This window comes from Streptomyces sp. NPDC043867, assembly GCF_056435845.1.
Genome location: NZ_JBWKDS010000013.1, coordinates 10,316 through 67,986 on the forward strand (window position 1 = coordinate 10,316; position 57,671 = coordinate 67,986).

The window sequence follows — 57,671 nt, forward strand, 5'->3', positions numbered from 1 at the left end:
AAGAAAGAGAGGGGGAGAAAAAGGGGGGGGGGAGGGGGAAACACAACGAAGAAAAAGAAAAAAACAAAAAAAAAAAAAACACCCCCACACCGCCCCCCCCCCCCCCCCCCCGCGCCGGCGTCGGCGCACCCCCTCGGAGGGGCCGTCGCGCCCCTCCCATTACACGCGGGTGTCACCGCAGGGCGCTGCCCGCCCGCCATCGGGCCCAGTCCACGTTCCAGTCCCCGTAGCCGTTGTTGAGGGGCACGGTGTCCTTGGAGTTGAGGACGGTGACCGGGTCGCCGTAGTCGACGTGCTCGAAGAACCACTTGGCGTCCTGCGTGCTGAGGCCGATGCAGCCGTGACTTCCGTTGACCCGGCCGAACTTGCCCTCGTTCCACGGCGCGGCGTGCGCGTAGGTGCCTGAAATGGTCAGCTGTACGTCCCACTTGACCTTGCCGAGGTCGTACGCCTCGCGGCCGAATATGCCCACGGTGGACGAGTCCATCCGGAGGGAGGGGACCTTGCTCAGCACCACCATCGTGCCGTCCCAGGTCTCGAAGCCCTTCTTGCCGGTGGAGACGGGCAGGGTCCGCAGCTTCCTGCCGTTCTCGGTGACCGTGAGCCTCTTCTTCGCCACGTCGACGGTGCTGACGACGGACTTCCCGACGGTGAAGCCGATCTTCCGGGTCTGGGTGCCGTAGAGCCCTCCCCCGGCGCCGACTCCGTCGAGGTTCATGCGCAGGGTGACCTCGGTGCCCGGCTTCCAGTAGGCGCGGGGGCGGTAGTCGATCCGGTCCTTGCCGTTGCGGTCCTTCATCCAGCTCCACGCGCCGTCCACGGCGGGGGACGAGGTGACGCGCAGGCGCCGCTCGACGGCGGCCTTGTCGCGGATCGGCTTGTTGAAGACGATCGACACCGGCAGTGCGGTGCCGACGGTCGCGCCCCGCTCGACGTTGTACTCACCGACGAACGTCCGCGCCTTCGGGGGCTCGGCGGTGGTGAAACTGCGGCGTTCGGTGATCTTCCTGCCGTCGGACGCCGTCGCCCTGGCCTCCACCGTGTAGGTCACCCCGGGGGCCAGCCGGGCGGCGGAGGTCCAGGCGTCCCTGTCCTTGGAGTACGCGCCGTCCAGCGCGCCCGGGCCGGGGGCGGTCACCTTCACGGACGTGAGCTTCCCGCTGCCCGCGCGCACGGTCACCTTCCTGCCGACCGGCACGGACGAGGCGTCGGCCGCGGGAGCGATCCGTATCCTGTCCGCGCCCGCCCGCGGTCGGCCGTCGTCGCCGGACGAGCCGTTGCAGGCCGCGAGGGCCATGGACCCCGTGGCGGCCAACGCGACCACGCACGCGGCCTTCCGTCGTCCCGGAGACCTTCCGGCGGGCCTTCGCTGTGCGGGTGCTCGGTCCATGACCACCTCCATCGGCGGTACCGGCGGGGCGGGCACGCGGCCGGCCCGCCGCCGTACGGTTCGGTTTCGGTTCGCCCACCGCCTACCCCTCGCGCGGCCGTTCACAGCTGCGGTCCCCGCCCAAGCCGCCCGCCGCCGAAGAACGTCCGGAACGGGCACGGCGGGTCCACCCGTGACGGGGGGACTCACGTCACCCTCGGCGGGGAACTCGCGTCACCCGTCTTGTCCATCCCTCCCCCGCGCCCCTACAGTCCCTCGCAGCGGCAATTGGGAGCGCTCCCACGCCACTTGAGCCCGATCCGGGCGTCCGCAGGCCCGGCCCGGGCCGGGAGGTCCGGCCGCGGGCGTCGGCATTCCGCACCTCCCCCACCCCCAAGGAGCCCGGACGTGAAACGACGCAGAACGACCCTGCTCGCCGTCGCGGCACTCGTCGCGGCGGCGCTCGTCACCGTGCCCGCAGGACCGGCCGGAGCCGACGAGGTCGAGCAGGTCAGGAACGGCACCTTCGACACCTCGAGCGCTCCGTGGTGGACCTCGAGCAACGTCACGGCCGCGCTGTCCGAGGGACAGTTGTGCGCCGACGTGCCCGGCGGCACCACCAACCGCTGGGACGCCGCGATCGGCCAGAACGACATCACCCTCGTGAAGGGCGAGACGTACCGCTTCGCATTCACTGCGTCAGGAGCGCCCCAGGGGCATGTCCTGCGGGCCGTCGTGGGGCTGTCGGTGTCGCCGTACGACACCTACTTCGAGGCCAGTCCGGCGGTGAGCGTCTCGGGCGACGAGTACACGTACACGTTCACCTCACCGGTCGACACCACCCAGGGCCAGGTGGCCTTCCAGCTCGGCGGCAGCACGGACCCCTGGCACTTCTGCATGGACGACGTGTCACTGCTGGGCGGTGTCCCGCCGGAGGTCTACGAGCCCGACACCGGACCGCGCGTGCGGGTCAACCAGGTCGCCTACCTGCCCGGCGGGCCGAAGAACGCGACGCTGGTCACCGACTCCACCGAACCGCTGCCCTGGCAGCTGAAGAACGCCGACGGCAAAGCCGTGGCCCGGGGCCGGACGGTGCCGCGCGGCACCGACGCGTCCTCCGGCCAGAACGTCCAGACGATCGACTTCGGCGCCTACCGCGGACGGGGCGAGGGCTTCACCCTCGTCGCCGACGGGGAGACCAGCCGCCCCTTCGACATCGGCGCGGGCGCCTACGAGAGCCTGCGGGTCGACGCGCTGAAGTACTACTACACCCAGCGCAGCGGCATCGCGATCGCCGACTCGCTGCGCCCCGGCTACGCGCGCCCCGCCGGGCACGTCGACGTCGCGCCGAACCGGGGTGACGGCCGGGTGCCGTGCCAGCCCGGCCTCTGCGACTACACGCTCGACGTCACCGGCGGCTGGTACGACGCGGGCGACCACGGCAAGTACGTGATCAACGGCGGCATCGCCACCTGGGAGCTGCTCAGCACGTACGAGCGCGCGGTCCTGGCCCGCACCGGCAGCCCCGGCAGGCTCCGGGACGGCACGCTGGACATCCCGGAGAGCGGCAACAAGGTGCCCGACATCCTCGACGAGGCGCGCTGGGAGCTGGAGTTCCTGCTCAGGATGCAGGTCCCCGCGGGTGAACCGCTCGCGGGCATGGCACACAGCAAGATCCACGACGAGCAGTGGACCGGCCTGCCGCTGCTGCCGAGCCAGGACCCGCAGAAGCGCGAACTGCACCGGCCCACCACGCAGGCCACCCTCAATCTCGCCGCGACGGCCGCGCAGGCGGCCCGCCTGTACCGGCCCTACGACCGCGCCTTCGCGGCCGAGGCGCTCAAGGCCGCCAGGACCGCCTGGTCGGCCGCGCTGGCCCATCCCGAGACGTACCCGTCCGAGGCGGACGGGACGGGCGGCGGCGCCTACTACGACGCCGACGCGCGCGACGAGTTCTACTGGGCCGCCGCCGAGCTGTATCTCACCACCGGTGACAAGGAGTTCGCCGACCACGTCCTCGGCTCGCCGCTCCACACGGCCGACGTCTTCGGCGACCTCGGCTTCGACTGGTCCAGGACGGCGGTACCCGCCCGGATCGACCTCGCGACCGTCCCGAGCAGGCTGCCGGGCCGCGACAGGGTCAGGCGGTCGGTGACGAAAGCCGCCGACGCCTACCTGGCCACGCTCGACGCCCACCCGTACGGCATGCCGTACGCCCCGGACGGCAACAAGTACGACTGGGGGTCCAGCAGTCAGGTGCTGAACAACGCGGTCGTCATCGCCACGGCGTACGACATCACCGGAAGGAACAGGTACCGCGACGGCGCGGTGCAGAGCATGGACTACATCCTCGGCCGCAACGCGCTGAACCAGTCGTATGTGACCGGATACGGCGAGGTCGCCGCGCTCAACCAGCACAGCCGCTGGTACGCGCACGAACTCGACCCGAACCTGCCGAATCCGCCCAGGGGCACGCTGGCCGGGGGTCCCAACTCCAGCCTCCAGGACCCGTACGCGCAGGAGAAGCTCAAGGGCTGCGTGGGCCAGTTCTGCTACATCGACGACATCCAGTCCTGGTCGACGAACGAGACCGCGGTGAACTGGAACGCGGCGCTCGCCTGGATGGCGTCCTTCGTGGCGGACCAGGGCTAGGCAGTCGCTCCCCGGGGCGGCAACCGGTGCAGGCGGACGTCCGTCAGGGTGCCGCCGGCCACCTGCGCGGTCATGTACGTGCAGTGGGGCCGGCGGCGCCGGTCGGTCGGGGAGCCCGGGTTGAGCAGGCGCAGCCCGGTCTCCGCCGTCGTGTCCCAGGGGATGTGGCTGTGGCCGAAGACGAGGACGTCCAGGTCGGGGAAGCGGTCGGCGCAGCGGCGCTCGCGTCCCTGGGCGGCACCGGTCTCGTGGACGACACCGAGGCGCAGTCCGTCCAGTTCGGCGCGGGCGACCTCCGGGAGACGGGCGCGCAGGTCCGGGCCGTCGTTGTTGCCGTACACGCCGATCAGTGCCCTCGACCGGGACTCCAGCAGGTCGAGGGTGGCGGTGTCGACCCAGTCGCCCGCGTGGATCACGACGTCGGCGCGCGGGAGCTCGGCCAGCAGCGGGGCGGGCAGCTCCTTGGCACGCTTGGGCAGGTGGGTGTCGGACATCAGCAGCAGGCGCACCCGGCCAGGGTGTCATCCCGTGCCCGGCGGTGCCTCATTCCAGGACGATCTCGCTCCACACCTGCTTGCCGCCGCTCGCCGGCACGGTTCCCCAGGACGCCGACATGGCCTCGACGAGGAGCATGCCGCGGCCTCCGGTGGCCTCCCAGCCGATGCTGGTCGGCTTGACGGGGGTGCGCGGCGAGGTGTCGGCGACGGTGATCCGCAGCCGGTTGTTGATGAGCGTGAGGTCGAGCCGTACCTGGCCGTCGGTGTGCACGAGGGCGTTGGTGACCAGTTCGGAGACGACGAGGAGGACGGCGTCCGCGTCGGCGTCGACGCGCCACGCACGCAGGGCGCGCCGGGTGAAGCGGCGGGCGTGGCGGACGGCCTCGGGAACCCGCCAGACCGTCCAGCTCTCCCGCAGCGGGCGCAGTGACATGCCGTCGTAGCGCGTCAGGAGCAGGGCCACGTCGTCGCTGCGATTGGCGTCCGTGAGCAGCGTGTCGGCGACGAGTCCGAGATGGGCGGGGTCGCAGTCGGCGAGTTGTGCGGCCAGGCGGGCGAGGCCGTCCTCGATGTCGAGCTCCGCCGACTCGACCAGGCCGTCCGTGGTCAGGGCCACCACGGTGCCGGGGGTCAGACGCAGTGGGCTCATCGGGAAGTCGGCCTGTCTGACGACGCCGAGCGGCGGGCCGCCCTCGGACTCGGCGATCTCGGTCCTGCCGTCGGGGTGGCGCAGCACCGGCGGCAGATGCCCGGCGCGGACGAACCAGGCGGAGCCCTCCTCCATGTCGACGTCGACGTAGCAGCAGGTGGCGAAGAGGTCGGTCTCCATGTCCACGAGGAGACGGTTGGCGAGCGAGACGACGACGTCCGGGGGGTGTCCCTCGACGGCGTACGCGCGCAGGGCGGTGCGCATCTGGCCCATCAGGGTGGCGGCTCCCGCGTTGTGTCCCTGGACGTCGCCGATGACGAGGGCGACGTGATTGTCGGGCAGCGGGATCACGTCGTACCAGTCGCCGCCCACTTCCAGGCCCGCCGTGGTGGGCAGGTAGCGGGCGATGGCGACCGCGCCCGGCAGGCGGGGCAGTCTGCGGGGCAGCAGGGTGCGCTGGAGCATGCCGACGAGTTCGTGTTCGGCGTCGAACGCGTGGGCGCGCATCAGGGCCTGCCCGGTGAGGCCGGCCGCGGCGGTGAGCAGGGCGCGCTCGTCGGGACCGAACTCGTGTGGGTCGTCCCAGCCGATCAGGCAGACGCCGCCCATGCGTCCGCCGGCGGCCAGCGGCAGGACGGCGAGGCCGCCGGGTCCGACGTCGGAGAGCGCGGGTTCCAGGGCGGTTGTGGCGGGCCAGATCGCCGCGCGTCCCTCGGTCAGGGCCGCCGCGAGGGTGGGCATGGCGCGTACGGGCGCGTCCGGCCATTCGGACCGCCACTCGGTGCGCCACAGTTCGGGCCAGGCGTCCGGCTCGGGCGGATCCAGGACGGTGACGACGAGGCGGTCCCCCTCCAGTTCGGCGAGGGCGATCCGGTCGGCCTGGAGGGGCTTGCGCAGGGCGGTGACCACGGCGTGGCTGACGTCGCGGACCGTGCCCGCGGTGGCGAGCGCGGCGGCGAGGCGCTGGACGCGGGCCACGTCGTTGACCCCGGGGCGCAGCTTCGAGGCGTCGGCGACCGTGCCCACCAGGCGTGCCGCATGGCCGTCGCCGCCGGGCAGGAGCCGTCCGCGCAGCCGCAGCCATCTGGGGACGCCGGAGGGCTGCAGGATGCGGAACTCCAGCTCGCGGTCGCCGATGGACATGTGGTCGGCCTCCACGACCGACATCAGCGACGGAAGGTCCTCGGGCACGGTCAGGGCGAGGAGGGTCTCGACGTTGCCGTCGAAGTCGTCGCGGCCGATGCCGAACAGTTCCAGCATCTCGTCGTCGATCTCGACCCGTCCGCTGTCCATGGCGAGGCTGAAGGAGCTGGCGGGCAGCTCGTCCCTTTCGCCCGCGGGGACGGGTGCCGGGGAGGTGGCGGCGTCGGCGACCAGGGTGAGGCACTCGCGGTCCTCGGTGCCGAAGCCGTGCTCGTGCTCGCTGACGGCGACCAGGCAGCCGCCGTCGCGCAGGGGCAGGACGGCCAGGAAGAACTCCTGGGACGGGAGCCGCCGGGCGTCGGCGCAGTGCGTGAGGTCCTCGGGTGTCAGCCAGCGGGGCCGTCCGGAGCGGTGCGCGTCCGCGGCGGGCGCGGTCCCGGCGAGGGGATAGCTGTCGCGCAGGCCGTACAGCGTCCTGGGTACCCCGGCGGCCTCGATCAGGCACAGCTCGTCGCCGCCCTCGCCCGGTGCGTACACGGCGGCCAGGGTGACACCTGCGAAGACGAGCGCCTGTTCGAGGATGCGGCGCAGCCGTTCGTGGGGGTCGAGGTCCGCGGTGAGCGTCTTGAGGGCAAGTTCGGCACGCGACGATCGCGTTCTGCGTCCCGCAGCGCCCTCACTGACCACGTCCGTCATTACAGCGCTTCCGGGAGGCACGCGCAGCCCCTGCGACGGTTCCGGAGCCGCCGGACAGGTGGCTCGGGTCCCGTCCCGAGGACGCCCGGACGCGACGTCACGGCCGGGTCACCATGCGTTCCCGCGGGGGGCGTCGACGCCCGGTTCCGTGTCCCCCACCGGCCCGCGCCCCCTGCCCAGCGGGTCGGCGCGGGCACCTCGCCGTGCGCGATGCGCCCGCGCGCGAGAGCCTTGACCCCTGGGACCCGTCGCGGCCATGCGAGGAGGTGGTCGGCGTGTCCGACTGGCAGGCTTCCGGTCAGACGCCGCCCGCCCCCCGGGCGCCGGTGGGCCGACCGCTGCTCTCGCTCACGCTCGCCACGATCCTCGACGACGTACAGGCCCATTCGGGTGCGGTGTACCTGCTGGCGCCCGACGAGCCGGTCCTGGAGATGGCGGTGATGGCCGGACTGCCCCGGGCTTTCGCCGCGCCGTGGGAGCGGGTGGGGCTCAACGCGCCGATCCCGGTCGCCGAGGCACTGCGGCGACGGGAGCTGATCTGGGTCAGCGGCGAGGAGGAGATGGCGCGCCGCTATCCGCGCATCGCCGTGGTCCTGCCCTATCCCTTCGCCCTGGCGGCGGTCCCGGTGGCGACCGAGTCCACCGCCTACGGCGCGATGTTCGTGACCTGGCCGGGCGCGCACCCGGAGCTGTCGGGGCGGGAGCGGTCCCATCTCGTCGCGGCAGGCGACCGGCTCGCGCTGCGCCTGGAGCGCGCGGTGCGGAAGAACCGGCCCCCGTCCGCGGAACCCGACCTGCCGGCGCCGGCGGGCGAGCTGACCGGCAGCCTCGGCACGGTGGAGGCGGCCCGCATGGTGGAACGGCTCCCGTACGGGCTGTGCGCGCTGGACCTGCACGGGCGGGTCAGCTTCGCGAACCGGACGACGGGAGACCTGCTGGGCGTTCCGGTCGGCGACCTGCTGGGCACCCAGCCGTGGACGTCCGTGCCCTGGCTCAACGACCCCGTCTACGAGGACCGCTACCGCGCCGCCCTGATGAGCCAGCAGGTGACGTCGTTCGTGGCGCTGCGCCCGCCAGGTGACTGGCTGTCGTTCCGCCTCTATCCGAACACCGACGGGCTGAGCGTCCGCATCGCCCGGGCCCGCGCGGTGTCCGAGATGAACCGGAACCCGCCCCGGCGCACGGACACCAGCCCGCGGCTGGTCACCATCTCCCACATCCTGAGCCTGGCCAGCGCGCTCACCGAGGCGGTGAGTGTGCAGGACGTGGTCCAGCTGGTCGCGGAGGAGATCGCGCCCGCCGTCGGCAGCAAGGCGCTGGTCGTCCTCGGGACCCACGGCGGGCGCCTGCACGTGCTCGGCCATCACGGATACCCGGACCCGGGTGTGGTGGGGCGCTTCGACGGTCTGCCGCTCACCGCGCACACTCCCGGCACCCGGGCGCTGGCCAGCGGGGTGCCCGCGTTCTTCGAGTCGCGCGGGCAGCTGGAGCACATCTACCCCGAGCGGAACGCCACGCCGGACGGCATGGCCGCGTGGGCGTACCTGCCGCTCGTCGCCTCCGGACGCCCGGTCGGCACCTGTGTGCTCGCCTACGCGGAGCCCCGCGCCTTCCCGGCCGACGAACGTGCCGTGCTGACCAGCCTGGGCGGACTCGTCGCGCAGGCCCTGGAGCGGGCCCTCCTCTACGACGCCAAGCACCAGCTGGCGCACGGCCTCCAGGCCGCGCTGCTGCCGCACTCGCTGCCCGCCCTGCCCGGGATCGAGGCGGCGGCGCGCTATCTGCCGGCCAGCCTGGGCATGGACATCGGGGGCGACTTCTACGACCTGGTGCCGACCGGCGGGCAGGCCGTGGCGGTGATCGGGGACGTGCAGGGCCACAACGTGACGGCGGCCGGCCTGATGGGGCAGATCCGTACCGCCGTACGGGCGTACACGGCCGTCGGCCAGCCGCCGGGGGAGGTCATGCGGAGCACGAACCGGCTGCTGATCGACCTCGGCACCGAGCTGTTCGCCAGCTGCCTCTACCTGCGTCTGGACCCGGTCGGCGGGCGGGTCGTGATGGCGCGGGCGGGGCACGTCCCGCCGTTGCTCCGCGCGCCGGACGGGCGGGTGGAGATCCTGGACGTGGCCGGCGGCCCGCTGCTCGGGATCGACGCGTCCGCCGCGTATCCGACGACGGAGGTGGCCCTCGCCCCCGGTTCGGTGCTCGCGCTGTGCACCGACGGGCTCATCGAGTCCCCCGGAGTGGACCTCGATGACGCCCTGGCCGAGCTCGGCGAGCGGCTCGCCGAAGCCGGGGACCAGCCGCTGGAGGCGTTGGCCGACTCCCTGGTCCGGCAGACCGAGACGGCGCCGGAACGGCCGGACGACGTCGCGTTGCTGCTGCTGCGGGCCGGTGGCTGACGGGGCGCGCGTCGGCCGGTGCGGCCGGCCCCGCGTTTCCCGGAGCGGCGCGGGGGCGGGTCGCCCTCGCCCGGCCGCCGGAGTCACCCGGGCCGCCCGCGCCCGGCCGCCGGGTGACCCGGGCCGGGCGCAGAGCGGTCCGGCCCTCCCGCCGGAGAGCCGGACCGTTCCACCGCCCGGGCGAACCGCTTGAGCGTCCGGTGCGGCGGGCTTCTGTCATCCCGGGACGGTGACCGAAGGCGTTCTCCTCACCCGCGGGTCACCGGCCGGTGTGCGACGAGGTCAGTGACCCGTTCCGGTCAGCCCGGAGCCGTCGTCCACCCCGCCGTCCGCCGGAGCCGACGGGTCGGCGGTCTCACCGGCGCCGCCGGCCTGCTCGTCCTCGGCACCGCCCGGCGCCGCGGTCTCACCGGCGCCGCCCGGCGCTTCCTCACCCGCGCCCGCCTGGCCCTCCTCACCCGCGCCCGCCTGGCCTTCCTCGCCCGCCTGGTCGCCCGCACCCGCACCCGCGTCCCCGGCGCCGAGTGTCGCGCCGACCGCTTCCAGCGCGGTGGTCACCGGCTGGAAGAACGTCTCGCCGCCGCTGGTGCAGTCGCCGCTGCCGCCCGAGGTCAGGCCGATCGCGCCGCCCTCCTGGGTGAACAGGGAGCCGCCGCTGTCACCCGGTTCGGCGCAGACGTCGGTCTGGATGAGACCGGTGACCGTGCCCTCCGGGTAGTTCACGGTGGCGTCGAGGCCGGTGACACTGCCGTCCTTGAGGCCCGTCGTGCTGCCCATCCGGAAGACCTGCTGGCCCACGGCCGCCTCGGCGGCCTGGGTGATCTCCACCGTCTGGCCGTTGCCGACGTCGACGGTGCTGGCGGCCTGGGTGTCGGGGTCGTCGTACTTGACGAGGGCGAAGTCGCCCGCGCCGGGGAAGGTGGCCTGGTCGACGGTGGCGATCGGGGCGCCGTCCTGCGCGTCCGACCACTCGGCGGCCGCGACCCCGCAGTGACCCGCCGTCAGGAACGCCGGACTGCCGTCGCCCGCGGTGACGTTGAAGCCCAGGGAACAGCGGGCCCCGCCGCCGAAGATGGCGTCGCCGCCCTCCACGAACGTCTTGAAGGTGCCGGCGGACTTCTTGACGGTCGCCACGTCGGAGCCGAGCGACTTGACCGTCGACGTGAGCCGGTTCCACCTGGCGCCGGTGACGGTGCGGTCGGCGGTGACCCGGATCTCGTTGGTCCTGGGGTCGACCGACCAGGCGGTGCCGGGGATCGTCGCGTCCGTGCGCAGCGTTCTGGCGGCGGCCTTCAGTTCGGCGGTGCTGTTGTCCACCTCGTTGGGGACGGCGCCTGCCTTGCGGATCTCGTTGACGACGTCACTGTCGTCGCCGACGACGTTGATGATGATCTGCTGCTTGTCGGCGTCGTAGTAGGAGCCCGCGAAGGCCTCGCCGAGCCGGGAGGCGAGCTGTGAGGCCACGTCCGGCGCCTCGGCCGACTTGAACGTCCGGGGCGCGGCATCGGTGGTGTCCGTCTGGGACGCCATGGCGTTGGGCAGCACGAGTGCCGCCGCTCCGAGCGCCACTACGCTTCCTGCCGCGATCGCGGCCTTGCGCTTGGGTATGCGTTTGTGACTCAACTCTCGACCTCCTGTGGGGGACGGGGTCCGTGCCGCCGTCCGGCAGCTGAATGGGGGGCGCCTGGATGGCAGTTGATACGGACGAGCCGACTGGGGCGTTCAACGCGGGGGGACAATCCCCGCATGACGCTGACACTCGCCGAAGCCGACCGGATCCTCGCCGACCACTTCGCCCCGTGGGTGCTCGACCTGGGGCTGTCCGTCCAGGAGTTGGGGGCCGACCGGGCCGTGCTGCGGCTTCCGTGGTCGTCCCGGCTGGCCCGTGCGGGCGGCTCCCTGTCCGGTCAGGTCCTCATGGCCGCCGCAGACACGGCGACGGTGATCGCGGTGTCGGCGGCGCGCGGCGGCTTCGTCCCGATGACGACCGTGCAGCAGTCCACGAGTTTCCAACGGGCCGTCACGGACGCGAACGTGTCGGTGGAGGCGGTCCTCACCAAGCTCGGCCGCCGGACTGCCTTCGCCGACATCACCATGACCACCGAGGGCTCGCGCGACATCGCGGCGCGGGCGAGCACGGTGTACGCGCTCCTGGGCTGACTCGGTACGGTCCGCGACCGCCCGGTGACACTCCGTCCGTGATCCGGAGCTGCATCGCGGCTTCGGCGAATCTGCACATCGGCTGCGCAACGAGGCCACCGCGCACGGCGGATCTGCACATGCGTCCGCGGTGCGCCCCGCCGCGAGGTCCGGACTGTCCCATTCCGCTCCCGCGCGGCACGAGGTGGCGTGAACCGATGCCGCGCAGCATGTGAAGAAGTCGCCGCCGAGGCATGCCGACTCCTGCACGATTTCGGCGCCGGGGCACGCAAGTGCCCTGGTGGGAGCAGGGATTGATTGGAGGACCGCGGCGCCCCCGTGCTTTGATCCGTTGCACCGCGGTTCGCAGACGTTCCCGGAAACGGGTCCTGCGAGGCCGCGGGTCGCGGCCGGCCATCTGTCCCCAGAGGGGGCCGCTCCCCCCTTATGAATACCCATACGAAGGGAAGTTCCATCATGAACTCCACCCCCCAGGTTGCGACCGTCGAGATCTCCGACGCCGAGCTCGACAACGTCGCGGGCGGCCTGTCCGTCCAGGCCGTCGGCACCGTCACGGACCTCGTGGACTCGGTCGCCCCGGTCTCCGGCCTCGTGGGCACCGTCGTCGGCACCGTCGAGGGCGTGACCGGCCTGAACACCGCCCCGGTCACCGGCCTGGTCGCCGGTCTCTGATCGCACCCCGCGCCGTCGAGTCCCGGAACCACTCCCCGGTTCCGGGACTCTCGGATGCCGTGAATCTCTCGAACAGGTGAGGGAAGACCCGTGCAGTTCCGCCAGCAGGCCCTCGCCAAGCTGCAGTCGCCGGAGGAACTCGACCTGCCGGTGCGTTTCGCCCGCCCCCAGGGCTGGCTCGTGCTGTCCGTGACGCTGGTCGTCATGGCGGCCGCGTCGGTGTGGGCCGTGACGGGCACCGTGGCGTCCACGATCAGCGCGCCGGCCGTCCTCACCCACGGCGAGGGCAGTTACGTCCTGCAGAGCCCGGTCGCGGGCCAGGTCACCGCGGTCCTCGCCGAGGAGGGCCGCCGGCTCCCGGCGAACGCCCCCGTCCTCCAGGTCCGTACGGCGCAGGGCGAGAAGACCGTCGTCCGCACGGTCGCCGCGGGCCGTGTCACCGCGCTCGCCGCCACCGTCGGGGCGATCATCACGACCGGCGCGAACGTCGCCGCCGTCGAGAAGGTCGCCCGGCCCGACGACCCGCTGTACGCGACGGTGTACGTCCCGGCGGAGAACGCCACGGGCATCCCGCTGAACGCGCCGGTGGACCTGACCGTGCAGACGGTGCCGACCCAGCGGTACGGCGTACTGCGCGGCCATGTGAAGGCGGTCGACCGTACCGCCAGGAGCCGGCAGCAGATCACCGCCTACCTCGGTGACAGCCAGCTCGGCGAGCAGTTCACCAGGAAGGGCAGGCCGGTGGCCGTCCTGGTGCGCCTCGACCGGTCGTCCGGCACGAAGAGCGGCTACCGGTGGTCGTCCGCCGACGGGCCGCCGTACGCGCTGGACTCCATGACCCTGGCCACCGGTTCGATCCGCCTGGCCGATCAACGCCCGATCGATTGGCTCCTGCCGTGACCGCTCCCCAGGACACCCTGCCGCCCCCCGTCCGGGGCAGACGCCGCGCCCCCGCACCCCGGCGCGCCCCGGCCAAGGGCGGGCAGAAGACCGTCCGCACGCCCACCGTGCTCCAGATGGAGGCCGTGGAGTGCGGCGCCGCGTCCCTCGCCATGGTGCTGGGCCACTACGGGCGGCACATCCCGCTGGAGGAGCTGCGCATCGCCTGCGGGGTCTCCCGGGACGGTTCGCGGGCCAGCAACCTGCTGAAGGCGGCCCGTAGTTACGGTCTGACGGCCAAGGGCATGCAGATGGACACGGCCGCGCTGGCCGAGGTGAGCGCGCCCGCGATCCTGTTCTGGGAGTTCAACCACTACGTCGTCTACGACGGGACGGGCCGCCGCCTCGGCCGGCGGGGCGTGCACATCAACGACCCCGGCAAGGGCCGCCGTTTCGTCCCGATGGAGGACTTCGACACCAGCTTCACCGGCGTCGTCCTGGTCATGGAGCCGGGCCCCGACTTCCACCGGGGCGGCCGCAGGCCGGGAATCCTGGGCGCGATGCCGGCCCGGCTGCGCGGGACGTCCGGCACCATGCCCGCGGCGGTGCTGTCGAGTCTGCTGCTGGTGGCGGTCGGCGCGGCGGTGCCCGCGCTCAGCCGGCAGTACATCGACATGTTCCTGATCGGCGGTCAGACGTCGCTGCTGGGCGTGCTGTTCACGTCGATGGGCGTCTGCGTGCTGCTCACGGTGGTGCTCACCTGGCTCCAGCAGGCCAACCTGCTGCGCGGCCGCCTCATCTCCTCCACGCTGAGCAGTGCCCGCTTCCTGCGGCACCTGCTGCGCCTGCCGGTGACCTTCTTCTCCCAGCGCAGCCCCGCCGACCTGGTCCAGCGGCTCCAGTCGAACGACGCGGTGGCGGAGACGCTGGCCCGTGACCTCGCTGCGGCCGGGGTGGACACGGTCGTGGTGGTGCTGTACGCCGTCCTGCTCTACACGTACGACCCACAGCTGACGGCCGTGGGTATCGGCGTCGCCCTGCTGAACGTGGTGGCGATGCGGGTGGTGATCCGGCTGCGGGCGACCCGGACCGCGAAGCTGCGCGCGGACAGCGCCCGGCTGACCAACACCGCCTACAGCGGCCTACAGTTGATCGAGACGATGAAGGCGACCGGCGGCGAGGACGGCTACTTCCGCAAGTGGGCGGGGCAGCACGCCACCACGCTCGAGGAGCAGCAGCGCCTCGGTGTGCCGAGCGCCTGGCTGGGGATCGTCGCGCCCACCCTGGCGACGCTGAACAGCGGGCTGATCCTGTGGATCGGCGGACTGCGCGCCGTCGAGGGGCACATCTCGGTGGGGCTCCTCGTCGCCTTCCAGGCGCTCGTGACCCGCTTCACCGCGCCGATCACCCGGCTCAACGGGGTCGCGGGCCGGATCCAGGACTTCGCCGCCGACGTGGCACGCCTCAAGGACGTGGAGAACTTCCAGGCCGACCCGCTGTACGCCAGGACCGGCACGGGCGAGTCCGCCCGGCGGCTGCACGGCCATGTCGAGCTGGAGAACGTCACGTTCGGCTACAGCCCGCTCGACAAACCGCTGCTCACCGGCTTCTCGCTGACGGTGGGCCCCGGCCGGCAGGTCGCGCTGGTCGGCGGGTCGGGCAGCGGCAAGTCGACGGTGTCCCGCCTGATTTCGGGCCTGTACGCCCCGTGGGAGGGGACGATCCGCATCGACGGCCGACGCCTGGAGGACATCCCGCGCGGCGCGCTCGCCGCGTCCGTCTCCTTCGTCGACCAGGACGTCTTCCTGTTCGAGGGGTCCGTCCGCGACAACGTGGCGCTGTGGGACCCCTCGATCCCGGACGAGGCGGTGACCGCGGCGCTCGAGGACGCGGCCCTGTACGACGTGATCATGCGCAGGCCGGGCGGGATCCACAGCCGGGTCGAGCAGGACGGGCGGAACTTCTCGGGCGGCCAGCGACAACGGCTGGAGATCGCGCGGGCGTTGGTGCGCAGGCCCAGCATCCTGGTGCTCGACGAGGTGACCAGCGCGCTGGACGCGGAGACCGAGCAGGTCGTGATGGACAACCTCCGCAGGCGCGGCTGTGCCTGTGTGGTGATCGCGCACCGGCTGAGCACGGTGCGCGACAGTGACGAGATCGTGGTGCTCCAGCACGGCACCGTCGTGGAACGCGGGCGTCACGACGCCCTGGTGGCGGCCGGTGGCCCCTACGCCGAGCTGGTCGGGGAGCGGTGAGATGACGACGGTGCACGACGGCGACCTCGTCCTCGGGGCGCTCGGCGGCATGGGCACTCCCCTCGACTGCACGGGCCTGAACCGTCTGGACCTGGAGGGCCCGCAGGTGCTGTGGCTCATCGCGGCGGGCGCCATGGACCTGTTCGCGGTCGACGCCGCCGAGCAGGGCCACTGGCATCACCTCGGCCGGCTCGAAGCGGGCTCGCTGCTGCTCGGCCCCGTCACCGGGCCCCAGCACACGCTGGTCGGCAGGCCGCTGCGGGGCTGTGCGGTGCGCCGGATCGCACTGCGCGAGCTGTACCAGCAGGCGCCCGCGGAGAGCTGGTCGTACGACGCGTACGGGAACCCGCAGTACGTGCCGCCGACGTCGAGTCCGCTGGAGTACGCCCTCGCCCTCGGTGTCGGCCGCAGTCTCTCCATCCTGTTCCAGGCGCCGATGGCCACGACGAACGCCGCGGCGCTCACCGACGACGACGTCTTCTGGATGCAGGTGCCGCCCGGGAGCGTGCAGTACGGCTCGCTGTACGGCGCCGAGGCGGCGGCCGACCTGCTGATGGACCCCGCCGTCTGGCAGGGCATGGTCGATCAGCAGTACCGCCTGCTCGCCACCCTCGACCGGTGGATCGAACAGCTGGAGGAGCACCACGAGCACCGGACGGCGGCGGGCATCGAGGCGGGCGAGGCCGTCCGCGCCCGGGCCGACCGCACCCTGCTGGCGTCGATCGGCAGGTCGGCGAAGCGGCCGACCGCCGCGGACGCGGACGCCACGTACGCGGCGTGCGAGCTGGTCGCCGGGGCCGCCGGGATCACCCTGGCGCAGCCGGCGCAGAGCGGAGCCGAGAGCGAACGGCTCGACCCGGTCGAGCGCATCGCCCTGGCCTCCCGGGTGCGGGCCCGGGCCGTACGGCTCGACGGCCGCTGGTGGCACGACGACATCGGCCCGCTGGTGGGGCACCGTGCCGTGTCGGGGGCGCCGGTGGCGCTGCTGTGGCGACGCGGCGGCTATGTGGCGGTGCAGCCGTCCTCGGGCCGGCAGACGCCCGTGGAGAAGGCCAACGCGGCGGAGTTCGAACCGCGGGCGGTCATGTTCTACCGGCCGCTGCCCGAGCGCCGGCTGAGCCCACTGCGCCTGATGCGGTTCTGCCTCCGGGGCACGGGCGGTGATCTGCGGAACCTGGCGATCAGCGGTCTGGTGACGGTGGCGATCGGGGCGCTGGTGCCGATCGCCACCGGCAAGGTGCTCGGCGAGTACGTGCCGAAGGCCCAGCAGGGTCTCATCGTGCAGGTCTGCCTGGCCGTCATGGTCACCAGCGTCGTGTCGGCGGCCTTCATGCTGCTGCAGAACCTGACCCTCCTGCGGATGGAGGGGCGCATCGAGGCGACGCTTCAACCGGCTGTGTGGGACCGGCTGTTGAGGCTTCCGACGAAGTTCTTCGCCGCCCGCTCGACCGGTGAACTCGCGAGTGCCGCCATGGGTATCAGCGCGATCCGCCGGCTGCTGGCGGGCGTGGGCCCGACGGTCGCGCAGGCGGGCACGGTCGGTGCGATGAATCTCGGGCTGCTGCTCTGGTACAGCGTCCCGATGGCGCTGGCCGCGATCGGGATGCTCGTGGTGATCGCGGCCGTGTTCCTGGGGCTCGGTCTGTGGCAGGTGCGCTGGCAGCGCCGCCTGGTCGTGCTGAGCAACAAGCTGAACAACCAGGCCTTCCAGACCCTGCGGGGGCTGCCGAAGCTGCGGGTCGCCGCGGCCGAGAACTACGCGTACGCGGCGTGGGCGGGCGAGTTCGCGCGCAGCCGTGAACTGCAGCAGAAGGTCGGCCGCATCAAGAACCTCACGACGGTGCTGGGCGCGGTGTACCTCCCGCTGTGCTCCCTGCTGATGTTCATGCTGCTGGCGGGTCCCGCCCGCGGGTCGCTCTCGGCCGCGGAGTTCCTCACCTTCAACACCTCGGTGACGATGGTTCTCACCTCGGTCACCCAGCTGACCAGCGCCTTCGTGTCGGCGGCCGCAGTGCTGCCGATGTTCGAGGAGATCAGGCCGGTGCTGGACGCGGCCCCCGAGGTGCGCGCGGCGAGCACCCGTCCGGGTGTGCTGTCCGGCGGTGTCGAGGCGCGCGGGCTCTCCTTCCGTTACTCGGACGACGGCCCGCTGGTCCTCGACGACGTGTCGTTCGACGTCCGGCCGGGCGAGTTCGTGGCGATCGTCGGGCCGAGCGGCTGCGGCAAGTCGACCCTGCTGCGGCTACTGATCGGCTTCGACAAGCCGGTCTCGGGGAGTGTCCTCTACGACGGCCAGGATCTGGCGGCCCTCGACCAGTCCGCCGTACGGCGTCAGTGCGGTGTCGTGCTCCAGCACGCCCAGCCGTTCACCGGGTCGATCCTGGACTGCATCTGCGGCACCGAGCCGTACACGCCGGAGGAGGCGATGGCGGCGGCGCGGATGGCCGGTCTCGCCGAGGACATCGAGCGGATGCCGATGGGGCTGCACACCATCGTGTCGGGCAGCGGCGCGATCTCGGGCGGGCAGCGGCAGCGCCTGATGATCGCCCAGGCGCTGATCCGCCGGCCGCGGATCCTCTTCTTCGACGAGGCGACCAGCGCCCTGGACAACGAGACGCAGCGCACGGTCATCGAGAGCACCAGGGCGCTCAGCGCCACGCGGGTGGTGATCGCGCACCGGCTGTCGACCGTGCTGGACGCGGACCGCGTCATCGTGATGGAGGAGGGCCGCGTCGCCCAGCAGGGCCCGCCGGCCGAGCTGCTCGCGGACACGGGCGGACGCCTGCACGAACTGGTGCGACGCCAGATGCGGTGAGCGGCGTCGATCCGCTCGGAGGCCGGGTCCCCGAGGGGTCCCGGCCTTCGCATGTCCGCGCCACCCAGGTGCGCTCCCTCCCGGGGGTGATCCCTCCCGGGGGTGATCCGGAGTGAGGGGCGCCGCACTAGCGAAACTTTGCCGTTTCGATCCGCCTGGTCTACGCTCGACGTGTACGAAACCGTTTCGTTTACGTGTCCGTCACGCGGCGCAACCTCCCTGGAGCGTTCTCTGATGTCCCCGACCCTGACCGAAAGCACCCCCACGGGTGCGCAGGACGCGCCCGCGGCGCACCCGGCGAAGCGGTGGTGGATCCTCGCGATCGTCGGTATCGCCCAGCTGATGGTGGTCCTCGACGCCACCATCGTGAACATCGCCCTGCCCTCCGCCCAGGCGGACCTCGGCTTCTCCGACGGCAACCGGCAGTGGATCGTCACGGCCTACTCCCTGGCCTTCGCGTCCCTGCTGCTGCTCGGCGGCCGGATGGCCGACCTCTTCGGGCGCAAGCCCGCCTTCCTCATCGGCGTGGCCGGCTTCGCCGCGGCCTCCGTGCTCGGCGGCGCCTCGACCAGCTTCGGCATGCTCGTCATGGCGCGCGCCCTCCAGGGCGTCTTCGGCGCGCTGCTCGCCCCCGCCGCCCTGTCGCTGCTGAACACGAACTTCACCGAGGCGAAGGACCGCGCCAAGGCCTTCAGCGTGTACGGCGCGATCGCGGGCGCCGGCGGCGCGGTCGGCCTGCTGCTCGGCGGTGTCCTGACCGACGCCCTCGACTGGCGCTGGACCCTGTACGTCAACGTCGTCTTCGCGATCGTCGCCTTCGCCGGCGGCTGGGTGCTGCTGAGCAATCACCGGGACGCCGCGAACTCCAAGCTGGACCTGCCCGGCACGCTGCTGGTCTCCTCCGGGCTGTTCGCCCTGGTCTACGGCTTCTCCAACGCCGAGACGCACGACTGGGACTCCCCCGCCACCTGGGGCTTCCTCGTCGCGGGCGCGATCCTGCTGAGCGCGTTCGCCTGGTGGCAGACCCGGGCCGAGCACCCGCTGCTGCCGCTGCGGGTCCTGCTGGACCGCAATCGTGCCGCGTCCTTCGTCGCCGTGCTCATCACCGGCGCCGGCATGTTCGGTGTCTTCCTCTTCCTCACCTACTACCTGCAGCTGAACCTCGGCTTCAGCCCGACCAGGACCGGTGTGGCCTTCCTGCCCATGGTCGGGGCCATGATGATCATGGCCCAGCTCGCCACCACCGTCCTGGTGCCGCGCATCGGACCGAAGACCGTCATCCCGGCGGGCTTCGCGATCGCCGCGACCGGCATGGCGTGGCTGACCGGCATCGGCGTCGCCTCGGACTTCTCGACCGCCGTGCTGCCGCAGCTGATCCTCATCGGCGCGGGCCTCGGCATCGTCATGCCGCCCGCCATGGCGCTGGCCACCAGCGGAGTGGCGGCCGAGGACGCGGGCGTCGCCTCCGCCACCGTCAACACCATGCAGCAGGTGGGCGGTTCGATCGGTACGGCGCTGCTGAACACCCTGGCCGCGAGCGCCGCGACCAGCTACCTGTCCGGCAGGAACCCGACCGACAAGCTCGTCCGGGCCCAGTCGACGATCGAGAGCTACACCACCGCCTTCTGGTGGTCGGCCGTCCTGTTCGTGGCGGGCACGGTGATCGCCTTCCTGCTCTACCGCCGCGGGACGCAGGAGCCGGACCCGGACGCCGCACCGGTCGTCCACATGTGATCGCCGCCGGACCGGGCCGCCGGACCGCAGCACCGGTCACTCACCGAGCAGAGGGGCCGCCGTCCGCAGGGAGACGGCGGCCCTTCGCCCGTGCCCGGTGCCGGGCGGCCGCGGCCGCGATGCGGGCCTGCTGGGCCAGCTCGTTCTGCGGCAGCGCCGGCCGGTAGACGACGAGGGCACCCGGCTGTTTCGACAGCCGCAACTCCTCGGGGGCGGGCGCGACTTCACCGTCGTAGGCGAGCGGTCCCGCGCCCCGCAGACCCGACAGTCCGACACTCGGCAGGGCCTCGGCGCTGTACACGCGGGAGCGGCCCAGCGCCCCGGCGAGCGCGGAGACGACCACGCGGGTGCGGGCGAGGCGGTGGCCGCCGTCGACCATGCGCAGGTCGAGCAGTCCGTCGTCCAGCCGCGGCCGGAAGGTGGGGGCGAACCCGTCGGGCAGATACCGGCCGTTGCCCGCGAAGAGCAGCCACAGGCGCCGCGTGCGCCCGTTGACGCGCACCTCGACCGGCGTGGACGTGCGCAGAACGCGCGCCAGGGCGAGGGCCGCCGCCGGCCACTTGCCCCACCGTCTCTCCAAGCGCTCCCGGATCCGCACGAGTTCCGGGTAGAGGCCGATGCTGAAGGTGTTCAGGAACCGCACCTCCTCCCCCGCCGCCGCGGCCGCCACCCCGATGTCCACCGCCACCGCCTCCCCCCGCGCGACCGCGACCGCGGTGTCCTCGAACTCCGGTACGCCCACGTCCAGTGCGAAGTGGTTGAGGGTGCCGCCCGGGAACACCGCGAGGGCGAGACCGTGCCGGGCGGCCGCCCGGGCCGCCGCGTTGACGCTGCCGTCGCCGCCGCACACGCCCAGCGCGCCGCCCGACCGCAGGGCCCGGTCCACCGCCGTGCCGAGCAGCTCCGTGAAGTCGTCGTCCGGGCCGCACTCGACCAGTTCGGCCCGGGGCAGCAGTCCCCGCAGGTGCGCCGCGGCAGGCAGGGGTACGGGGGACGCGCCCGTACCCGCGCCGCTGTTGACGAAGACCACCAGTCCCTCGCCGTCGGGCAGCGCGGGCGCGTCGGCCGCGGGCCGTTCCCGCTCCGGGGCGACGGCGCGCGGGGGCCACCAGTGGCAGGTCAGGGCGGCGGCCCCGGCTCCGATCGCGACGCCGGCCAGCACGTCGCCGGGGTAGTGCACGCCGACGTAGACCCGCGAGAAGGCGACCGCCGCCGCCAGGGGCGCGACCAGGACGCCGTACCGGGTGGACTCCAGGGCGACTCCGGTGGCGAAGGCGGCGGCCGAGGCGGAGTGCCCCGAAGGGAAGGAGGTGGTGTGCGGCTGACGCCTCAGGTGCCGGACCGGCGGCACGTGGTCGAGGAGCGGGCGGGGACGCCGGGCACCCCGCTTGACGACCGTGTTGACGGTGAGCGAGGCGAGGGCGAGCGAGCCGGCACCGCGCAGCGCGGCGCGGCGGGCCGTGCGGCCGCCCAGCACGGTGAGCGCGGCGGCGGCTCCCAGCCAGAGCCGGCCGTGATCGGCGGAGCGGCTGAGCCGCCGCACCGCCGGGTCGGCGCCGGGCAGCCGCGCGCCGGCGACCCGTGTGAACAGCAGCTGGTCCCACTCACCCAGAACACCCATGCTCCAGCAGTACGGGATCCCGGCCGGCGCGGCATCCGGGGCGACTCGGACCGGTGGCGGCGCTGCTCCGGGCGGCGCACACCGCGGCGTGCTCCCGGTGGGCGTGCTTCGACGGGAGTCGGGTAGTTCCGGGGCATGCGACTGAGCGTGGTGGACGTGGGATCGAACACTGTCAGACTGGTGGTTGCCGACGCCGAGGGCGGGGTGCCGCTGCCGGTGCACACGGCCAAGTGGCGGCTGCGGCTGTCCGAACACCTGGAGCCGGACGGCCACATCCCGGAGGAGTCGGTGCGCCAGCTCGTGCAGGCGGTGCGCGGAGCGGCCAGGACCGCCCAGCAGTGGGGTGCGGCGGGCCCGTTGGCCTTCGCCACGGCAGTGGTCCGCAACGCCCCGAACCGCTCGGAGGTCCTGGGGACCGTCCGGGCGGAGACCGGTGTGCCGCTGTGCACGCTGCCGGGCGAGGTGGAGGGCGAGCTCACGTTCCTCGGGGCCCGAAGATGGATGGGCTGGAGATCGGGGCCGCTCGCCCTGATGGACATCGGCGGCGGTTCGCTGGAAGTGGCCTTCGGCCGGGGCCGGTTGCCGGACTTCGTCGCCTCGCTGCCGCTCGGGGCCAGGCGGCTGACGCAGGAGTTCCTTCTCGACCAGGACCCGCCGACGCCGGAGGCCCTGCGCGCGCTGCGGCGCAGGGTCCGTCACCAACTGCGGGACGTGGCCGCGCGCATCCGCTGGGAGGGGCCCCGTACGGCCGTCGCGACCTCGCGGACGTTCCAGCAGCTGGCCCGGCTGTGCGGCACCGCGCCCGGCCGCCACGGGCCCTTCGTGGAGCGGGAGTTGCGCCGCAGGGAACTGGCCGGGGCCATTCCGCGTCTCGCCGCGCTCCCGGCGGACGAACGGGCACGGCTCCCCGGCATCTCGGCCCCCCGCGCCGCCCAGAGCCTCGCCGGCGCCGTGGTCGGGCACACCACCATGAAGCTCACCGGTGTGAAGGAGGTCAGCATCTGTCCCTGGGCCATCCGCGAGGGCGTGCTGCTGCGGCACATCGAGGACGGCGGGTCCTGGTGGACGGAGATCAGCGAGCGCGGCGACGACCTGCCGGCGCCCACCGGGGCGGGAGCCGTGCCGTTGCGCATCCCGGCCCAGGCCCGCTGAGCGCCGCAGTCCCGCGTGGACGGCCGTCCGGCGGCGGACACCGTCGCGAGCCCCGGCGAGGGCGCGCGGTGACCACCGCCCCGGCGACCGGCCCGGACGCCACGGGGCGCCCTCCCGGCCGGCCCGCGGACATCACGGTGCCCGGCGGCTCCCCGGACGACCCGGTTGATGTAACCGGGCGACCCGGTTGACGAGGCCGTCCCGACCAGGCCGTCCCGACCATGCCGTCCGCCTCGGGGTACCCGCCCCCGCCGTCCCCACACCGCGGATGACCTCGCGCGGGGCGGGTACCCGGCCGCCATGACAGAAGATCGTCCAGGCCCGAAGCTGCCGCCCGGCCGCGGCCCCCTCTCCACGGCGGTCCTCGCCCACCTGACGGGTGCGGGCCCGCTCCCGGCGTCCGAGGAGATCCGCGAGGCGGCGCCCTACGGCGCCGACCTGCAGCTGGCCCTGTACTGCTGCTACGAACTGCATTACCGCGGTTTCGCCGGGGTCGACGCCGGCCTCGAATGGGACCCGGACCTGCTGCGGACCCGGGCGGCGCTGGAGGACCGCTTCCTGACCGCCCTGCGCGCGGACACCCAGGTGCACGACAGCGTCGAGGCGGCGGTGAAGGAACTGCTGGTGGAGCCCGCGGAGGGCACCGGGGTCAGCCACCACCTCCGCGACGAGGGCGAGCTGTGGCAGATCCGCGAGTACGTGGCACAGCGCTCGCTGTACCACCTCAAGGAGGCCGATCCGCACGCCTGGGTGCTGCCGCGCCTGTGGGGACGGGCCAAGGCCGGGATGGCCGCGGTCGAGTTCGACGAGTACGGGGGCGGCCGGGCCGAGAGGGTGCACGCCAAGCTCTTCGCGGACATGATGGACGACCTGGGACTCGACACGACGTACGGCCACTACCTGGACCAAGCGTCCGCGGAGATGCTGGCCACCGTCAACATGATGTCCCTCTTCGGTCTGCACCGGAATCTGCGCGGCGCGCTGGTGGGCCACTTCGCGGCGGTCGAGATCACCTCCTCGCCCGGCTCCCAGCGGCTCGCGGAGGCCATGCGGCGCACCGGTGCGGGGCCCGCCGCCGAGTTCTTCTACGACGAGCACGTCGAGGCCGACGCGGTGCACGAGCAGGTCGTACGCCACGACGTGATCGGCGGGCTGCTGGCGGAGGAGCCGTACCTGGAGGCCGATGTCGTCTTCGGCATCGATGCCACGGACCATCTGGAGGACCGTCTCGCCCGGCAGCTGCTCACGGAGTGGCACGCGGGAAGGCAGACCGTACGAGATACCCATATTTCATGATTCCCCGGGTACTCGCCCCGCGTGAAACCTCTGGCACTTCCGGGCGTCTACGCCCCACAGGATGACACCTCGCTGCTGGCCGGCGCGCTGTCCGACGAGCCGCTCGCACCTGGGGCGCGCGTGCTGGACGTGTGCACCGGTACCGGCGCTCTGGCCCTCGCAGCCGCGCGGAAGGGCGGCCGGGTGACGGCGGTGGACGTGTCGTGGCGGGCGGTGTGCACCGCCCGGCTGAACGCGCGTCTGGCCGGGCTCCCCGTGCGTATCGTGCGGGGGAACCTGTTCGCCCCGGTGGCGGGCCAGTCGTTCGACCTGATCCTCACCAACCCGCCGTACGTGCCCGCGCCCGACGCTCAGGGCACCCCGCGGGGTGCGGCCCGGGCCTGGGACGCGGGCCGGGACGGCCGGCTCGTGCTGGACCGGATCTGCCGCGAGGCGCCCGCCCTGCTGCGGCCGGGCGGCGTGCTGCTGATGGTCCACTCGGCGCTCAGCGGCGCCGAGCCCACCCTGAAGCTCCTGCGCGCGGCCGGTCTGCGGGCCGCGGTGACGGAGCGCAGGTGGGTCTCGTTCGGTCCCGTACTGCGCGAACGGGAGGGCTGGCTGCGGGAACGCGGTCTGCTCTCCCCTCACGAGGAAAAGGAAGAGCTGGTGGTCATCCGTGCCGAACGACTCGTCTGACGCCCCGCGCCGGATCACCGTGCAGCGTCGCGGCCCCCTGATGGTCGACGGGCCGGTCGAGGTCGAACTCGAGGACGGCAGCGTCGTCTCGTCCGACCGCTTCCGCGTCGCCCTGTGCACCTGCCGGCTCAGCCGCCGCTACCCCTGGTGCGACACCAGTCACCGCCGTTCGAAGCCCACATAGGCAAGGTCTTCACCCTGGGCGGCTATTCACACGTTCGGGCGAACGGCATCGTCGATGATGCCGTCCGCCGCCCGCCGCGCACACATGCCGAGGGCCGGCGGACAGCCCCACTCCGTCCGGCCGGCCCTCGGTGCGAGATCGCGTGGCACTCCCGCGACGGGGGCTCGCACTCCCCAGCAACGGCCCTCGGTCAGTGCTCACGGGGGCCCCGCGATCCCGGTCTCTAGAACGCGAAGACGCTCCTCCCGTAGGAGTTCTTCACGCACTCGTTGGCGAAGGTCCGCTCGTACGACACGCGCCGGCCCTGCCACACCCCGTCGACGGTGACGACCACAGGATCGAACTGCTTGGTGCACATCACCTCGTCTCTCGCGTCCAGGGCGTCGAAGTCCCCGCCCGCGGCGCGGAGTTCGGAGCAGGCCCGGACGGCGGCCGGGTGCGTACCCGAAGCGGTCGGGGCGCAGCTCAGGGTGACGGCCCGTTCGGGGGTGAGGGTGGCCGCGCTCTCGCCGTGGCCCACCATGAGGACGAGGGCCGAGGGGGCGTAGAGCGAGGCGGGGGCGGGGCCCGGGGCGGCGAGGGCGGACCCGGCGAGGGGGCCGCAGACGGCGGTGGCCGTCATGGTCAGAGTCGCTGCCCAGCGCGCGGTGTTCGGCATTGTGTGCATCCTTCCGCTGTGACGAGGCTGCACCGGCTCGGGTTTGTTGCCGGTGCGGCGAGCGCGAGTCTGCCGAGTCCGGCGCGGAAACACACATCGACCCCATGCGTTTCGGTAACTTTGAGTATTGAATCAGTGGCGCGAAGTCACAGAATTCGAACGTGCAAGCCCCGCAACCGTGGGGCCGATGATCGCCGGAATCGGCCCGCTGGCCGGTTTCCCACGGCTCGGCAATAGGCCTGAAACATTCCGGTTCGGCCCGGAAGCAGGGGTCACGTCCGTCGTGCGCAGGCCCCGGGCCCGGGCGCACCACACCGGCGTCGCCCTCGCCAAGGGTGCAGGTCACCGGCGTCATCGACGGCAAGGGCGCAGCTCACCGCCGTCGCCGACGGCAGGGGCGCACCTCCGGGCCCGCCCCGGCCCGCCCGCCTCGAGCTCCGGTGACGCGCTACGCCGAGGCGCGGACCACGAGTTCGGGCTCGAAGATCAGTGCGGTGGGCTCCGTGCGCACGCCGCGGATGTGCTCGTCGAGCAGCCGTGCCATCGCCGCCGCCATCTCCTCGACGGGCTGGCGCACCGTCGTCAGCGGCGGCCGGCAGGTCACCGCGACGCTGGAGTCGTCGAAGCCGACCACGGCGACATCGTCCGGCACCCGTCGGCCGCACTCCCGCAGCACCTGGCAGACGCCCTGCGCCATCAGGTCGTTGGCCGCGAACACCCCGTCCACGTCCGGATGTCCGGCGAGCAGGGCGGACATCGCCGACATGCCGCTGTCCAGGGTGAAGCCGCCCTCGGCGACCGGCACGTGCGGGTACCCCCGGCGCGCCATCGTGTCGCGGAACCCGGCGAGCCGGTCCTGGCTCGCGGAGACGCCCAGCGGTCCCGTGACCGTGACGATCCGCCGGCACCCCCGGGCCAGCAGGTGCTCGGCGGCAAGCCGGGCCCCGTCCCGGTGGGCCAGGTCGACATGGCTGAGCGGTACCGGCCGCGACGGCCGCGCGAACAGCACCGCGGGCAGGCCTGCGTCGGCCAGCAGCGCGGGCAGCGGGTCGTCCGCGTGTGTCGAGACGACCAGCGCGCCGTCCGCGCTGCCCTGCCGCAGGTAGGCCAGCGCCTGCGCTCTCGCCTCGACGGATTCGGCGAACATCAGCACCGGATGCATCGACCGGGGCCGCAGGTAGCCCACCACTCCCCCGACGACGCGTCCGAAGAACGGGTCCGCGAACACCCGCGTCGCGAAGCCGTTCTGCTCCTCGTCCGTGGCGTCACCGGCGCCGGAGACGATCAGCGCGACGGTCTCGGTGCGCCGGGTCACCAGGGATCTGGCGGCCCGGTTGGGCGCGTAACCGGTCCGCTCGACGGCTTGGCGCACGACGTCCTGGATGGCCGGATCGACGTTGCGTATGCCGTTGATGACCCGGGACACGGTCGCGCGGGAGACCCCCGCCTCCCGCGCGACGTCCTCCAGCGTAGGAGCCTGTCTGCTCATGCCCGCACCCTAACGGCCCGGTCCACGAACGGTATAGAGCGCTCTCCGGCGCCCGCGGGACCGAGGTCAGCCGGTTGCCCTCACCTCCACCGCGGCCGCCAGCGGGAGATCGCCGGCCGAGCGCCCGGCCAGCACCCGGTAGCGGCCGGGCTCCGTGCGCCAGGCGTACTCCTCCGGTGACCAGTGCCGCAGCGCGCGGGCCGGGACGTGTACGCGCGCCGTGACCGTCTCTCCCGGCGCGGCCGAGACGGCCGCCCAGCCCGCGAGCCAGCGCACGGGCCGCTCCCGCTCCGATCCCGGCCGGGCGAGGTACACCTGGACCACCTCACGTCCCGGCCGGCGGCCGGTGTTGCGCACGTCGGCCCGCACGGTGAACGGCGTGCCCGCCTCGATCGCGGAGGGCACGCTCACGTTCTCGTAGCACCAGGTCGTGTAGCCGAGGCCGTGGCCGAACCAGTAGGCGGGCTGCCGGTGTTCGCGCAGCCAGGCCCGGTAGCCGATGTGCAGCCCCTCGTCGTAGGCGAGCCGCCCCTGCTCCGGGCGGGTCCGGGTGACCGGCGCGTCGCTGAGGCCGGCCGCCCAGGTGGTGGGCAGGCGCCCGCCGGGCTCGGTCCGGCCGAACAGCACGTCGGCCAGCCCCGCACCCCCCTCCTGCCCGGGGAACCAGGTCAGCAGGAGCGCGCCGGCCCGCGCGCGCCAGGGCAGCTCCACGGGTCCGCCGCTGTTCACGACGACCACCGTGCGCGGGTTGGCGTCCGTCACCGCCCGCACGAGGTCGTCCTGCCGGCCGCCGAGCGCGAGGCCCGTCCGGTCGTGGCCCTCCGTCTCGCCGTGTTCCGTGGTGCCGACGACGACGATCGCCGCGTCCGCCTCCCCGGCCGCGCGTACCGCGGCGGCCAGAGCCTCCTCGGCGTCGGGGCCGGGCGGTGCGGCGCTGACGACCGTCGCCCGCCCGGTGCCGGCGGCCAGTGCGCGCCGCGCCACCACCTGGACGGTGCGCCCGGCGGTCAGGTGCACCCGGCCGTACCGGGCGGGCGGATTCACGTGGACGGTTGCCGGGTCGTCGCTGTCCCGGGCGAAGTCGCCTTCCAGCACGGTGTGTCCGTCCACGGTGAGGCTCATCCGGCCGAAGCCGCCGATCCCGAGGGTCCACTCGCCCGTCGTCCTCGGCAGCAGCAGCGCGCTGATCTCCACCGTGTGCGCGGCGGGCACCAGCAGCGGCTCCAACTGCCTTCCTGACTGCCGGTGTTCGGCGTAGATTTCGGCTCCGGACGCGTCGAGCACGCGCAGCAGGACGCCGGGGACACCCGAGCGGGGGTCGCGGCACAGGCTCATGTCGAGCGGTGGCGGGGGCGCGTCCGGCGGGGGCCCGGGCACGTGGACGACCCGGGCCCGGCCGCGCAGCCAGGACCGGATGCCGTCGAGCGGTGTGACGACGGCCGACGGGAAGACGCCGGCGCTTCCGCCGCCCTGTACGCGCGGACGGGCGGCGTGCGTTCCGATCACGGCGACGGTGCCCAGTTCCTCCGGGTCCAGGGGCAGCACGTCGCGGTTGTGCAGCAGGACGGTGCTCGCGGCGACGGCACGTCGCAGCAGGCGCCGCGCGTCGCGGGAGCGGACCGGGGGCGCCGCCGCCCGCGGTCCGCCGAGTGCGCCGGCCCGGGCGGCGAGCCGCAGCAGCCGCCGTACCTTGTCGTCGACGGCCGCCCGCGGGACCGTCCCGGCCTCGACCGCGCGGACGAGCGCCTCCCCCCACGGTCCTTCCGGGCCCGGCATCGCGAGGTCTAGGCCCGCGCGGGCCGGTCCGGCCGTCGAGCGCACCGCGCCCCAGTCGGACACGACGACCCCGTCGAAGCCCCACTCGTCCTTGAGGGGCGCCGCCAGCAGGGAACTGGCGGTCATCGTGCGGCCGTTGACGCCGTTGTACCCGGCCATGACCACCCGGACGCCGGCCTCGACGGCCGCTTCGAACGGGGCGAGGTACACCTCTCGCAGGGCCCGTTCCCCGACGCGGACGTCGACGGTCAGCCGGTCGGTCTCGGAGTCGTTGGCGACGTAGTGCTTCGCCGTGGCGGCCACACCGTGTGCCTGGATGCCGCGGATCAGCGCGGCACCGGTGCGGCCGGTCAGTTCCGGATCCTCCGCGAAGCACTCGAAGTGGCGCCCGCCGAGCGGACTGCGGTGCAGGTTGAGGGTGGGGGCGAGGACGACGTCCACGCCCTTGCGCCGGGCCTCGGCGGCGAGGAGGCCGCCCAGCCGCTCGACGAACTCCTCGTCCCACAAGGCGCCGAGCGCGGAGGCCGAGGGCAGCAGCAGCGAGGGATCACGCTCGTCCCAGGCCTCCCCGCGCACCCCCGCGGGCCCGTCCGACATCACCAGCTCTCGCAGGCCTACGGCCGGTTCGGCGCCGGTGCGCCAGGTCGTCGCACCGGTGAGCAGCCTGACCTTCTGCGGCAGGGTCAGCTTGTCGAGCAGGCGCTCCAGCTCTTCGTCGGTCATCGGTCCGAGGCCCCGGTCAGCGGTAGACGCCGAAGTGGTACAGCGAGTAGCCCCAGCCGGTTCCGCGGGCGGTCGCGTTCACCCGCACGTACCGTCCGGTGCCGCTGACGTCCCAGTCGTCGACACCGCCGTTGCCGTCGCTCACCGTGCGGACGGTCTGCCAGTTCTGTCCGTCGTCGGAGGTCTGCACGGTGTAGGCCTTGGCGTACGAGGTCTCCCAGACGAGCTGCACGTGGGAGAACGTGGTGCGCGTCCCGAGGTCGACCCGGATCCACTGCGGGTCGCTCCAGTCACTGGCCCAGCGGGTGTCGGCCTTGCCGTCGACGGCGTTGGCGGCCGGGCAGGGGCAGTCGCCGCCGGAGGGCTGGTACGAGGAGGCGGTGGCCGGCCTGCCAAGCGCGAGGTCGGTCCCGTTGACCGGCGGGGCGACCACCCGGACCGAGCGGGTCTCGACGCCCACATTGCCCTTGCCGTCGGTGGCCTTGACGTAGATCTTCCACACGCCGGGCCGGTCGGGTGCGGTGAACCTGAGCCTGCCGCCGCCCAGGTCGGTGGCGGGCAGCGGGGTGAGCTGCTTGCTCTGGTCGAGGTAGTTGCTGTTGGCCAGGACCTCGTAGGAGACCGGGTCGCCGTCGGGGTCGGTGGTCCTCGCGGTGACGGTCAGCGCGCGGCCGGCCGGTACCTTGGCGGGGTCGGCGTCCAGGGCGAGTTCCGAGATGACGGGCGGGGTGTTGTCCCGCGAGGTGTCCGCCCCGTACGCCTTCTTCACCGCGTAGTACGACAGGCGCTTCTGGCCGGCGGGCAGCAGGTTGAACCAGATGCCGCCGAAGTCGTACTCGGTGCCGTAGTGGAACATCGTGGCGCCCAGGGCGACACCCTGGTGGCCCTTGACGCAGTTCCAGGCCCTGGTGTACCCCTCGGCCTTGGCCCGGTCGGTGGGTTCCTGCGGTACGCCGTTGGCGTCGTCCGGGACCTCCCACTCCCCGGCCGGTCCGGTCTCGGTGACGATGTACGGCTTGGTGTAGCCGCCCTGTTCCCAGTCGGCCCGCACGTCGCAGACGGCGTTGTAGGCGTTGACGGCGTACAGGTCGAGGTCGGGGGCGTTCCTCTTGTAGTAGGGCCAGGCGCCGGTCCACGCGTCGGTCGAGGTGACCGGGTGGTTGGGGTCGACGGCGTGGATCTTCCTGGTGATGTCGTTGACGAGCGTGGTGTAGGCGTTGCGCTGGCGTTCCAGTTCGTCTCCGCTGTAGCAGTTCTGGAGTCCGAGCACCGACTCGTTGCCGACGTTCCACATCAGGACGCCGGGGTTGTCCTTGTAGGTGCCGACCCACTTGGGGAACTCGTCCAGCACCTGGTTCTTGTACGCGGTGTCGGTGAGGTAGTTGACGCAGCCGCCGCTGCCGGGGCCGCCGCCGGGCTGGAGCCAGAAGCCCGCGATCACCTTGATGCCGTTCGCTGCCGCCGCGTCGAACAGGGGCTTGCTGGAGGCGTCGGTGCCCCAGGTGCGGATGGTGTTGACGCCCATGGACCTCAGGTCGGGCAGGTAGCGGCCGGCGTCCGCGACGGCGGGCCCCCAGGTCAGTCCCTTGACCTGGTAGGGGCGGCCGTCGACGGACAGCTGCCAGTTGCCCTGCGAGCCGGTCACCCTGACGACGCTGCCGGCCGCGCCGGCCTCCTGCGCGGGCAGCGCGAGGGCGCCCGCGGCGAGCAGGGTCGCCACGGCGGGCGCGGCGGCCCGGCGGGCCGCGGTACGGGATCTGGTCATGTCTGCCTCTCCGGTGTGCGGGTGGGGGGGAGGCCCGGCCGGGCCGGCGGGGACCGGGCCGGCCGGGACCGTGCGGGTCAGGGGAGCCGGTAGTTCGCGTCCAGGGCCGCCCCGGCCTCGGGGTGGGTCTGGTCGTAGCCGCGCGCGTCGCACTGGAGTCCGCCGACGACGCAGTGGCCGACGAGCGCCTTCAGCGTCGCGTCGTCCCAGGCGTTGAAGAAGTCGTAGTGGAACGAGTAGGCCGGACCGCTCGCCAGCCTCACCTGCGAGAGGTCACCGTTGACCGGGAAGGCCATCTTGAACTCGATCATCGGCAGCGCGACCGGGTGGTCGGCGGGGCAGATGTTGTTGTTCGTGCCGGGGTTGACGACCGGATAGGCCATGTGACTCTGGTGGTCGGGGGTGTCCAGGTACTTGCCGTCCCAGCAACTCGGCGCCTGGAAACGGATGTTGAGCTGTACGTCGGGCGTGGTCGGGCAGTTGGCGGGGAACTGCACGTTGAAGAAGCTGTTCCCGCACTCCCATCCCTCGACGAAGCCGCGGTGACTGCGGAACTGCTCCGCCGTCTGCATCGGGCTGCCGACCACGAACCGCAGCCCCTTGGGGAAGGACCGGACGCTGGTGTAGTCCGTGACGCCGGCCTTGTAGTAGATGACCTGGGGTCCGGAAGGCAGCACTGCCTGCGTCCCCTTGAACAGGGTGGGCATCCAGTAGGCCGACTTGTCACCGGGCGCCTTGCAGGTGGTGGAACCGCTGCCGAGCGAGGCGGTGCTGCTGGCCGCGTTCGTCGTCGTGTTGCCCATGAAGGTGTGGTCGTGCGACCTGCCCGGCTGGCCCGGATAGACGATGGGATCGTCCGGCTTGGTGTGCGAGACCGAGCAGTTGGCCTGGAACTCGTGGAAGTAGCGGTGGGGCGGCTCCTTGGTGGATGGCTGGACGCCGGTCACCTGCGGGACGGCGGGGATGTAGCCGTCGCCGTCCGGGTCGTCGGGCGAGGCGGCCGTCGACGCGGCCATCACGTGGCCGGCGTGCGGGACGGCGGCCGGTCCGGCGGCGGCCCGGGTGGTGGTGAGCGTGTCGGCGCTCATGGCGACTCCGCCGAGGCCGAACGAGGTCAGCAGCAGTGCGCCGCTGATCAGCATTCCTGAGACGATCTTCGATCTCCGTGCCATGGAGACCTCCTGCCACGTCGAGGGACGGTGGGGGTCGGGCGGCGGTGCACGGTGCTTCCGCGGCCGGCAGCGAGGGACGGTCACCGGTGCCGGAAACAGACGGGAGAGCGCTCTCCCGTCCTGGAGTGTTGTGGCGGCGACGCGGGAGTGTCAAGGGATCCGACGCAGTGTCATAGGAGCGGCGTCGCGCACCTCTTGAATGCAGTCCCCGGCCGTGCGGAGGGACCCGAGGGACTGCCGGAGGCACCGAATCTCACCAAAACACCGCGTAGTCGCCGTTGAGTCCGCAACAACTCGCGGGACTCCGGTCACAACTCTTGACGCGTCGTTCACGCGGATGAAGCATGCATCGGCGAGAGAGCGCTCCCAGACACCCCACACCGTTCATTTCCTGAACCAGGAGAGTCTCCCCCATGCCCCCTGTCCCCACAGGTCCCTCGTCTCCCGACCCGTCCCCCCTCGCCCGGCGCACGATGCTCGGTGCCATGGCCGCCGCGGCGGCCGCGCCCGGACTCCTCGCCCTGTCCTCGCCCGCACAGGCGGCGCCGGACGCGGCCGGCGCCCTGCCCGGCGGCGGCGATCTCGGCCCGAACGTGATCGTCTTCGACCCCTCCACCCCCGGCATCCAGGCCAGGCTGGACCAGGTGTTCGCCCGGCAGGAGTCGGCGCAGTTCGGCACCGGCCGCTACGCGCTGCTGTTCAAGCCCGGCACCTACCACGGGCTCAACGCCCAACTCGGCTTCTACACCTCGATCGCGGGCCTCGGACTGTCCCCCGACGACACCACGATCAACGGCGACGTGACCGTCGACGCGGGCTGGTTCAACGGCAACGCCACCCAGAACTTCTGGCGTTCGGCCGAGAACCTCGCGCTCAACCCGGTCAACGGCACCAACCGGTGGGCCGTCGCGCAGGCCGCGCCCTTCCGCCGCATGCACGTGCGGGGCGGCCTCAACCTCGCCCCGGACGGCTACGGCTGGGCGTCCGGCGGCTACATCGCCGACTCGAAGATCGACGGCACCGTCGGCCCGTACTCCCAGCAGCAGTGGTACACCCGCGACAGCTCCGTGGGCGGCTGGACCAACGCCGTCTGGAACATGGTGTTCTCGGGCGTCCAGGGCGCACCGGCGCAGACCTTCCCGAACCCGCCGTACACGACGCTCGACACCACACCCGTCTCCCGGGAGAAGCCCTTCCTCTACCTCGACGGGAACAACTACCGCGTCTTCCTCCCCGAGAAGCGCACCAACGCGCGGGGCACCACCTGGGGCAACGGCACGCCGCGCGGCACCTCGCTGCCCCTCACCCAGTTCTACGTCGCCCGGCCCGGCGTCACCGCCGCCACCCTGAACGCCGCGCTGGAGCAGGGCCTCCACCTGCTGCTCACCCCGGGGATCTACCACCTCGACCAGCCCGTCCAGGTCAGGCGGGCCAACACCGTGGTGCTCGGGCTCGGTTACGCCACGCTGATCCCGGACAACGGCGTCACCGCCGTCAGGGTCGCCGACGTGGACGGCGTACGGCTCGCGGGCTTCCTGATCGACGCCGGACCGGTCAACTCCCCCACCCTGCTCGAAGTCGGGCCGGCCGGAGCCTCCGCGGACCACTCCGCCAATCCGACCACCGTGCAGGACGTGTTCATCCGGATCGGCGGCGCGGGCGCGGGCAGGGCCACCACCAGCATGGTGATCAACAGCCGGCACACCATCGTCGACCACACCTGGGTCTGGCGCGCCGACCACGGGACGGGGGTCGGCTGGGAGACCAACCGGGCCGACTACGGCATCCGGGTCAACGGCGACGACGTCCTGGCGACCGGCCTGTTCGTCGAGCACTTCAACAAGTACGACGTCCAGTGGTACGGCCAGCGCGGCCGCACGATCTTCTTCCAGAACGAGAAGGCGTACGACGCCCCGAACCAGGCCGCGATCCAGAACGGCTCGATCAAGGGGTACGCGGCCTACAAGGTCGGCGACTCCGTGACCACGCACGAGGGCTGGGGTCTCGGCAGCTACTGCTACTACAACGTGGACCCGACGATCGTCCAGCACCACGGGTTCGCCGCGCCGAACAGGCCCGGGGTGAGGTTCCACGACCTGCTGGTGGTCTCGCTCGGCGGCAACGGCCAGTACGAACGCGTCATCAACGACACGGGTTCACCGACCTCCGGCACCTCGACCGTGCCCTCCACGGTGGTGTCGTACCCCTGACGGACCCGGTCCCGCCCGCCGCTGCGCGTCACCGCGGAGGGCGGGACCGCGCCGGGCAACGCGGGCGGGGCCCGACCGCGCGCACGGCCGTCCGGCGGGTCCCGGCCGCGAGGACGGCCATCCGGCCGGGTTTCTTAAGCGGGCCCTAAGAGACCTTTATGCAACGGGCCTGCGGAAATACCCGCAGATCACAGGCGTGCAGCAGGACCAGGGGAACGTTGGCCGCAGCCACACTCCTGCGTAACATCGGGCCCATCACCTCCCCCGCACCCCCAACCGGGCTTCCCCACGGCGAGGTTCGGGCCCTCCGGCGACTCCGGGCCCCGTCGGCATCACCCTCTCCCCCACGAGAACAGGAACCACATGATCACCCGTAGAAGGATGTTCGCCTCCCTCGCCGCCGCAGCCGTCGCGGGCCCGGGCCGGCTCTGGTCGCGCCCCGCGCCCTGGGGGCCGGCGTCCCCGGCGGTTCCGGCACGAGGGCCGCCGGCGCGCTCCCGCTGACCCTCGTCAACTCCACCGGCGAGTACGCCAATTCGTCCGTGTACGTGTACATCGTCGGCAACCAGGACGGCCGCCAGGTGCGGGTCACGCCGGACGGGAAGGCGGCGCCCGTCGCGCTGTCCGACAACGGGGCCGACGGGTACACCGACTACGCCCTGCCGCTGGCCGCCGGCGGTGAGACAACGTTGTCCATCCCGTACATGTCCGGCCGCATATACGTCGCCCTGGGCAGCAAGCTGAAGTTCAAGGCCGTCACCGACGGCGCGGGCAACGCGGCCCTCCAGTACCCGGCGGGCTGGGTCGCCTCGGATCCCAACTACGACGTGCTGCACGACTGCGCCGAGTTCACCTACAACTCGGCCGGGATGTTCTGCAACACGACGATGGTCGACATGTTCAGCGTGCCGATGGCGATCCGGCTCACCGGTTCCGCGGACCAAACCACAGGGACGCTGGTCGCGGGCGGTCGTGACAAGGTGTTCTCCGCCCTCAGGGCCGTCGACGCCTTCGCTCCGCTCGTCGTGGGCGACCGCCGGGTCATCGCCCCCGGACACGGCCTCGACGCCGGCCTGTTCGCCAAGGACTACCTCGCCCCGTACATCGAGGAGGCGTGGAGCACCTACGCAGGCAAGGACCTGACCGTCACCACCAACGCCGGGACGTTCACCGGGCGGGTCGGCGGCGGGACCCTCTCCTTCACCGGCCCGGCGTCCGTCTCCTTCACCAAGCCCTCCACCCGCGACGTCCTCTTCTGCGACGGCGCCCTCGCCGCCCCGAACGACGGGAGGACCGGGCCCGTCGCCGCGGTCCTCGGAGCGGCGTTCAACCGTACGACCCTGGTGAGCACCGCGGCCCAGCCGACCACGGACCCGGCGTCCTTCTACCGCACGGCGGTCACGAACCACTACGCCAGGGCGGTGCACGCCGCGACCGCCGACGGCAAGGCGTACGGCTTCGCCTTCGACGACGTGGCCGACTTCGCCTCGTACATCCAGGACACCGCCCCGGCCGGCATCCGGCTGACCCTCACCTCGTTCTCCTAGGGCCTATCTGACAATTCCCGTCGTCGCCCGGAGGGCGGCCTCGCGGCGTCAGGTGCGTGCTCTGGGGGTCCCCCCGGCCGGAGGCTGGGGGAGTGCCGGGCGTAGAGCCTCGTACTGGACGTACTTGGGTCTGCGCCCGGTGCGGCGAGAGTGCGTGCATGGCGTCGCGAGGCAGACGGGAATTGTCAGACAGGCCCTGGGAGCATGGGCCGGTAACGAGCAAGCCGTCGTGGGTTGGTGGTCGGATCTCTGGCGGTCTGGGGTGCACGTCGTCCACCACGGCCTGGGCGTTGTACGCCTGGGTGAACGCGCCGGCCCCGTTCTTCATGATGCGCGATTCGGGGTCGAAGCTGGCCTGCGCCTTGCCCTTCGGCCGCGCGGTTTCGGACGCCAGGTCGCCGGCTTCGGCCACCGCCTCGGGTTCGTCGGTCCCGGCACGCTTTTGGCGTCGCCACTCGTTGTCCTCGGCGTGCTTGCGGGCCTTCTTGTCGGCGTTGGCCTGCAGTTTCGTGCCGTCGAGTGCGACCCGGCCCATCTTGACCATGCCCAGTCGCTGCGCCAGGCGCAGCGACTGGGTGAAGATCCCGGCCAGGGCGTCCAGGTGCCGGGCCCTGAACCGGGAGATCGACCGGCAGTCCAGCCCCGCCCCCGCGGCCGGACAGCGGAAGGCCACATCATCGGTGCACTTGCGCTCGATCGCCCGCGACGAGCGCACCCCGGTGGTGTACCCGTAGCCCAGCAGCCGGACCATCAACCGCGGGTCATACGGCGGGAACGCGCGCTTCTCGGTGCAGGACGCCAGGATCGGGCCCAGATCGAGCACCTCGTCGACCAGTTCGGCCGCGAACGGGCCAGATGCCCCTCGGGCAGCCACTCATCCAGCGACGGCGGCAGCATCAGCAGCATCTGATCGGGGATGAACGCCCGGAAGGTCTTCTTCACCGCCAACATCGACGCGATCTCCGGCTTCACCGCCGCCGCCGGAACCACCTCGAACAGGCCATCCCCACCAGACATAACAGGATTTTCCCATAGGGAAGATCACGAACAGGAGGCGGCATCGGGCTTAATCGCCTGATCGACTGCCAAGATCCGCGGACAGCGCCGCGTAGATGTACTCGCTGCCCCAGCGATCCCCGTCGAGGTCGTTCTCGACCAGGTGCGCCTCCCGGCGCATCCCGAGGCGCTCACAGACCCGCACAGACCCGGTGTTCTCCACATCCAGCCGTGCGTAGAGCCGGTGCACGCCCAGCGTGTCGAAGGCAAACCCGGCCAGCGCCGCGGCCGCCTCGGTCGCGTAGCCGTGCCCCTCGTGGCCTGGGTCGAGAGTCCAACCGATCTCGGCCTGGGCGGCGCGGGCACCGGCCAGGCGGAGGCTCACCTCGCCAAGGACGCCGGGCTCATCGCGTCGGCGGACAGCGAGCGACAGCTTGTCCCCGTCGGCGCGCCAGGCCGTCTGCGCCGCGCGCTCGGCGGCAACCTGCTCGCTGCGCTCACGCGTGTGCGCCGGCCGGTACAAGTAGCGCGCCACGCTCGGCAGGCTCTGGTAGGCGTACAGGTCGTCGGCGTCGCCGGGAGTGAACAGACGCAGCGACAACCGGGACGTGGTCAACGGCAGCAGCGATGCGATGTCCATGCGGACCTCCGGGACGCGGATGTGGATCAAGTTGCGGACTGATCGTGGCATCACGCCTGCCCGGCAGCCACGCCTTTTCGAGAACAGCGCTCGGCAGGCGCACTTCACCACGAGGCGCGGCATTCCAGGAGTTGTTCACTGACCCACGCTCCTGGCTCCTGTTCAGCGGTCGGTCTTCGCCCCCCGCGAAGACCGACCGGATCGGCCGCGCGATGTGCCCACCTCGGTGGACGGGCATCGGCGCACTCGACAGGATCGACGTCCACAGCACGGATCCGAGGACGAGGGGCGGGACGTACGGATGGCGAAGCACTGGGCCGACTTCCAGTACGAGATCTATCTCAACGGGATGACGGGGGCCGTGCCGCGGCTGCCCACCGATCTGACGCGGCTGGAGGAACTCACCGAGCAACGGCTCGGCCCCGGTCCGGTCGGCTATGTCGCGGGCAGCGCCGGCAACGGCAGCACCGCCCGTGCCAACCGGGCCGCGCTGGAGCGGCGCAGGATCGTGCCGCGCATGCTCCGGGACGTACACGAACGCGACCTGTCCGTCGAGGTGTTGGGGCGTGCGCTGCCGGCGCCCCTGGCGCTCGCTCCGGTGGGCGTCCTGTCGATCATGCACCCGGACGCCGAGTCCGCCGCCGCCCGGGCCGCCGCCGCCCAGGGTGTGCCCTTCATCCTGTCGTCGGCCTCCAGCACCCCCATGGAGGTGGTCGCGGAGGCGATGGGCGACGCGGAACGCTGGTTCCAGCTGTACTGGGCCAAGGACCGCGAGGTGACCCTGAGTTTCCTGCGCCGCGCGAAGGCCGCCGGGTACACGGCGCTGCTGGTCACGCTCGACACCCCGATGCTGGCCTGGCGGCCCCGCGATCTCGACCAGGCGTACCTGCCCTTCCTGCACGGTGTGGGCACCGCCAACTACTTCTCCGACCCGGCGTTCCGGGCGGGTCTGGCCAAGCCGGTGCACGAGGACCCGAACGCGGCCGTCATGCACTTCGTGAGCATGTTCGCGGACCCCGGCAAGACCTGGCCGGACCTGGAGTTCCTGCGGGAGAACTGGGACGGGCCGATCGTCCTCAAGGGCGTGCTGCACCCGGACGACGCCCGCCGTGCCGCCAGTGCCGGGATGGACGGCGTGGTCGTCTCCAACCACGGCGGCCGTCAGGTGGCCGGTTCCGTCGCGGCGGCCGACGCGCTGCCCCGCGTCGTGGAGGCCGCGGGCGACCGGCTGGCCGTCCTGTTCGACAGCGGGATCCGCACCGGTGACGACATCTTCAAGGCGCTCGCCCTCGGCGCGCGGGCCGTCCTCGTCGGACGTCCCTACGCGTACGGGCTCGGCCTCGACGGACAGGCGGGCGTCGAGCATGTGATCCGCTGCCTGCTCGCCGAGTTCGACCTGACTCTCGCCCTGTCCGGGCACGCGGCTCCCGCCACCGTCGGGCCCGACGACCTGGTCGAGGAAACCGCGTGACCACCGCGCCGCAGGGCTCGCCGCCGGCCCGCGCCAGGAGTCGGTCCGGTGCGCGAGTCACGGTTTCGACCGGCGGCAAGCCGCCCCGGGTCGTGGTGTGTCAGGCCGTGCCCGGCACGGCGCGCGGGCGGGTCCCGGACCGCTCCGGGGCCGCCCGCGCGCGTCGGCCCCTCAGAGACCGACGCCCGTCAGGACGTCGGGCAGCTGAACGGGCAACGGGAGCACGGGCGCACGGCTCGGGTCGTCCCCGACGGTCACGACCCGGTCTTCCCGGTAGCTCTCCGACGGTGCCTCCTCCGGAGCCGTCGAGGGGTCCGTCCCCCGTTCGTCCGGCTCCTCCGGCGCGTCGGCGGACGGTGGCGGAGCCGTGGAGGGCCGGGCCGGCGGGGTGGCGGTGCCCGCGATCGACAGCGAATCGGGGCCATCCGGCGGGGAGTCGGTCACCCAGCGCTGGTCGTCGGAGCCGTCCCGGACCTTGGACACCACGTCCGCCTTCGGATCCGGGGCGACGGGTGTGACCGCCAGCTTCTCGTTCCAGCGGGGCCGCAACTCGCCCTGCGCGCTGAGGTCGTAGCGCACGTCGTCGGCGCGCTTCGCGCTCTCGGCGGCGCAGCGGCCCAGAACGACGAGTCCGGAGGCGTCCGCATGGGAGTCCAGGCACAGTTCGGGGGCGGCGACGCTGCGCATCAGGCCGTCCCGCTCGTAGGACCACTGCTGGGTCCAGGCGGCGGAGCACACCGCTAGCGCCGTCCCGGTGCCGGTCTCGGCCTTGCCGCCCCGCACGTCCAGGCACAGGTCGGCGGCGAGATTGCGCAGCCGGGTCTGCCGGGGGACGGTGGGCAGGCCGGCCGAGCCGGGCGGCGACGATCCGGCGGGCGGGGCCGGGGAGGCGGGGCCGGGTGTGGCCGCGGTGTGGCCGCCGGTCGCGCTCGTGGAGGCGGCCGGGTCGGCGCCGCCGCCGTCGTCCGACCACATGCCGGCGGCGAGGACGGTCACGAGGACGGCGGCGGAGGCGATTCCGGCACCGGTGAGGACGGTCTTCGCGTCGAGCCCGCGCGGCGGGGGGCGGCGGCCGGGCGCGGTGAACCGGGACAGGAGCCGATGGCGTCCGCCGCCTGCCGCCCGTCCACGTCCGCCGCCGGGGCGTCCGCCGCCGCGCGGACCGTCACCGCGCGGACCGTCACCGCGCGGACCGTCACCGCGCGGACCGTCACCGCGCGGACCGTCACCGCGCGGACCGCCGCGGTCGGCGGGGGCGGCCGCGTTCGTCTGCGCCCCCTGTCCGGCGCGGCCCGGACGGGATTCGAGGTAGCGCCGCGCGCCCCAGCCGAGGACGGATTCGGCGAGCAGCGTGCCCAACCCGCCCTCGAAGTGGCTCAGTTGTTCGGCGGCGAACCGGCAGTAGCGGCACTCCAGGAGATGTTGCTGGACATCGGGAAGCAACGCGCCGCCGCGCCGAATGGGAACGTCCAGCAGTCTGTTGTGGAAGCGGCATTCCTTGGTCGGCGCGAGTTCCTGATGGGCGCGTACACAACCCGCACGGAATTGCTCGCGCGCCTGCTCCAGTGAGGCGGATGCGGTGCCGTCATCCAGCCCGGACAGACCGGCCGGTACGGATATGGGCTCGGCTTCGACCTCGGTGTGCCACAGCAGGCACTGGGCAAGTCCCGGCAGACCCAGGAAAGCGCGCTGGGCGAGCTTGCGGTTCTCGGGTGGCGTCGACTTCGCCGCCCGCAGGCCGCGCCCGCCCGCGGGTTTCCTCAGCTGCGGCAGAGCGGCCGATATCGGCCCCTTGCCGGCCCATTCCCTGACCGTGTCCCGGACCGTGACGAGGAGCAGGGGCCGCAGGGCGGCGCCGGACGCGCCCCGGGTCAGCTCGTCCAGTACCTGGTGGAAGGAGGCGGCGGCCACCATCGAGGCGACGTTCGCCGAGGAGGCGAGGCAGACGACGGAGTAGTCGTACGCCGACTGCCAGTGCCGCGCCATGAGCAGGGCGACGGGGTGGGGAGTCCCGTCCTCCGCCCGGTTGCTCAGGCGGGCCGCGAGGATTTCGTCGGATTCACCGACAGGGGGTCCGGGCCGAGGCGGATGGGAAGGCCGTGGGGGGTGGGGGGTGTGCACAGAGCGGATTCCTTCCAGGGCTCACCCCGGCAAGAGTTCCGCTTGCCCGAATGGCCCTTCGTTGGTGCGTACCTTTTCGGTGAGCGCCGGGAAAGCAGCCGGGGACGGGCCGCGCGACGACCGTCTGCCGAGGGCCTTTCCAGCCGGTCGACGGCCTGAAATACCGGACGGTGAATCAGACCTGGTCATTGCCCCTGCGCAGGGAGTTCACCCTCGCACACGTCGCGTTGGGCCAACAAGGCACTTGGGCAACTTCCGCCGCAATTGAAAATCCGTCAGCAAGGGCCGCATCTCTGCGGATCGCACCGGCTTTCGATATTCCGAGCGCCCCGTGCGAACCGCTCGCCCGCGCCGGCGCCCCGCGCATGCTCCCGGCGCGCGGAACGCCGTAGTCCGCCGGGATCCGGCCCTACTCGAAGGCCCCGCGCGGGACGGCGGCTCTCCCGCACGAAACCGGCCGCCGGCCTTGCTCCTCCCGCCCTCGGGGCCGCCGGCCTCGCTCCTCCCGCCCTCGGGGCCGCCGGCCTTGCTCCTCCCGCCCTCGGCCGGCGGCCCCGAGGGCGGGAGCCCACAGGACTTGAGTCCGTACTCTCCGCTCCTCGTCCAGGAGACCAGCTTGTTGCCGTGACTGGAGGTCGCGCGTCGGCCCGGCGTGTGATTCTCACCGGCGTCCCAAAACATTCGCAGGCCGGGTGCCGGACCCCGCCACCCACTAGGCTTGGTACGCGAGTGACGCGCTTGTTCACTGTGGGTGTGCGCAAGGGAGTGGCGACGATGGGCCGGGTCCTGCCCTTCGACGAGTCGGCCTCGGCACGGGCCGTCGTCGATGAGAACGGCGTCGTGCGCCACTGGAACGAGGGCGCGCGCCGGCTGCTGGGCCATGCGCCCGGCGACGTCGAGGGCCGCCCCGCCGCGGCTCTGCTGGCCCCCGGCAGAGTGCCCGCGCCGCCGCCCGCACCGGACGGCGGCCGCTGGAGCGGCACACTCGATCTGCGCCACCGCGACGGCGGCTTTCGGACCGTGAGCGTGCTCGCCCACCACAGACGCACCGAGACCGGCGGCCCGGGCGACTGGCTCCTGGTCAGCGCGCTGGAGGGCGGTGCCCGACGCCCCGCGGACGACCTCCTCCTCTCGGCCGCCTTGGCCCAGTCCCCCTGCGCGACCGCCGTCTACGACGAACAGCTGCGGCTCCGGGCGGTCAACGACGCGATGGCCGAGGTGATCGGCCTCCCCGAGGACCGGATCCGCGGGCTGCGGGCCCCCGAGATCAGCGGCACCCCGGAGAGCGGCGACGTCGAACGGCGGATGCACGACGTGCTCGTCTCCGGTGTCCCCGGCGACGTGGAGGCGTATCTGCGGGCGGGCGGCGAGGAGCACGCCCACGTCTGGCTGGCACGCATGACCCGGCTCACCGACGCCGGCGGCCGGGTGCTCGGCGTGTGTCTGTCCGCCCACGACTTCAGCGACCAGTTCCGCTCCCGGGAACGGCTGCGCCTCGTCAACGAGGCCAGCGTCCGCATCGGCACCACCCTCGACGTGACCCGCACGGCTCAGGAACTCGCCGACGTCTGCGTCCCCGCGCTCGCCGACTTCGTCAGCGTCGACCTGCTGGAACCGGTGGACCAGTCCGGCGACCCCACCCCCGCCCCGGTCACCGCGCCCGTGACGCTCCGCCGCGCCGCCCACCGGTCGGTGAACGCCGGCGCCCCCGAAGCCGTGGTCGAGCTCGGCCGGACGGACGTCTACCCCGCCTCCTCGCCCCAGGCGGACTCCCTGCTGGCCGCGCGGACCATCGTCGCACCGGACGAGACCGCCGCCCTCGCGGACTGGCTGTCCTGGGACCGCCGGCGCGGCGAGCGGGTCGCCGAGCACGGCATCCACGCCACGATGTCCGTCCCGATCCAGGCGCGCGGCGCGACCCTGGGCGTGGCCGTCCTCAGCCGGTTCCGCCGGCCGGACCCCTTCACCTCCGAGGACGTCCTGCTCGCCGAGGAGATCACCGCCCGGGCCGCGGTGTGCATCGACAACGCCCGCCGCTTCTCCCGCGAGCGCGAGACCGCGCTCGCCCTCCAGCGCAGCCTGCTGCCGCGCAACCTTCCCCGCACCGCCGGCGTCCAGGCGGCGTCGCGCTATCTGCCCGCGGCGCGCGCCGGCGTCGGCGGTGACTGGTTCGACGTGATCCCGCTCTCCGGGATGCGCGTCGCCATGGTCGTCGGTGACGTCGTCGGCCACGGGATCCAGGCGTCGGCGACCATGGGGCGGCTGCGCACGGCGGTGCGGACCCTCGCCGACATCGACCTGGCGCCCGAGGAACTGCTGACGCACCTCGACGACCTCGTCGTACGGCTGTCGGCGGAGGCGGGCAGCGACGGCACCACCGGCGAGGTCGGCGCCACCTGCCTGTACGCGGTGTACGACCCCGTCTCGCGACGGTGCACCGTCGCCCGGGCCGGCCACCCGCCGCCGATCCTGATTCCGCCCGGCGGACCGTGCCGGCAGCTCGCCGTGCCGGCCGGACCGCCGCTGGGGCTCGGCGGGATGCCCTTCGAGCCCGCCGAGTTCGAGCTGGCCGAGGGCAGCGTGCTCACGCTGTACACCGACGGTCTCGTGGAGAGCCGCGAGCGGGACCTGGACACCAGCCAGCAGCTGCTCTGCGACGTGCTGACGCGGTACTCGGGCTCCCTGGACGACACCTGCCACGAGGTCCTGCGGAGCCTGCTGCCCCCGGGCGGCGCCTCCGACGACGTGGCCCTGCTGCTCGCCCGCACCCGCGAGCTGCCCGCCTCCCAGGTGGCGGCCTGGGACGTCCCCGCCGACCCCTCCCTCGTCGCCCCGGTCCGCAAGCACGTCGTGGAGCAGCTGGACTCCTGGGGCCTGAGCGATGCCGGGTTCACCGCCGAACTGGTGGTCAGCGAGCTCGTCACGAACGCCATCCGGTACGGGGAGCATCCGATCCGGCTGCGTCTCATCCACGACGAGACCACCCTCATCTGCGAGGTGTCCGACAGCAGCCACACCGCTCCCCACCTGCGCCGGGCCAGGTCCTTCGACGAGGGTGGCAGGGGGCTGCTGCTGGTGGCCCAGCTGACGCAGCGCTGGGGCAGCAGGCACACGGCCGACGGCAAGACGATCTGGGCGGAGATCGCGCTGCTGGAGGAGTGAGCGGGTGGTGAGCGGGCGGTCCGGCCGGCCGGACGGCGGCCCCTGAGGAGGCCGGACGGCAGGGGGCCGCGGCGGCCGGGTGCCGGCGGCTGCTTTCATGAACGGGCACGAGGAACCACGCCCGGAGGACCGAACCCTGAACACCCCGCTCGCCGAGGCACTGTCCGTCGTCCTGCTGGTGGCGGTCCTGGTCTGCGCGGTGATCCGTCCCTTCGGCCTGCCCGAGGCCGTCGTGGCGGTCCCGGCGGCCGGCGTCGCCGTCGCCACCGGCGCGATCTCCTGGGAGCACGCCCGCGCCGAGAGCGCGCATCTGGGACCGGTGGTCGGCTTCCTGGCCGCGGTACTGGTGCTCGCCAGGTTCTGCGACGACGAAGGCCTCTTCCAGGCGTGCGGGGCGTGGATGGCCCGCTGGGCGGCGGGCCGGCCCGGGCGGCTGCTGACCGCCGTGTTCGTACTCGCCTCGGCGATCACCGCCGTGCTGAGCCTGGACGCCACTATCGTGCTGCTCACCCCGGTGGTGTTCGCCACCGCCGGCCGGATGGGCGTCCGCCCCAAGCCCCCCGTGTACGCCTGCACCCATCTGTCGAACACGGCGTCGCTGCTGCTGCCGGTGTCGAACCTGACCAATCTCCTGGCGTTCACGGCCAGCGGGCTGAGTTTCACCCGCTTCGCCGCCCTGATGGCGCTGCCCTGGCTGGTCGCCATCGGGGCGGAGTACGTGGTGTTCCGGCGCTTCTTCGCCCGCGACCTGAACGCCGCCGCCCCCACGCCGAGCACCGGGGCGCCGCCCGAGGTTCCCTTGTTCGCGCTGGTCACCGTGGGCTGCACGCTGGCGGGGTTCGTCCTCGCGTCCGTGATCGGCGTCGATCCCGCGTGGTCGGCGCTGGCCGGGGCGGCCGTGCTGGCGGTACGGGCGCTCGTCCGCCGGCGCACCACACCGCTCGCGGTGGTACGCGCCACCGCGCCGGCCTTCCTCGCCTTCGTGCTGGCGCTGGGCATCGTCGTACGGGCGGTGGTCGACAACGGCCTGTCCGACGCCCTCGGCCGGCTCCTCCCGGACGGGACCGGACTCCTCGCGCTCCTCGGCATCGCCGCGCTGGCCGCCGTACTCGCCAACCTGATCAACAACCTGCCCGCGGTCCTGGTGCTGCTGCCGCTGACCGCCGCGTCCGGCCCCGGTGCGGTCCTGGCCGTCCTCCTCGGCGTCAACATCGGGCCGAACCTGACCTACGCCGGCTCCCTGGCGACCCTGCTCTGGCGGCGTATCGTGCACGAACACGACCACGGCGTGGATCTCGGGGAGTTCACCCGGCTCGGTCTGCTCACCGTGCCGGCCGCGCTGATCCCCGCCGTGGCGGCACTGTGGACGGGACTGCGGCTCTTCGGAGGCTGAGGGACATGCGGGTGATCGCCTGGCTCGTCGAGGGGACCTGGCCCGCGTGCGTGGACGCCGTGCGCGACCACGCGCCCCGGGCGACGGACGTGGTCCTGCTGCACGTCGCCGAACCGGATGTGGCCGGCCTCGCGCACGGGGCCTTCGCGGGCCTGCTCGGGCGCGGCCGACAGGACCGTGACCCCGGCGACCGCCTGGCGGACCTGGGCAGCGCGTCGGCCGCACGGCTCCTGGCCGCGGCGGCGGAGCGGTTCGGTGGCCCCTGCACCCGGCTCGAGCGCAATGGCCGCGCCGAGCGTGAGGTGGTCGCCGCGGCGGAGGGCGCCGGTCTGCTGGTCCTGGCCCGCGACGGCGACCGCGCCGGGCTCGGCCCGCACAGCCTCGGGCCCGCCGGGCGTTTCGTCGTCGACCACGCGCCCTGTCCGGTGCTGCTGGTCTGGCCGGAACCGGCGCCCGGCGTCACGACCCTGCCACCGCCGCCACCCCACGTCTGAGGGGCCCGCGACGCCGCGGGAGCCGTCAGCGGCGGCCGCCCCAGCCCCAGCCGTCCCGGCCCCACCGGCCGCCGTGTCCGCCCCACGTGCAGTCGGCACGGGAGCAGGTCTCCCAGCCGGGACGTGCGGGTGTCCCGGCCGAGGGAGCCGCCGGGGGCGTGGGCGCCGGCGTGCTCGCCGGTGCGGGGGTCCGCGCAGGCGCCGGAGCCCTGGGCACGGATGCCGTCGGCTCGTCGGCGGGGTCCCAGTCGACCGTCTTCAGCCGCAGCCTGTCCGCCGACGTGTCGGTCAGCCAGCGCTGCGCGGCCGAGGTGTCCGCCCGGGGCTTGAGGACCAGGGCCGCGTCGCTCCGGCCGGAGGCGGGCGTCAGCGCGAGGTCCTGGTTCCACCGGGGTACGAGCGTGCCCTGAAGGGTGAAGTCGTAGCGGACGTTCCTGGTCCCGGGCTTCGACGCTCCCGTGCACCTGCCGAGGGCGACCGTGTAGCCGAGGTGGGAGTCGAGGCACAGGTCGGGAACGGCGCGGCTGCGCAGCAGCCCGTCGCTCTCGTACACCCACTGCTGGTTCGCGGACTGGCCGCACGGCACGAGGACCGCCTCCGCGCCCGCCACCGGCTTCCTCCGGTCCAGGCCGACGCACAGTCCGCTCGCGGTGTTGCGGAGCCTGCCACGGAGGGTGCCGACGGGTCCGCCGTCCGCGGCCCCCACCCAGGCGGGCGGCACGCCGGGATCCGCCTCCGTGCCCGAGCCCCGCTGCCCGGCCGGCCGGCCGGGGACGTCGGCGTCGTCGTCGTCCGACCAGGGCCCGGCCCACACGGCCAGGGGTACGAGGACACAGGCACTCACCATCAGGACGGCCAGGGCGAGATGCCGGCGACGACGTGCGCGCCGCAGCGTACGCAACGCCGCCGAACGGGACCCGACGGCCGGCCCGGAGACGGCGCTCCCGGGCCCGGGCGCCCGCCCCGAGGAGGCTCCGCGGTGTCCCGAGGAGGTGAGCGTCTGCGTCGCCCCGGCACGCGGGCCCTGCGACTCGTCCGCCGTGGCGCGCGCATCGGCCGACTCGGCGTCCCCCGCCGTTCCCGCGGTCGGGCCGGCCGCCGCACGGCCGCGGCCCCGGCCGCCGGCGGTCCTCGGGTCCGTACGGCCGGTGTGGCCGCTTCGGGGCGGGGTGCCCGGCGTCGTGCCGCTCGCCGTACCGGGGAACGGCGCTCCGGGCGCGTCGGCGGCGCCGTCGTCGGGGACCGGGCGCGGCCTCCCGGCGCCGCCCGGCCGGTGCGACGGAGCGCGTCCCGCACGGGGACCGGGCCCCGCGCCGGGGTGCGTAGCGGCCTGCGTCGTGGTGTCGGCGAACGACTCGCCGCCGAACATCGCGCCGGGCGCGGCCCCCGCCGCCGCCCCTGCGGTGTCGTCGGTCTCCGGCGCGGCGCGGCCGGGGCGGGTGTCGAGGTAGGCGTGGGCGCCCCAGCCGAGTACCGCCTCGGCCAGCAGGGCGGCGAGCCGGCCGTCGCGGTGGTTCAGCTGGTCGACGGCGTGGGCACAGTGCCGGCACGTGGTCATGTGGTCGCGCAGGTCGGAGTCGAGAACGTTGTCGTCACGTCGCAGCGACACGTCCAGCAGGCGGCTGTAGCGCCGGCACTCCTGGTCGGGGGCGAGCTCGCGGTGGACGTCGAGACAGCCTTCGCGCAGGAGCGAGCGGGCCCGCTCCAGCTTGACCGCGGCGTCCTCGGCCGCCAGGCCCAACAGGGCCGCCGGCTCTTCGAGTTGCTCGGCCTCGACCTCCGCGTGCCACAGCAGGCAGCGGGCGGGTGCCCCGAGGCGCTGGAACGCCCGGGAGACCAGGCGTCTCGTGTCGGGGAGAAGGAGCCGGCTCGCGGCGCGCTCCCCCTCCTCGGCGGCGGACCGCAGGACGGGATGGAGCAGCTCCCGGCGGTGGTCGCCGTCCCACTCCGCAGCGATGCGCCGTACGGCGATCAGGACTTCGGGCCGCCATGCCGCCGTCGGGCCGCCTCCGCGCAGGGCTCCCCCGAAGAGGCGGGTGAATGCGGCCGTGGTCAGCATTCCGGCCGGATGGGGCCCCTGCGTGCACAGGCGCGCATAGGAGTGGGCGGCTTCCCAGTGGCGGGCGAGCAGTTCTCCTACGGGATGGTGGGTGGGCCCTTTTCCCGCGTGCCTCTTCAGTTCGGAGGCCAGTTGTTCGTCCGTCAGTTTGAACGCCGGACCGGGGGCGGAGGAATTCGGGGGGACCACGGCATTCACGTTCACTTTCCTCCCAAAGCCCGTGCGGCGATAAGTCTGTACCAGCGTTCCGTAGCGGGGGGGGGTCACCGAAAGGCATATGCGTGCAGGGGGAAACGAACATTGGCCGCACGCCGTCGGGCAAGCCACACCTTTGCACAGGCCACGGGGACGGAACAAGAGATCACGGAACTTCAGCGATGCGTCCGGGGATCATCGAGTCGACGAATTGTCAGCAAGCCCCGACCGCGGCGCTTTCCCGTACTCGCCGCCCCCGGAGTGTGCGTGCGTGACGGCCTTACTCGCCCAGTACGTCACGGAGTTGGGCCCGGGCGGTGATACCGAGCCTGGGGAAGATGCGGTAGAGGTGAAATCCAACCGTGCGGGGTGAGAGGAAGATGCGCTTGCCGATCTCACGGTTGGTGAGACCGGTGGCCGCGAGCCGGGCGATCTGCAGTTGCTGCGGGGTGAGGGCGTCGGAGGCCGGTGCTTTCCCGGGGGTGACACCGGCGGCCCGCAGTTCCGCAAGGGCACGCTCGCGCCAGGGGCGGGCGCCCAGCCGCTCGAAGACGTCGAGCGCCGCGGCGAGCAGCGGGCGCGCCTCCACGGGTGCGCGGCCGGCTCGTTCACCGGCCCGGCGAGCAGCGCCAGTTCGTGCTCGCGGCCGACGATCCACTCGCCGGCCACGGGTGTCGTCACCGGTGTCATGCGGCGAACCCGAGGATCAGGTCGGCGACGGCCCGCGGGTTCTCCAGCGGCATCGCGTGGGTGGCGTCGATCCCGGCGACCGTCACGTCGGGCCGCCGCTCGGCCAGTTCGGCGAGGTCCCGGGCGAGTCCCTTCGCGAACGCGGCCGTCAGCCCGTCGTACCGGTCGGTGCCCGGGACAGGCGCGTCGGGCCGCAGCGCACGGACGAGCAGGAGAGGCTGGGCCGTTCGCCGGAAGAGGGTGAACGGGTCGAGCGAGTCGATCGCGGTCAGCATCTCCAGTGCGTGCTCGCGCTCGGGCCGCAACTCCAGCCGGCCGTCGGCCCGTTCGTGGGTGGCGCGCAGGATCCCGGCCTCCAGCAACTCGTACGGGACGCCCAGCCGTTCGGACAGGACGCGCTGCTGTGCGAGCAGGTCCTTGAGTCCGTCGTGCGGGAGCGGCCGGCCCGACATCCCGGCCACGAGGTCTCTGAGTTCCGCGAGGCGTTCCCCGACGTACCCGGGGTCGAGATCCACGTACTGGTCGGGGCGGCCCCACCCGTACCCGTCCAGGTTCACGGCGCCCGGGGTGACCTCGGGGTGTTCCAGCGCGTGAAGGACGGCGAGCAGGCCACCGAGGGAGTGTCCGACGGGCAGCGCGTCCGGGATGCCGTACTCGTCCAGGACGGCGTCGAGGTCGCGCAGCACCTCGGGCAGGCTCCACGTTCCCGACGGCGAGAGACCGTGGCCGCGCAGATCCACGGCGAGCACCCGGTGCCGGTGGACGAGCATCGGAGCGACGGCCGCCCAGTCGGCGAGGGTGCGTCCCGCGCCGTGCAGCAGGAGCAGGGGCGGACCGTCGCCTCCGTGGTCGTGCACGGCCAGTGCGCTGCGGTCGTTCGTCATGTCATGACAATAAGGCCTCGGCATGACGTGCCTGCGCTCCCGGGGTGTGCGCGGCCCCCTCGACGTGCGCACCGGCCGGCATCGGGCACGGGCCCGGGCGGCGCTTCTGTCGGGTGACCGGATTCCATGGCGGGGAACGGCCCTTGACGCGCACGGGCCCGCACGCTTGGATCATGGCGTGCCGTGGTGCGACCCGGCACACAGAGGTGCGCCCAGCCGGTAGCGGACTCGGTCCAAGCCCGGCCACAGTCGCCAGGATCGCGGACGCGTCCGAGGCGGGGTCGTACTCGCGATTGATGGAGCGCACATGCCCGTCAGACGCGTCACCCGCGTCCGGCCCCTCAGGACCCTGGCCGCGGCACTGGCCGTACTCGCCGTGCTCACCGGCTGCGGCGAGGGTGCCACGAAGAACCCCTCGCCGCAGCCGACACGGGCCGGCGTCCGCCTCCCGCCGCCCGGCGCCGGCTTCGACTACCAGATCGGCGGCGCCTATCCCCCGCCCGCCGGCGTACGCGTCGTCAGCCGCGACCGTTCGTCGCCGCCCGCACCCGGCCTGTACAACGTCTGTTACGTCAACGCCTTCCAGGCCCAGCCGGCGGAGCGGGGGTCGTGGCCGGCGGATCTGCTGCTGCGCGACGCGGACGGCAAGGTCGTCATGGACCGCGACTGGAACGAGGCACTGCTGGACATCGGCACGCCGGCCAAGCGCAAGCGGGTGGCCGCGCGCGTCAACCGGTGGATCGACGGCTGCGCCGCCAAGGGTTTCGACGCGGTCGAGCCGGACAACTACGACAGCTACACCCGTTCCCGGCACCTGCTGAGCGCCGACGACGCCGTCGCGTTCGCCGGTCTCCTGTCGGCGCACGCGCACGCCAGGCACCTGGCCATCGGGCAGAAGAACACGGTCGAGCTGGCCGGGCGGCGGTCCCGGGCCGGGCTCGACTTCGCGGTGGCGGAGGAGTGCGGGGAGTACGACGAGTGCGGGGCCTACGCGAAGGCCTTCCGGGACCGGGTGCTCGTCATCGAGTACACCGACCGCGGTCTGCGCAAGGCGCGTGCGCACTTCGGGGGCCGGCTGAGCATCGTGCGCCGGGACGTGCTGGTGTCCACGCCGGGCGACGCGCACTACGTCCGCCGGACCCGCTGACGGAAACGCCCGGACACCGGCGGACTGCGGGCGCCGGTGCCTCGGCCTGCGGTGAGGCGCCGCGGTCGCCCGGACCTCACACGGGCGACGGGAGCAGGTCCAGGGCCCGTTCCCAGCGGAACTCCCGGCGCCCGCCACCCTCCTGCGGTCCGCCCGCGTACGGGTCGCCGAACCGGACGCCCATGCCGGCCAGCCGCTCGACGCTCGCGCGGTAGGCGGGGTGGGCGGCCAACGCCTCGTTCACACACGGCAGTACGGAGATGGGGACGCCGAGGCCGTACGCCTCGCACAGGGTTCCCAGGGCGAGGGTGTCGGAGATGCCCGCGGCCCACTTGTTGACGGTGTTGAAGGTGGCCGGCGCGACGGTCACCGCGTCGGGGGCCGGGAACGGGCGGGGGTCGCCGGGCGAGCGCCAGGCGGAGCGGATCGGGCGGCCGGTGCGGGTCTCGACGGCCGCCGTGTCGAAGAAGCCGAGCGCGGTCGGGGTGGCTGTCACGCCGACCTCCCAACTCCGTTCCCGCGCCTCGGTGATCAGGGTGCCGACGTCCTCAGCGACGCCGGCCGCGCAGACGACGACGTACAGGAAGGGCTTCTCGGTGGGTTCGCTCACCCGAGCACCCTAATGACCTAGGGCCTGTCGTTTGGATCACGCCGGCGTCGCGGGGTCTGTCAGGACGAACCGTCGGTCACAGCCAGCCTGATCCAAACGACAGGCCCTAGCGCAGGGGGGAGTCGGCTCCCCGTTCCGACTCCGGGCGCGGGCCCCGGATCCGGCGGTCCTTCTCCTCGATCCGTACGTCGTTGATGCTCGCCTCCCGGCGCGTCATCAGGCCGTGCTCGTCGAACTCCCACAGTTCGTTGCCGTACGAGCGCCACCACCGGCCGTCGGTGTCGCGGGACTCGTACTGGAAGCGCACGGCGATGCGGTTGCCGTCGAAGGCCCAGAGGTCCTTGCGCAGCGCGTACTCCGACTCCCGCGCCCACTTGGCGGTCAGGAGTTCCACGATCTCGGCGCGGCCCCGCACGAAGGTGTCGCGGTTGCGCCAGAGCGAGTCCTCCGAGTAGGCGAGCGAGACCCGGTGGGGGTCGCGGGTGTTCCAGGCGTCCTCGGCCGCCTGGACCTTCTGGGCCGCGCTCTCGCGCGTGAAGGGCGGAAGCGGCGGAAGGTCACTCATGGCGTGCTCCTCGTCGGGGGTGCCGCACACTGGGAGAACGGTCGTTCTCCCAGTGGCTGCTAACGTAGAGAACGATGGTTCTCGCGTCAAGGAGTGGACTCCGCATGGACAGCACGGCCGCCCGCGAGCAGGCACTCTCTCGCGCGCGGGAACAGGCGCTGGACGCCGCCGAGGAGCTGTTCTACGGGCGCGGCATCCAGAGCGTCGGCATGGACGACGTCCGCACCGCGTCGGGCGTCTCGCTCAAGCGGCTCTATCAGCTGTTCCCCGCCAAGGAGGTGCTGGTCGAGGCGTATCTGGAGCGGCGCGACGTCCGGTGGCGCCGACGTCTCGCGGCGCATGTCGACCGGCACGAGGGGCCGGCCGAGCGCGTTCTCGCGGTCTTCGACTGGCTGGGGCGGTGGTTCGGCGAGCCCGGGTTCCGCGGCTGCGCGTGGATCAACTCGTACGGGGAGCTGGGGTCCGCCTCACCGCGTGTGGCCGCCCAAGTCCGCGCGCACAAGCGGGCGTTCAAGGACTATCTGGTGGCGCTGGTGGCCGAGGCGGGGCTGCCGGCCGCTGTCGGCGAGCAGGTGCACGTGCTCGCCGAGGGTGCCATGGTCACCGCGGGCATCGAGCAGAACACGGCACCTGCCGCGAGTGCCCGTGAGGCCGCCCGGGTGCTGATGGCCGCCTGCCGTTAGGCGCGGGCCCGCCGGCGAACGCCTGCGGCGCGCACCGCAGGCGGTGTGCGACAGCCGAACCGGCCCGGTCCGTAGCGGACCGGGCCGGTTCGGTCGGGGTCAGGCGGGGGTGATGTTCTCCGCCTGGGGGCCCTTCTGGCCCTGGGTGATGTCGAAGGTCACCGCCTGGCCTTCCTGGAGCTCACGGAACCCGGTCGCGTTGATGTTGGAGTAGTGCGCGAAGACGTCCGGCCCGCCGCCGTCCTGCGCGATGAAGCCGAAGCCCTTTTCGGCGTTGAACCACTTGACGGTTCCGCTGGCCATGCTGATGCCCTCCAGTTGAGATCGGGATCCGCACCGCGCGGGCCCCGGAGGTGATCGCCCGGGCTCACCGTCACAGCAAAGCGCCCGCGCCGGAGCGCGGGCAGGTACGGCGAACCACGACATCTGACGAAGACGCTACACGGCGAATCCGGCCCCCACCAGAGAGCAAGGAGAAGATCCGGAGAGAAATTCGCGCCTCCGTTCGGGCTCAGGTGCGGGCGGGGGCGGGCCGCGTGTCGCCACCGGGCACGGGCGGCTCGAACGCGCGGGCCACGGCGAGGCTGTCCTCGTACACGTGGTGCCGGGTGACTAGACCGTCCTCGACGGTGAGGTGCAGGGCGAACCGGGCCCGGTAGTCCCGTCCGGTGACCGCGGCCGTCTGCCGGATCTCGCCCAGCACGACCGCCTCGTCGCCGTCGACGAGGACGCGCTCGATCTCGGTCGCCGCCCGGCCGGGCACATGATGTGCGCCCAGCTCACGGTAGTGCGCGGCGGCGTCGGCCCGCGTGGACCGGTGGCGGATCCAGGGGGTCGCGGCCCGCCCGTGCTCGTCCTCGGGCCAGCTGAGCTTCCAGTCGCCCGTCTCCGCGTACAGCGCGGCGATCCGCTCGGGGTCGCCCTCGCCGATCCGGCGCAGCAGTTCCTCGATCACGGCACGTGTGGCGGGGGTCCGTTCGGTGGCTGCGGACATGGGCTCGCTCCCTCTTCCGTGCGGTGGGTCGGCCCGCGGTTTCCGTCCCTCGGTGCGCGGCCCGGATGTTCTGACGACGCGTCCACCGTGCCCGACGCCGACGGCAGGGTCGATTACCCGTCGGGTAAGGGCGTGGGTGACTTGCGTGCGACCCGGGTTGAATCTTGACTGGACGACGCCAGTACGACGCGACGATGGGACGGCACACATGCCTCTTCAGGGCGAGTACGAACCCAGCCCGACGCAATGGGTCCGCGAGCAGGTGGAGTTGTACGAGAGCTCCGGCGGGACCCGGGGGACGACCCTGGGAGACACGGGCCTCCCGGTCATCATCCTCACGACCAAAGGTGCCAGGAGCGGCAAGATCCGCAAGACCCCGCTGATGCGGGTGGAGCACGACGGAAGCTACGCGGCCGTCGCCTCGCTGGGCGGCGCGCCCAAGCACCCGGTCTGGTACCACAACGTGAAGTCCGACCCGCATGTCTCGCTCCAGGACGGGCCGGCCCACCTTGATCTGACCGCCCGTGAGGTCACCGGCGAGGAGAAGGCCCTCTGGTGGGAGCGCGCGGTCGCCGCCTACCCGGCGTACGCCGACTACCAGGAGAAGACCGACCGCGAGATCCCCGTCTTCGTGCTGGAGCCGACGGGCTGAGCCCACCCGGCTCCCGGGCACCCGTACGCCCGGAACCGGTCCGCATGACGTCGCGGGCCCCGGGCACGCCCACGTCAGACCCCGCCGCGCTTCCCCGTCGCGGCGGGGCTCTCCGCCGCCGCCTTCCGTGCGGCACGCGCGTCCGTCACGTCGAGGAATATCTGGTCGGCCGCAGGCACCAGGTGGGCGACGGACCGCTTGATACGGACGGCGACGTCCTCCACCTCCTCGCTGTCGAGCCCGGGGACCAGGTCGACGCGGGCGGCCACCAGCGTGGAGTCGAGGCCCATCTTCATGGTGAGCAGCGCCTCCACACTGTCGATCTCGGGCTGCGCCGCCAGCACGGCGCGGATCCGGTCGCTCAGCTCCTCGTCGGCCGCCTCTCCGACGAGCTGGGCGCGGGCGTCGCGGCCCAGCCAGAAGGCGACGCAGACGAGCAGCGCGCCGATGGCCAGTGAGGCTGCGGCCTCCCACACGACCTGGCCGGTGACCATGTGCAGCGCCATGCCGATGATCGCGAGCGCCACGCCGAGCACCGCGGTGCCGTCCTCGGCGACGACGGTGCGCAGCGCGGGGTCGCGCAGTTTGCCGCCCTGCTTGCGCACCTGGTGCAGCGCCCGCACCAGGGAGGCGCCCTCCGCCACCAGGGCCACCCCGAGGACCACGAGGCCCGTCACATAGCCGGAGAACGACTCCTCGGCGCCGCTCCTGAGTGCCTCGACGCCCTGGAAGACGGAGAAGCAGCCGCCCATCACGAAGATCCCGACGGCCGCGAGCAGGGACCAGAAGAACCGCTCCTTGCCGTAGCCGAAGGGATGGCGCCGGTCGGCGGGACGGCGGCTGCGGCGCAGGGCCGCCAGGAGGAAGACCTCGTTCAGACTGTCGGCCACCGAGTGCGCCGCCTCGGAGAGGAGCGCGGGCGAACCGGACACCAGACCGCCCACCGCCTTGGCGACGGCGATCAGGAGGTTGGCGCCCAGCGCCACCAGGACGGTGACGCGTGTCCTGCGGTCGGAACTGTTCGGCTGTTGCGTCGAGTCGTTGGTCACAGGCCCCGGATGCCCGAGCCGGGCACACTCACACGGTGACGTCGGCGGAAATCGGGGAACTCCTCCCAATCCTCGCCATCCGCCATCCGCGGCGTGCGGCGCCCGGGAGAAGGATGACCCGGGCGGCGTAAGCGTGCCCGTGCCCGTCGCGACGGGGATCGTGCCGCTGGGGCCGGATCCGTCCCGCCGGCTGACACCGCGTCACCGGCCGGAACTCGGCGTCCGGCCGTACGGCGACGGGACGCGGCCTCGCCCGGTGCGCGAGAGTGGGAGACACCGGCACACGGGCGGCCCTGATCCACGGAGAGAAGTGTCACCCGACCCCGGCCTGCGTATTCGCCGCCGATAGGGACACACGCCAAGTGTCCGGCGACACCCCGGAGGCCGGCCGAGAGGCAACAAGGAGATCCACATGTCGAAGAAGACGAAGAAGAAGTCGCTCCCCCTCGCGTACAAGCCCGTCGGCTTCGTGCTCGGCTGGGCGGGCGGCACGCTCGCGGGAATGGCGTTCCAGGCCACCTGGAAGGCCATCCGTCATGAGGACAACGCACCGGACGCGCTGGACAAGGACCGCGGCTGGGGCGAGGTGCTGATCGCGGCGGCCGTCCAGGGCGCCATCTTCGCCGTCGTCCGCAGCGCGGTGGACCGTACGGGCGCGAAGGCCATCGAGCGCTCGACGGGCGTCTGGCCGACCGGCGACAAGACCGGCCGGGACTGAGTCCCGGCACACGGGCACGGAACGTGCCGCCCGGCGGCGGTCCGAGGACCGCCGCCGGGTCTCAGCCCTGCTTGGGGGCCGTGGCGGGGATGAGCCGCAGGGTGAAGGAGTGCCCGGCCGGGTCGGCGTAGCCGCGCTCCTCGTAGGGACCGGCCGCGTCCTTGGTCTCCAGCGGGCGGCCGCCGAGGCCCACGACCCGGCGCTCGGCGTCGTCGAGGTCGTTCACGTGGAAGTCCAGGTGGGCCTGGAGCGAGTTCTCGGGGCGCGGCCAGCTCGGCGGCGTCGCCATCACATCGCGGCGGAACGCCATCCGGAGACCGTCGGGGGACCTGATCTCGATCCGGTTCGCGGTCGCGTCCGTCTCCTCGGCGTCCAGCAGTTCCTTGTAGAAGGCGGCCAGCTTCTCGGGCTCGGAGCAGTCCAGCACCACGACGCCTGTCACTTCCAGTCCCATGATTCCTCCGTACGGTCCGGGGCGCGGGTGACGGCGCCACTCGCTGCCCTGCGCTGCCCGGGTACCCCCCGTCCCGGGAGATCAGTCGGGTACCGCCGCCCTCCACCGGTCCGCTCAACGAAGTTGACGGAGCTTCAGATAACCGGGAACGTCAGGCCCGGCGCAGGATCCGGTTGGCGCCGGCAGCTGCGGTGGTGGCGAGGAGCCAGCCCAGGCCGATCAGGAGCACGGCCGCCCACTGGAGCGGGCCGCCGGGGCTGAAGGCCCGTTCCTGCCCGAAGTCCACCAGCGGCAGGACCAGGTCGAGGGTGTAGACGGCGGGCTGGAAGCGGGGCGGTCTGCCGGGGTCGACGGGCTGGGGCGGCCACCGGCTGAACAGCAGGGTGCCGCCGGCCATGATGGCCAGCAGCCACCACACGGCGCGCATCGGCCGGTACCCGTAACCGACCGTCAGGTTCTGGAGCCGGCTCCACGCCCGGCCCGGCCACGGCAGGGTGGCG

The 57,671-nt window shown here is 72.9% G+C and carries 42 protein-coding genes and 3 pseudogenes (1 of these 45 cut by a window edge); 22 read left to right on the forward strand and 23 right to left on the reverse strand.

Features of this window, described 5'->3' with window-relative positions; translation table 11 throughout:
- Positions 1-172: 172 nt before the first annotated feature.
- Entirely contained in the window at positions 173-1,324 is a 1,152-nt protein-coding gene (locus AC069T_RS15115; protein ID WP_478783167.1) for a L,D-transpeptidase, read from the reverse strand.
- Between the two features lie 453 nt (positions 1,325-1,777).
- Here AC069T_RS15115 and AC069T_RS15120 point away from each other — a divergent pair, with 453 nt between their 5' ends.
- Entirely contained in the window at positions 1,778-4,021 is a 2,244-nt protein-coding gene (locus tag AC069T_RS15120; protein WP_478783168.1) for a glycoside hydrolase family 9 protein, read from the forward strand.
- On the opposite strand, the gene AC069T_RS15125 is transcribed toward AC069T_RS15120, so the two are convergent.
- Together AC069T_RS15125 and AC069T_RS15130 are read right to left on the reverse strand one after the other, a co-directional pair.
- Positions 4,018-4,530, reverse strand: a complete 513-nt coding sequence (locus AC069T_RS15125) for a metallophosphoesterase family protein (protein WP_478783169.1) — start codon at positions 4,528-4,530, stop codon at positions 4,018-4,020. The genes AC069T_RS15120 and AC069T_RS15125 overlap by 4 nt on opposite strands.
- 34 nt (positions 4,531-4,564) lie before the next feature.
- A complete protein-coding gene (locus AC069T_RS15130) occupies positions 4,565-7,006 on the reverse strand; it encodes a SpoIIE family protein phosphatase (RefSeq protein WP_478783170.1) in 2,442 nt (813 codons plus the stop codon).
- 266 nt (positions 7,007-7,272) lie between these two features.
- Between AC069T_RS15130 and AC069T_RS15135 the strand changes: the two genes are divergently transcribed.
- Positions 7,273-9,411: a SpoIIE family protein phosphatase gene (locus tag AC069T_RS15135; protein WP_478783171.1), complete on the forward strand. Its 2,139-nt coding sequence runs from the start codon at positions 7,273-7,275 to the stop codon at positions 9,409-9,411.
- 282 nt (positions 9,412-9,693) lie between these two features.
- On the opposite strand, the gene AC069T_RS15140 is transcribed toward AC069T_RS15135, so the two are convergent.
- Positions 9,694-11,034 carry a S1 family peptidase gene (locus AC069T_RS15140; protein ID WP_478783172.1) on the reverse strand — a complete coding sequence of 447 codons (1,341 nt, stop codon included), beginning with the start codon at positions 11,032-11,034 and terminating at the stop codon, positions 9,694-9,696.
- A gap of 123 nt (positions 11,035-11,157) precedes the next feature.
- On the opposite strand from AC069T_RS15140, the gene AC069T_RS15145 reads away from it, so the two are divergent.
- From AC069T_RS15145 to AC069T_RS15170, 6 genes are all read left to right on the forward strand, one after another.
- Entirely contained in the window at positions 11,158-11,571 is a 414-nt protein-coding gene (locus AC069T_RS15145; RefSeq protein ID WP_478783173.1) for a PaaI family thioesterase, read from the forward strand.
- A 456-nt stretch (positions 11,572-12,027) separates the two neighbouring features.
- Positions 12,028-12,243, forward strand: a complete 216-nt coding sequence (locus AC069T_RS15150) for a type A2 lantipeptide (RefSeq protein WP_121407520.1) — start codon at positions 12,028-12,030, stop codon at positions 12,241-12,243.
- A 90-nt stretch (positions 12,244-12,333) separates the two neighbouring features.
- Positions 12,334-13,143 (forward strand): hypothetical protein, encoded by an 810-nt coding sequence (locus AC069T_RS15155; RefSeq protein WP_478783174.1) that lies wholly within the window; start codon positions 12,334-12,336, stop codon positions 13,141-13,143.
- Positions 13,140-15,377, forward strand: a complete 2,238-nt coding sequence (locus AC069T_RS15160; RefSeq protein ID WP_478783175.1) for an NHLP family bacteriocin export ABC transporter peptidase/permease/ATPase subunit — start codon at positions 13,140-13,142, stop codon at positions 15,375-15,377. The genes AC069T_RS15155 and AC069T_RS15160 overlap by 4 nt, the downstream gene beginning before the upstream one ends.
- Before the next feature lies 1 nt (position 15,378).
- Entirely contained in the window at positions 15,379-18,192 is a 2,814-nt protein-coding gene (locus AC069T_RS15165; RefSeq protein WP_478783176.1) for an NHLP bacteriocin export ABC transporter permease/ATPase subunit, read from the forward strand.
- A gap of 231 nt (positions 18,193-18,423) precedes the next feature.
- Positions 18,424-19,926, forward strand: coding sequence for a DHA2 family efflux MFS transporter permease subunit (locus tag AC069T_RS15170; RefSeq protein ID WP_478783311.1), 1,503 nt, complete (start codon positions 18,424-18,426; stop codon positions 19,924-19,926).
- A gap of 40 nt (positions 19,927-19,966) precedes the next feature.
- On the opposite strand, the gene AC069T_RS15175 is transcribed toward AC069T_RS15170, so the two are convergent.
- Entirely contained in the window at positions 19,967-21,547 is a 1,581-nt protein-coding gene (locus AC069T_RS15175) for a phosphatase PAP2 family protein (RefSeq protein ID WP_478783177.1), read from the reverse strand.
- Positions 21,548-21,682: 135 nt separating this feature from the next.
- On the opposite strand from AC069T_RS15175, the gene AC069T_RS15180 reads away from it, so the two are divergent.
- From AC069T_RS15180 to AC069T_RS15195, 4 genes are all read left to right on the forward strand, one after another.
- Positions 21,683-22,699 carry a Ppx/GppA family phosphatase gene (locus AC069T_RS15180; RefSeq protein ID WP_478783178.1) on the forward strand — a complete coding sequence of 339 codons (1,017 nt, stop codon included), beginning with the start codon at positions 21,683-21,685 and terminating at the stop codon, positions 22,697-22,699.
- Positions 22,700-22,999: 300 nt separating this feature from the next.
- The gene (locus AC069T_RS15185) at positions 23,000-23,995 is read left to right on the forward strand and encodes an iron-containing redox enzyme family protein (protein ID WP_478783179.1); all 996 of its coding nucleotides are present in this window, start codon (positions 23,000-23,002) and stop codon (positions 23,993-23,995) included.
- 21 nt (positions 23,996-24,016) lie between these two features.
- The gene (locus tag AC069T_RS15190; protein WP_478783180.1) at positions 24,017-24,670 is read left to right on the forward strand and encodes a HemK2/MTQ2 family protein methyltransferase; all 654 of its coding nucleotides are present in this window, start codon (positions 24,017-24,019) and stop codon (positions 24,668-24,670) included.
- Positions 24,651-24,854: a CDGSH iron-sulfur domain-containing protein gene (locus AC069T_RS15195; RefSeq protein WP_358854712.1), complete on the forward strand. Its 204-nt coding sequence runs from the start codon at positions 24,651-24,653 to the stop codon at positions 24,852-24,854. Before AC069T_RS15190 ends, AC069T_RS15195 begins: the two co-directional genes overlap by 20 nt.
- 223 nt (positions 24,855-25,077) lie before the next feature.
- Here AC069T_RS15195 and AC069T_RS15200 read toward each other — a convergent pair whose 3' ends face one another.
- From AC069T_RS15200 to AC069T_RS15220, 5 genes are all read right to left on the reverse strand, one after another.
- Positions 25,078-25,512 carry a protease inhibitor gene (locus AC069T_RS15200; protein WP_478783181.1) on the reverse strand — a complete coding sequence of 145 codons (435 nt, stop codon included), beginning with the start codon at positions 25,510-25,512 and terminating at the stop codon, positions 25,078-25,080.
- A gap of 448 nt (positions 25,513-25,960) precedes the next feature.
- Positions 25,961-27,001: a LacI family DNA-binding transcriptional regulator gene (locus AC069T_RS15205; protein WP_478783182.1), complete on the reverse strand. Its 1,041-nt coding sequence runs from the start codon at positions 26,999-27,001 to the stop codon at positions 25,961-25,963.
- Between the two features lie 66 nt (positions 27,002-27,067).
- A complete protein-coding gene (locus AC069T_RS15210; RefSeq protein ID WP_478783183.1) occupies positions 27,068-29,500 on the reverse strand; it encodes a glycoside hydrolase family 3 C-terminal domain-containing protein in 2,433 nt (810 codons plus the stop codon).
- A gap of 16 nt (positions 29,501-29,516) precedes the next feature.
- On the reverse strand, positions 29,517-31,265 hold the full coding sequence (locus AC069T_RS15215) for a discoidin domain-containing protein (protein WP_478783184.1): 1,749 nt from the start codon (positions 31,263-31,265) through the stop codon (positions 29,517-29,519).
- Positions 31,266-31,342: 77 nt separating this feature from the next.
- On the reverse strand, positions 31,343-32,437 hold the full coding sequence (locus tag AC069T_RS15220) for a DUF1996 domain-containing protein (protein WP_478783185.1): 1,095 nt from the start codon (positions 32,435-32,437) through the stop codon (positions 31,343-31,345).
- 413 nt (positions 32,438-32,850) lie between these two features.
- On the opposite strand from AC069T_RS15220, the gene AC069T_RS15225 reads away from it, so the two are divergent.
- Both AC069T_RS15225 and AC069T_RS15230 read left to right on the forward strand, forming a co-directional pair.
- Positions 32,851-34,647, forward strand: coding sequence for a coagulation factor 5/8 type domain-containing protein (locus AC069T_RS15225; RefSeq protein WP_478783186.1), 1,797 nt, complete (start codon positions 32,851-32,853; stop codon positions 34,645-34,647).
- Positions 34,648-35,010: 363 nt separating this feature from the next.
- Positions 35,011-36,194 (forward strand): annotated as a pseudogene (locus tag AC069T_RS15230) (glycoside hydrolase family 64 protein).
- 262 nt (positions 36,195-36,456) lie between these two features.
- Here AC069T_RS15230 and AC069T_RS15235 read toward each other — a convergent pair.
- Positions 36,457-37,145 (reverse strand): annotated as a pseudogene (locus AC069T_RS15235) (transposase); the annotation flags it as partial.
- Between the two features lie 115 nt (positions 37,146-37,260).
- A complete protein-coding gene (locus tag AC069T_RS15240) occupies positions 37,261-37,830 on the reverse strand; it encodes a GNAT family N-acetyltransferase (RefSeq protein ID WP_478783187.1) in 570 nt (189 codons plus the stop codon).
- 301 nt (positions 37,831-38,131) lie between these two features.
- Here AC069T_RS15240 and AC069T_RS15245 point away from each other — a divergent pair, with 301 nt between their 5' ends.
- Positions 38,132-39,301 (forward strand): lactate 2-monooxygenase, encoded by a 1,170-nt coding sequence (locus tag AC069T_RS15245; protein WP_478783188.1) that lies wholly within the window; start codon positions 38,132-38,134, stop codon positions 39,299-39,301.
- A gap of 171 nt (positions 39,302-39,472) precedes the next feature.
- Here the strand turns inward: AC069T_RS15245 and AC069T_RS15250 are convergent, their stop codons facing one another.
- On the reverse strand, positions 39,473-41,422 hold the full coding sequence (locus AC069T_RS15250) for an RICIN domain-containing protein (protein ID WP_478783189.1): 1,950 nt from the start codon (positions 41,420-41,422) through the stop codon (positions 39,473-39,475).
- Between the two features lie 774 nt (positions 41,423-42,196).
- Here AC069T_RS15250 and AC069T_RS15255 point away from each other — a divergent pair.
- The 3 genes from AC069T_RS15255 to AC069T_RS15265 all read left to right on the forward strand — a co-directional run bounded on the left by AC069T_RS15255 (position 42,197) and on the right by AC069T_RS15265 (position 46,471).
- Positions 42,197-44,584, forward strand: a complete 2,388-nt coding sequence (locus AC069T_RS15255; protein ID WP_478783312.1) for a SpoIIE family protein phosphatase — start codon at positions 42,197-42,199, stop codon at positions 44,582-44,584.
- A 97-nt stretch (positions 44,585-44,681) separates the two neighbouring features.
- A complete protein-coding gene (locus AC069T_RS15260; protein WP_478783190.1) occupies positions 44,682-45,977 on the forward strand; it encodes an arsenic transporter in 1,296 nt (431 codons plus the stop codon).
- Between the two features lie 5 nt (positions 45,978-45,982).
- Positions 45,983-46,471 (forward strand): universal stress protein, encoded by a 489-nt coding sequence (locus AC069T_RS15265; RefSeq protein WP_478783191.1) that lies wholly within the window; start codon positions 45,983-45,985, stop codon positions 46,469-46,471.
- A gap of 25 nt (positions 46,472-46,496) precedes the next feature.
- Here the strand turns inward: AC069T_RS15265 and AC069T_RS15270 are convergent, their stop codons facing one another.
- From AC069T_RS15270 to AC069T_RS15280, 3 genes and pseudogenes are all read right to left on the reverse strand, one after another.
- Positions 46,497-48,719, reverse strand: coding sequence for a ricin-type beta-trefoil lectin domain protein (locus AC069T_RS15270; protein WP_478783192.1), 2,223 nt, complete (start codon positions 48,717-48,719; stop codon positions 46,497-46,499).
- Positions 48,720-49,005: 286 nt separating this feature from the next.
- Positions 49,006-49,317, reverse strand: a pseudogene (locus AC069T_RS15275) (helix-turn-helix domain-containing protein); the annotation flags it as partial.
- A gap of 94 nt (positions 49,318-49,411) precedes the next feature.
- Positions 49,412-50,299 (reverse strand): alpha/beta fold hydrolase, encoded by an 888-nt coding sequence (locus AC069T_RS15280; protein WP_478783193.1) that lies wholly within the window; start codon positions 50,297-50,299, stop codon positions 49,412-49,414.
- A gap of 307 nt (positions 50,300-50,606) precedes the next feature.
- Between AC069T_RS15280 and AC069T_RS15285 the strand changes: the two genes are divergently transcribed.
- The gene (locus AC069T_RS15285; protein WP_478783194.1) at positions 50,607-51,446 is read left to right on the forward strand and encodes an endo alpha-1,4 polygalactosaminidase; all 840 of its coding nucleotides are present in this window, start codon (positions 50,607-50,609) and stop codon (positions 51,444-51,446) included.
- Positions 51,447-51,522: 76 nt separating this feature from the next.
- Here the strand turns inward: AC069T_RS15285 and AC069T_RS15290 are convergent, their stop codons facing one another.
- A complete protein-coding gene (locus AC069T_RS15290; protein ID WP_478783195.1) occupies positions 51,523-52,056 on the reverse strand; it encodes a flavoprotein in 534 nt (177 codons plus the stop codon).
- Positions 52,057-52,162: 106 nt separating this feature from the next.
- Complete coding sequence (locus AC069T_RS15295) at positions 52,163-52,621, reverse strand: nuclear transport factor 2 family protein (protein ID WP_478783196.1); 459 nt, start codon at positions 52,619-52,621, stop codon at positions 52,163-52,165.
- A gap of 104 nt (positions 52,622-52,725) precedes the next feature.
- Here AC069T_RS15295 and AC069T_RS15300 point away from each other — a divergent pair, with 104 nt between their 5' ends.
- Positions 52,726-53,304 (forward strand): TetR/AcrR family transcriptional regulator, encoded by a 579-nt coding sequence (locus AC069T_RS15300; protein WP_478783197.1) that lies wholly within the window; start codon positions 52,726-52,728, stop codon positions 53,302-53,304.
- 99 nt (positions 53,305-53,403) lie between these two features.
- Here the strand turns inward: AC069T_RS15300 and AC069T_RS15305 are convergent, their stop codons facing one another.
- Together AC069T_RS15305 and AC069T_RS15310 are read right to left on the reverse strand one after the other, a co-directional pair.
- A complete protein-coding gene (locus AC069T_RS15305; RefSeq protein ID WP_037622929.1) occupies positions 53,404-53,607 on the reverse strand; it encodes a cold-shock protein in 204 nt (67 codons plus the stop codon).
- Positions 53,608-53,815: 208 nt separating this feature from the next.
- Positions 53,816-54,298 (reverse strand): nuclear transport factor 2 family protein, encoded by a 483-nt coding sequence (locus tag AC069T_RS15310; protein WP_478783198.1) that lies wholly within the window; start codon positions 54,296-54,298, stop codon positions 53,816-53,818.
- Positions 54,299-54,506: 208 nt separating this feature from the next.
- On the opposite strand from AC069T_RS15310, the gene AC069T_RS15315 reads away from it, so the two are divergent.
- Positions 54,507-54,950 (forward strand): nitroreductase family deazaflavin-dependent oxidoreductase, encoded by a 444-nt coding sequence (locus AC069T_RS15315; RefSeq protein ID WP_478783199.1) that lies wholly within the window; start codon positions 54,507-54,509, stop codon positions 54,948-54,950.
- A gap of 74 nt (positions 54,951-55,024) precedes the next feature.
- Here AC069T_RS15315 and AC069T_RS15320 read toward each other — a convergent pair whose 3' ends face one another.
- Complete coding sequence (locus AC069T_RS15320; protein ID WP_478783200.1) at positions 55,025-55,999, reverse strand: cation diffusion facilitator family transporter; 975 nt, start codon at positions 55,997-55,999, stop codon at positions 55,025-55,027.
- A 412-nt stretch (positions 56,000-56,411) separates the two neighbouring features.
- Here AC069T_RS15320 and AC069T_RS15325 point away from each other — a divergent pair, with 412 nt between their 5' ends.
- Positions 56,412-56,717: a DUF4235 domain-containing protein gene (locus AC069T_RS15325; RefSeq protein ID WP_478783201.1), complete on the forward strand. Its 306-nt coding sequence runs from the start codon at positions 56,412-56,414 to the stop codon at positions 56,715-56,717.
- A 61-nt stretch (positions 56,718-56,778) separates the two neighbouring features.
- Here the strand turns inward: AC069T_RS15325 and AC069T_RS15330 are convergent, their stop codons facing one another.
- Positions 56,779-57,171, reverse strand: coding sequence for a VOC family protein (locus AC069T_RS15330; protein ID WP_478783202.1), 393 nt, complete (start codon positions 57,169-57,171; stop codon positions 56,779-56,781).
- A 151-nt stretch (positions 57,172-57,322) separates the two neighbouring features.
- Positions 57,323-57,671: the final stretch of a membrane-associated oxidoreductase gene (locus tag AC069T_RS15335; RefSeq protein ID WP_478783203.1), read on the reverse strand. It continues 1,244 nt past the right edge of the window; the window shows 349 of its 1,593 coding nt (coding positions 1,245-1,593); the start codon falls outside the window, past its right edge; it ends in the stop codon at positions 57,323-57,325.

What these genes read in the sequence shown, in the direction of transcription:
- AC069T_RS15130 (WP_478783170.1), bottom strand. Translation starts at nt 7,006, where the DNA reads ATGACGGACGTGGTCAGTGAGGGCGCTGCGGGACGCAGAACGCGATCG.
- AC069T_RS15145 (WP_478783173.1), top strand. Translation starts at nt 11,158, where the DNA reads ATGACGCTGACACTCGCCGAAGCCGACCGGATCCTCGCCGACCACTTC.
- AC069T_RS15150 (WP_121407520.1), top strand. Translation starts at nt 12,028, where the DNA reads ATGAACTCCACCCCCCAGGTTGCGACCGTCGAGATCTCCGACGCCGAG.
- AC069T_RS15165 (WP_478783176.1), top strand. Translation starts at nt 15,379, where the DNA reads ATGACGACGGTGCACGACGGCGACCTCGTCCTCGGGGCGCTCGGCGGC.
- AC069T_RS15175 (WP_478783177.1), bottom strand. Translation starts at nt 21,547, where the DNA reads ATGGGTGTTCTGGGTGAGTGGGACCAGCTGCTGTTCACACGGGTCGCC.
- AC069T_RS15180 (WP_478783178.1), top strand. Translation starts at nt 21,683, where the DNA reads ATGCGACTGAGCGTGGTGGACGTGGGATCGAACACTGTCAGACTGGTG.
- AC069T_RS15185 (WP_478783179.1), top strand. Translation starts at nt 23,000, where the DNA reads ATGACAGAAGATCGTCCAGGCCCGAAGCTGCCGCCCGGCCGCGGCCCC.
- AC069T_RS15200 (WP_478783181.1), bottom strand. Translation starts at nt 25,512, where the DNA reads ATGCCGAACACCGCGCGCTGGGCAGCGACTCTGACCATGACGGCCACC.
- AC069T_RS15205 (WP_478783182.1), bottom strand. Translation starts at nt 27,001, where the DNA reads ATGAGCAGACAGGCTCCTACGCTGGAGGACGTCGCGCGGGAGGCGGGG.
- AC069T_RS15210 (WP_478783183.1), bottom strand. Translation starts at nt 29,500, where the DNA reads ATGACCGACGAAGAGCTGGAGCGCCTGCTCGACAAGCTGACCCTGCCG.
- AC069T_RS15215 (WP_478783184.1), bottom strand. Translation starts at nt 31,265, where the DNA reads ATGACCAGATCCCGTACCGCGGCCCGCCGGGCCGCCGCGCCCGCCGTG.
- AC069T_RS15220 (WP_478783185.1), bottom strand. Translation starts at nt 32,437, where the DNA reads ATGGCACGGAGATCGAAGATCGTCTCAGGAATGCTGATCAGCGGCGCA.
- AC069T_RS15225 (WP_478783186.1), top strand. Translation starts at nt 32,851, where the DNA reads ATGCCCCCTGTCCCCACAGGTCCCTCGTCTCCCGACCCGTCCCCCCTC.
- AC069T_RS15240 (WP_478783187.1), bottom strand. Translation starts at nt 37,830, where the DNA reads ATGGACATCGCATCGCTGCTGCCGTTGACCACGTCCCGGTTGTCGCTG.
- AC069T_RS15245 (WP_478783188.1), top strand. Translation starts at nt 38,132, where the DNA reads ATGGCGAAGCACTGGGCCGACTTCCAGTACGAGATCTATCTCAACGGG.
- AC069T_RS15255 (WP_478783312.1), top strand. Translation starts at nt 42,197, where the DNA reads ATGGGCCGGGTCCTGCCCTTCGACGAGTCGGCCTCGGCACGGGCCGTC.
- AC069T_RS15260 (WP_478783190.1), top strand. Translation starts at nt 44,682, where the DNA reads ATGAACGGGCACGAGGAACCACGCCCGGAGGACCGAACCCTGAACACC.
- AC069T_RS15265 (WP_478783191.1), top strand. Translation starts at nt 45,983, where the DNA reads ATGCGGGTGATCGCCTGGCTCGTCGAGGGGACCTGGCCCGCGTGCGTG.
- AC069T_RS15280 (WP_478783193.1), bottom strand. Translation starts at nt 50,299, where the DNA reads ATGACGAACGACCGCAGCGCACTGGCCGTGCACGACCACGGAGGCGAC.
- AC069T_RS15285 (WP_478783194.1), top strand. Translation starts at nt 50,607, where the DNA reads ATGCCCGTCAGACGCGTCACCCGCGTCCGGCCCCTCAGGACCCTGGCC.
- AC069T_RS15295 (WP_478783196.1), bottom strand. Translation starts at nt 52,621, where the DNA reads ATGAGTGACCTTCCGCCGCTTCCGCCCTTCACGCGCGAGAGCGCGGCC.
- AC069T_RS15300 (WP_478783197.1), top strand. Translation starts at nt 52,726, where the DNA reads ATGGACAGCACGGCCGCCCGCGAGCAGGCACTCTCTCGCGCGCGGGAA.
- AC069T_RS15305 (WP_037622929.1), bottom strand. Translation starts at nt 53,607, where the DNA reads ATGGCCAGCGGAACCGTCAAGTGGTTCAACGCCGAAAAGGGCTTCGGC.
- AC069T_RS15310 (WP_478783198.1), bottom strand. Translation starts at nt 54,298, where the DNA reads ATGTCCGCAGCCACCGAACGGACCCCCGCCACACGTGCCGTGATCGAG.
- AC069T_RS15315 (WP_478783199.1), top strand. Translation starts at nt 54,507, where the DNA reads ATGCCTCTTCAGGGCGAGTACGAACCCAGCCCGACGCAATGGGTCCGC.
- AC069T_RS15325 (WP_478783201.1), top strand. Translation starts at nt 56,412, where the DNA reads ATGTCGAAGAAGACGAAGAAGAAGTCGCTCCCCCTCGCGTACAAGCCC.
- AC069T_RS15330 (WP_478783202.1), bottom strand. Translation starts at nt 57,171, where the DNA reads ATGGGACTGGAAGTGACAGGCGTCGTGGTGCTGGACTGCTCCGAGCCC.